The organism is Bradyrhizobium sp. Ken01, from assembly GCF_055807355.1.
In genome coordinates, this window is record NZ_JBVVPC010000034.1 from 30,001 (window position 1) to 85,168 (window position 55,168).

The 55,168-nt window shown below is 64.3% G+C and carries 56 protein-coding genes (2 of these 56 running past the window's edge); 36 read left to right on the plus strand and 20 right to left on the minus strand.

The window, feature by feature from the left end; all coding sequences use genetic code 11:
* The 3 genes from AC0L3S_RS27615 to AC0L3S_RS27625 all read left to right on the plus strand — a co-directional run.
* Positions 1 to 803, plus strand: partial view of an NAD-dependent epimerase/dehydratase family protein gene (locus AC0L3S_RS27615; RefSeq protein ID WP_473282598.1) — the 3' portion only. 283 nt of this gene lie to the left of the window's left edge; only the last 803 of its 1,086 coding nucleotides appear in the window; its start codon lies beyond the left edge, outside the window; the stop codon is at positions 801 to 803.
* Positions 804 to 916: 113 nt separating this feature from the next.
* Entirely contained in the window at positions 917 to 1,414 is a 498-nt protein-coding gene (locus AC0L3S_RS27620; protein WP_473282600.1) for an NUDIX domain-containing protein, read from the plus strand.
* 55 nt (positions 1,415 to 1,469) lie between these two features.
* Positions 1,470 to 1,916 (plus strand): GNAT family N-acetyltransferase, encoded by a 447-nt coding sequence (locus AC0L3S_RS27625; protein WP_473263789.1) that lies wholly within the window; start codon positions 1,470 to 1,472, stop codon positions 1,914 to 1,916.
* 648 nt (positions 1,917 to 2,564) lie between these two features.
* On the opposite strand, the gene AC0L3S_RS27630 is transcribed toward AC0L3S_RS27625, so the two are convergent.
* The 5 genes from AC0L3S_RS27630 to AC0L3S_RS27650 form a co-directional block, all read right to left on the minus strand.
* A complete protein-coding gene (locus AC0L3S_RS27630; RefSeq protein WP_473282602.1) occupies positions 2,565 to 3,878 on the minus strand; it encodes an NAD(P)H-dependent oxidoreductase in 1,314 nt (437 codons plus the stop codon).
* A gap of 137 nt (positions 3,879 to 4,015) precedes the next feature.
* Complete coding sequence (locus tag AC0L3S_RS27635) at positions 4,016 to 4,816, minus strand: phytanoyl-CoA dioxygenase family protein (protein WP_473282604.1); 801 nt, start codon at positions 4,814 to 4,816, stop codon at positions 4,016 to 4,018.
* Positions 4,817 to 4,959: 143 nt separating this feature from the next.
* The gene (locus tag AC0L3S_RS27640; protein ID WP_473282606.1) at positions 4,960 to 5,634 is read right to left on the minus strand and encodes a GntR family transcriptional regulator; all 675 of its coding nucleotides are present in this window, start codon (positions 5,632 to 5,634) and stop codon (positions 4,960 to 4,962) included.
* A 192-nt stretch (positions 5,635 to 5,826) separates the two neighbouring features.
* Positions 5,827 to 6,639 carry an alpha/beta fold hydrolase gene (locus AC0L3S_RS27645; protein ID WP_473282608.1) on the minus strand — a complete coding sequence of 271 codons (813 nt, stop codon included), beginning with the start codon at positions 6,637 to 6,639 and terminating at the stop codon, positions 5,827 to 5,829.
* 2 nt (positions 6,640 to 6,641) lie between these two features.
* A complete protein-coding gene (locus AC0L3S_RS27650; RefSeq protein ID WP_473282610.1) occupies positions 6,642 to 7,460 on the minus strand; it encodes an alpha/beta fold hydrolase in 819 nt (272 codons plus the stop codon).
* 139 nt (positions 7,461 to 7,599) lie between these two features.
* Here AC0L3S_RS27650 and AC0L3S_RS27655 point away from each other — a divergent pair, with 139 nt between their 5' ends.
* Positions 7,600 to 8,142 (plus strand): methylated-DNA--[protein]-cysteine S-methyltransferase, encoded by a 543-nt coding sequence (locus AC0L3S_RS27655; protein ID WP_007597259.1) that lies wholly within the window; start codon positions 7,600 to 7,602, stop codon positions 8,140 to 8,142.
* A 17-nt stretch (positions 8,143 to 8,159) separates the two neighbouring features.
* On the opposite strand, the gene AC0L3S_RS27660 is transcribed toward AC0L3S_RS27655, so the two are convergent.
* Both AC0L3S_RS27660 and AC0L3S_RS27665 read right to left on the minus strand, forming a co-directional pair.
* The gene (locus tag AC0L3S_RS27660; RefSeq protein ID WP_473263780.1) at positions 8,160 to 9,704 is read right to left on the minus strand and encodes an acyl-CoA synthetase; all 1,545 of its coding nucleotides are present in this window, start codon (positions 9,702 to 9,704) and stop codon (positions 8,160 to 8,162) included.
* Between the two features lie 205 nt (positions 9,705 to 9,909).
* Positions 9,910 to 11,082, minus strand: a complete 1,173-nt coding sequence (locus AC0L3S_RS27665) for an acetyl-CoA C-acetyltransferase (protein ID WP_473263779.1) — start codon at positions 11,080 to 11,082, stop codon at positions 9,910 to 9,912.
* 209 nt (positions 11,083 to 11,291) lie between these two features.
* Here AC0L3S_RS27665 and AC0L3S_RS27670 point away from each other — a divergent pair, with 209 nt between their 5' ends.
* The 8 genes from AC0L3S_RS27670 (at position 11,292) to AC0L3S_RS27705 (ending at position 20,248) form a co-directional block, all read left to right on the plus strand.
* Positions 11,292 to 11,894: a TetR family transcriptional regulator gene (locus AC0L3S_RS27670; RefSeq protein ID WP_018453285.1), complete on the plus strand. Its 603-nt coding sequence runs from the start codon at positions 11,292 to 11,294 to the stop codon at positions 11,892 to 11,894.
* A gap of 56 nt (positions 11,895 to 11,950) precedes the next feature.
* Positions 11,951 to 12,709 (plus strand): SDR family NAD(P)-dependent oxidoreductase, encoded by a 759-nt coding sequence (locus tag AC0L3S_RS27675; RefSeq protein WP_007615252.1) that lies wholly within the window; start codon positions 11,951 to 11,953, stop codon positions 12,707 to 12,709.
* Between the two features lie 186 nt (positions 12,710 to 12,895).
* On the plus strand, positions 12,896 to 13,702 hold the full coding sequence (locus tag AC0L3S_RS27680) for an enoyl-CoA hydratase/isomerase family protein (protein ID WP_473282612.1): 807 nt from the start codon (positions 12,896 to 12,898) through the stop codon (positions 13,700 to 13,702).
* Positions 13,703 to 13,745: 43 nt separating this feature from the next.
* Positions 13,746 to 15,617, plus strand: a complete 1,872-nt coding sequence (locus AC0L3S_RS27685; protein WP_473282614.1) for an AMP-binding protein — start codon at positions 13,746 to 13,748, stop codon at positions 15,615 to 15,617.
* Positions 15,618 to 15,644: 27 nt separating this feature from the next.
* Positions 15,645 to 16,772 carry an acyl-CoA dehydrogenase family protein gene (locus tag AC0L3S_RS27690; RefSeq protein WP_473282616.1) on the plus strand — a complete coding sequence of 376 codons (1,128 nt, stop codon included), beginning with the start codon at positions 15,645 to 15,647 and terminating at the stop codon, positions 16,770 to 16,772.
* 14 nt (positions 16,773 to 16,786) lie between these two features.
* Entirely contained in the window at positions 16,787 to 18,031 is a 1,245-nt protein-coding gene (locus AC0L3S_RS27695) for an acyl-CoA dehydrogenase (protein ID WP_473282618.1), read from the plus strand.
* A 136-nt stretch (positions 18,032 to 18,167) separates the two neighbouring features.
* A complete protein-coding gene (locus AC0L3S_RS27700; RefSeq protein WP_473282620.1) occupies positions 18,168 to 19,412 on the plus strand; it encodes an acyl-CoA dehydrogenase in 1,245 nt (414 codons plus the stop codon).
* Positions 19,413 to 19,549: 137 nt separating this feature from the next.
* Positions 19,550 to 20,248, plus strand: coding sequence for a nitroreductase (locus AC0L3S_RS27705; protein WP_473282622.1), 699 nt, complete (start codon positions 19,550 to 19,552; stop codon positions 20,246 to 20,248).
* 104 nt (positions 20,249 to 20,352) lie between these two features.
* Here the strand turns inward: AC0L3S_RS27705 and AC0L3S_RS27710 are convergent, their stop codons facing one another.
* Positions 20,353 to 20,901, minus strand: coding sequence for a sigma-70 family RNA polymerase sigma factor (locus tag AC0L3S_RS27710; RefSeq protein WP_007597240.1), 549 nt, complete (start codon positions 20,899 to 20,901; stop codon positions 20,353 to 20,355).
* Positions 20,901 to 21,131 carry a NepR family anti-sigma factor gene (locus AC0L3S_RS27715; protein WP_027565572.1) on the minus strand — a complete coding sequence of 77 codons (231 nt, stop codon included), beginning with the start codon at positions 21,129 to 21,131 and terminating at the stop codon, positions 20,901 to 20,903. Before AC0L3S_RS27715 ends, AC0L3S_RS27710 begins: the two co-directional genes overlap by 1 nt.
* A 220-nt stretch (positions 21,132 to 21,351) precedes the next feature.
* Here AC0L3S_RS27715 and AC0L3S_RS27720 point away from each other — a divergent pair, with 220 nt between their 5' ends.
* From AC0L3S_RS27720 to htpG, 4 genes are all read left to right on the plus strand, one after another.
* Complete coding sequence (locus AC0L3S_RS27720) at positions 21,352 to 22,158, plus strand: response regulator (RefSeq protein WP_007597237.1); 807 nt, start codon at positions 21,352 to 21,354, stop codon at positions 22,156 to 22,158.
* 154 nt (positions 22,159 to 22,312) lie between these two features.
* Positions 22,313 to 22,912 carry a nuclear transport factor 2 family protein gene (locus AC0L3S_RS27725; RefSeq protein WP_473263770.1) on the plus strand — a complete coding sequence of 200 codons (600 nt, stop codon included), beginning with the start codon at positions 22,313 to 22,315 and terminating at the stop codon, positions 22,910 to 22,912.
* Between the two features lie 262 nt (positions 22,913 to 23,174).
* Positions 23,175 to 23,588, plus strand: a complete 414-nt coding sequence (locus AC0L3S_RS27730; protein ID WP_473282624.1) for a hypothetical protein — start codon at positions 23,175 to 23,177, stop codon at positions 23,586 to 23,588.
* Positions 23,589 to 23,710: 122 nt separating this feature from the next.
* Complete coding sequence (gene htpG / locus AC0L3S_RS27735) at positions 23,711 to 25,588, plus strand: molecular chaperone HtpG (protein ID WP_473282626.1); 1,878 nt, start codon at positions 23,711 to 23,713, stop codon at positions 25,586 to 25,588.
* Between the two features lie 28 nt (positions 25,589 to 25,616).
* Here htpG and AC0L3S_RS27740 read toward each other — a convergent pair whose 3' ends face one another.
* The gene (locus AC0L3S_RS27740) at positions 25,617 to 28,754 is read right to left on the minus strand and encodes an efflux RND transporter permease subunit (protein WP_473282628.1); all 3,138 of its coding nucleotides are present in this window, start codon (positions 28,752 to 28,754) and stop codon (positions 25,617 to 25,619) included.
* A 419-nt stretch (positions 28,755 to 29,173) separates the two neighbouring features.
* On the opposite strand from AC0L3S_RS27740, the gene AC0L3S_RS27745 reads away from it, so the two are divergent.
* Complete coding sequence (locus AC0L3S_RS27745; protein WP_473282630.1) at positions 29,174 to 29,455, plus strand: DUF3551 domain-containing protein; 282 nt, start codon at positions 29,174 to 29,176, stop codon at positions 29,453 to 29,455.
* A 33-nt stretch (positions 29,456 to 29,488) separates the two neighbouring features.
* On the plus strand, positions 29,489 to 29,755 hold the full coding sequence (locus AC0L3S_RS27750) for a DUF3551 domain-containing protein (protein WP_473282632.1): 267 nt from the start codon (positions 29,489 to 29,491) through the stop codon (positions 29,753 to 29,755).
* A 39-nt stretch (positions 29,756 to 29,794) separates the two neighbouring features.
* Here AC0L3S_RS27750 and AC0L3S_RS27755 read toward each other — a convergent pair whose 3' ends face one another.
* Positions 29,795 to 30,775, minus strand: coding sequence for a Bug family tripartite tricarboxylate transporter substrate binding protein (locus tag AC0L3S_RS27755; RefSeq protein WP_473282634.1), 981 nt, complete (start codon positions 30,773 to 30,775; stop codon positions 29,795 to 29,797).
* 231 nt (positions 30,776 to 31,006) lie between these two features.
* On the opposite strand from AC0L3S_RS27755, the gene AC0L3S_RS27760 reads away from it, so the two are divergent.
* The 5 genes from AC0L3S_RS27760 to AC0L3S_RS27780 all read left to right on the plus strand — a co-directional run bounded on the left by AC0L3S_RS27760 (position 31,007) and on the right by AC0L3S_RS27780 (position 35,631).
* The gene (locus AC0L3S_RS27760; protein ID WP_473282636.1) at positions 31,007 to 32,821 is read left to right on the plus strand and encodes a long-chain-acyl-CoA synthetase; all 1,815 of its coding nucleotides are present in this window, start codon (positions 31,007 to 31,009) and stop codon (positions 32,819 to 32,821) included.
* Between the two features lie 139 nt (positions 32,822 to 32,960).
* A complete protein-coding gene (locus AC0L3S_RS27765) occupies positions 32,961 to 33,206 on the plus strand; it encodes an acyl carrier protein (protein ID WP_007597226.1) in 246 nt (81 codons plus the stop codon).
* On the plus strand, positions 33,193 to 34,575 hold the full coding sequence (locus AC0L3S_RS27770) for a class I adenylate-forming enzyme family protein (protein WP_473282638.1): 1,383 nt from the start codon (positions 33,193 to 33,195) through the stop codon (positions 34,573 to 34,575). The genes AC0L3S_RS27765 and AC0L3S_RS27770 overlap by 14 nt, the downstream gene beginning before the upstream one ends.
* Positions 34,568 to 35,290, plus strand: coding sequence for an SDR family NAD(P)-dependent oxidoreductase (locus tag AC0L3S_RS27775; protein WP_473263761.1), 723 nt, complete (start codon positions 34,568 to 34,570; stop codon positions 35,288 to 35,290). Before AC0L3S_RS27770 ends, AC0L3S_RS27775 begins: the two co-directional genes overlap by 8 nt.
* A 125-nt stretch (positions 35,291 to 35,415) precedes the next feature.
* Complete coding sequence (locus AC0L3S_RS27780; RefSeq protein ID WP_473282640.1) at positions 35,416 to 35,631, plus strand: hypothetical protein; 216 nt, start codon at positions 35,416 to 35,418, stop codon at positions 35,629 to 35,631.
* A 4-nt stretch (positions 35,632 to 35,635) separates the two neighbouring features.
* Here AC0L3S_RS27780 and AC0L3S_RS27785 read toward each other — a convergent pair whose 3' ends face one another.
* Positions 35,636 to 36,013 (minus strand): ribbon-helix-helix domain-containing protein, encoded by a 378-nt coding sequence (locus AC0L3S_RS27785; RefSeq protein ID WP_473263759.1) that lies wholly within the window; start codon positions 36,011 to 36,013, stop codon positions 35,636 to 35,638.
* 224 nt (positions 36,014 to 36,237) lie between these two features.
* On the opposite strand from AC0L3S_RS27785, the gene AC0L3S_RS27790 reads away from it, so the two are divergent.
* Positions 36,238 to 37,377, plus strand: coding sequence for a DUF3095 domain-containing protein (locus AC0L3S_RS27790; RefSeq protein WP_473282642.1), 1,140 nt, complete (start codon positions 36,238 to 36,240; stop codon positions 37,375 to 37,377).
* A 4-nt stretch (positions 37,378 to 37,381) separates the two neighbouring features.
* Here the strand turns inward: AC0L3S_RS27790 and AC0L3S_RS27795 are convergent, their stop codons facing one another.
* The 3 genes from AC0L3S_RS27795 to AC0L3S_RS27805 form a co-directional block, all read right to left on the minus strand.
* On the minus strand, positions 37,382 to 37,816 hold the full coding sequence (locus AC0L3S_RS27795) for a DUF2147 domain-containing protein (protein ID WP_473282644.1): 435 nt from the start codon (positions 37,814 to 37,816) through the stop codon (positions 37,382 to 37,384).
* A gap of 106 nt (positions 37,817 to 37,922) precedes the next feature.
* On the minus strand, positions 37,923 to 39,308 hold the full coding sequence (locus tag AC0L3S_RS27800; RefSeq protein WP_473263756.1) for an MATE family efflux transporter: 1,386 nt from the start codon (positions 39,306 to 39,308) through the stop codon (positions 37,923 to 37,925).
* A gap of 82 nt (positions 39,309 to 39,390) precedes the next feature.
* A complete protein-coding gene (locus tag AC0L3S_RS27805) occupies positions 39,391 to 39,918 on the minus strand; it encodes a GNAT family N-acetyltransferase (RefSeq protein WP_473282646.1) in 528 nt (175 codons plus the stop codon).
* 238 nt (positions 39,919 to 40,156) lie between these two features.
* On the opposite strand from AC0L3S_RS27805, the gene AC0L3S_RS27810 reads away from it, so the two are divergent.
* From AC0L3S_RS27810 to AC0L3S_RS27860, 11 genes are all read left to right on the plus strand, one after another.
* Positions 40,157 to 40,753: a superoxide dismutase gene (locus AC0L3S_RS27810; RefSeq protein WP_211381291.1), complete on the plus strand. Its 597-nt coding sequence runs from the start codon at positions 40,157 to 40,159 to the stop codon at positions 40,751 to 40,753.
* Positions 40,754 to 40,937: 184 nt separating this feature from the next.
* Positions 40,938 to 41,549 carry a permease gene (locus tag AC0L3S_RS27815; RefSeq protein ID WP_063994057.1) on the plus strand — a complete coding sequence of 204 codons (612 nt, stop codon included), beginning with the start codon at positions 40,938 to 40,940 and terminating at the stop codon, positions 41,547 to 41,549.
* Complete coding sequence (locus AC0L3S_RS27820) at positions 41,546 to 42,046, plus strand: hypothetical protein (RefSeq protein ID WP_473282648.1); 501 nt, start codon at positions 41,546 to 41,548, stop codon at positions 42,044 to 42,046. Before AC0L3S_RS27815 ends, AC0L3S_RS27820 begins: the two co-directional genes overlap by 4 nt.
* A 43-nt stretch (positions 42,047 to 42,089) precedes the next feature.
* The gene (locus AC0L3S_RS27825) at positions 42,090 to 42,341 is read left to right on the plus strand and encodes a hypothetical protein (RefSeq protein WP_473282650.1); all 252 of its coding nucleotides are present in this window, start codon (positions 42,090 to 42,092) and stop codon (positions 42,339 to 42,341) included.
* Positions 42,342 to 42,343: 2 nt separating this feature from the next.
* Positions 42,344 to 43,099: a metal ABC transporter ATP-binding protein gene (locus AC0L3S_RS27830; protein ID WP_473282652.1), complete on the plus strand. Its 756-nt coding sequence runs from the start codon at positions 42,344 to 42,346 to the stop codon at positions 43,097 to 43,099.
* Positions 43,100 to 43,105: 6 nt separating this feature from the next.
* The gene (locus AC0L3S_RS27835; protein WP_473282654.1) at positions 43,106 to 43,975 is read left to right on the plus strand and encodes a metal ABC transporter permease; all 870 of its coding nucleotides are present in this window, start codon (positions 43,106 to 43,108) and stop codon (positions 43,973 to 43,975) included.
* A 5-nt stretch (positions 43,976 to 43,980) separates the two neighbouring features.
* Complete coding sequence (locus AC0L3S_RS27840) at positions 43,981 to 44,844, plus strand: metal ABC transporter solute-binding protein, Zn/Mn family (protein ID WP_473263750.1); 864 nt, start codon at positions 43,981 to 43,983, stop codon at positions 44,842 to 44,844.
* A 54-nt stretch (positions 44,845 to 44,898) separates the two neighbouring features.
* Complete coding sequence (locus tag AC0L3S_RS27845; RefSeq protein WP_473247305.1) at positions 44,899 to 45,942, plus strand: CobW family GTP-binding protein; 1,044 nt, start codon at positions 44,899 to 44,901, stop codon at positions 45,940 to 45,942.
* Positions 45,942 to 46,961, plus strand: a complete 1,020-nt coding sequence (locus AC0L3S_RS27850) for a WD40 repeat domain-containing protein (RefSeq protein WP_473282656.1) — start codon at positions 45,942 to 45,944, stop codon at positions 46,959 to 46,961. Before AC0L3S_RS27845 ends, AC0L3S_RS27850 begins: the two co-directional genes overlap by 1 nt.
* 30 nt (positions 46,962 to 46,991) lie before the next feature.
* Positions 46,992 to 47,708, plus strand: coding sequence for an MgtC/SapB family protein (locus AC0L3S_RS27855; RefSeq protein ID WP_473282658.1), 717 nt, complete (start codon positions 46,992 to 46,994; stop codon positions 47,706 to 47,708).
* Between the two features lie 101 nt (positions 47,709 to 47,809).
* Positions 47,810 to 48,145 carry a hypothetical protein gene (locus tag AC0L3S_RS27860; protein ID WP_026232509.1) on the plus strand — a complete coding sequence of 112 codons (336 nt, stop codon included), beginning with the start codon at positions 47,810 to 47,812 and terminating at the stop codon, positions 48,143 to 48,145.
* A gap of 135 nt (positions 48,146 to 48,280) precedes the next feature.
* Here AC0L3S_RS27860 and AC0L3S_RS27865 read toward each other — a convergent pair whose 3' ends face one another.
* From AC0L3S_RS27865 to AC0L3S_RS27885, 5 genes are all read right to left on the minus strand, one after another.
* Entirely contained in the window at positions 48,281 to 49,723 is a 1,443-nt protein-coding gene (locus AC0L3S_RS27865; protein ID WP_473282660.1) for a homospermidine synthase, read from the minus strand.
* Between the two features lie 47 nt (positions 49,724 to 49,770).
* Positions 49,771 to 50,160, minus strand: a complete 390-nt coding sequence (locus tag AC0L3S_RS27870; protein ID WP_473263747.1) for a RidA family protein — start codon at positions 50,158 to 50,160, stop codon at positions 49,771 to 49,773.
* A gap of 146 nt (positions 50,161 to 50,306) precedes the next feature.
* Positions 50,307 to 50,894 (minus strand): GNAT family N-acetyltransferase, encoded by a 588-nt coding sequence (locus AC0L3S_RS27875; RefSeq protein WP_473282662.1) that lies wholly within the window; start codon positions 50,892 to 50,894, stop codon positions 50,307 to 50,309.
* A 132-nt stretch (positions 50,895 to 51,026) separates the two neighbouring features.
* The gene (locus AC0L3S_RS27880; protein ID WP_018453321.1) at positions 51,027 to 52,169 is read right to left on the minus strand and encodes a type III PLP-dependent enzyme; all 1,143 of its coding nucleotides are present in this window, start codon (positions 52,167 to 52,169) and stop codon (positions 51,027 to 51,029) included.
* 669 nt (positions 52,170 to 52,838) lie between these two features.
* Positions 52,839 to 53,093 carry a hypothetical protein gene (locus AC0L3S_RS27885; protein ID WP_473263745.1) on the minus strand — a complete coding sequence of 85 codons (255 nt, stop codon included), beginning with the start codon at positions 53,091 to 53,093 and terminating at the stop codon, positions 52,839 to 52,841.
* 135 nt (positions 53,094 to 53,228) lie between these two features.
* Here AC0L3S_RS27885 and AC0L3S_RS27890 point away from each other — a divergent pair, with 135 nt between their 5' ends.
* Positions 53,229 to 55,168, plus strand: partial view of a M3 family metallopeptidase gene (locus AC0L3S_RS27890; protein ID WP_473282664.1) — the 5' portion only. Its footprint extends 142 nt past the window's final position; 1,940 of the gene's 2,082 nt are visible here — the first part of the coding sequence; the start codon lies at positions 53,229 to 53,231; its stop codon lies off the right edge, out of view.

The following is a 55,168-nucleotide window of genomic DNA, read 5'->3' on the forward strand; positions in this document are numbered from 1 at the left end:
ACGACCTGATGCTGCGCAATCTGATGGGTGCCCTCGAGCCTGTGGCGCCCGGCCTCAGGCACGTCGCTCTGCTGCAGGGCACCAAGGCCTACGGCGTCCACGTGCGCCCCTTGACCGTGCCGGCCCGCGAAGGCCGCTCCGAAATGTACGAGCAGCCCAACTTCTACTGGGCACAGGAAAACTTCTTGCGCGAACTTCAAGCCGGCAAGAGCTGGCATTGGAGCATCCTGCGGCCGGTGCTGATCGTCGGCCTCGCCATGGGCGGCGCCATGGACCTGATCCCGCCGCTCGGCGTCTATGCCGCGATGCTGCGCGAGCAGGGCAGGCTGCTCGATTACCCCGGCGGCGCCGCGCGGGTGGGGCAGGCCGTCGATGTCGATCTCCTCGCCCGCGCCATCGCCTGGTCGGGCGAGGCCGAGGCCGCGCGCAACGAGGCCTTCAACGTGACCAATGGCGACGTCTTCACCTGGGAGAACATCTGGCCTGCGGTCGCCGACGCGCTGGAGATGAAGCCGGGCAAGCCGGTCCCGCTGTCGCTCGCGAAGGCATTTCCAGGCTGGCTCGGTCCTTGGGATGCGCTGCGGCGCAAGCACGACCTTGCATCGCCGGCGCTGGCCGAATTCGTAGGCCTCTCGTTCCAATACGCCGATTACAGCCTGCGCTACGGCCACGCCGAATCGGGTCCGCCCTCGATCGTCTCGACCGTGAAGATCAACCGCGCCGGCTTCACCGAGATGATGGAGACGGAAGACATGTTCCGGAAGTGGTTCAGGCAGGCGAAGCAGGAGCGGCTACTTCCCTGACCGAGAACCAAAGCCGATATGTCGGGGACGTTACTAGGTCAGATTGTGGACCCGTTGCGGAGCTCGTACGGCTGGATCAAAATCGGACCTTGAGGCCACGGCATCGGCCTCAAGTGGGCGCCGCAAAGGCTAATCTACCACACTCCGAGACCGACGAAAATGTCACCAAGAAGGCAGTTCATTGCGGACGCGTTGTCGTTGACGGTCGAGGACGCGTCTTTGTGCAAAGGCGCTCATCGACGCGTGAGTTATTTCCCGGGTGTTGGGACTTGATCGGCGGGCACGTCGAAGACGACGAGGACGTTCTTTCTGCTCTGCGCCGGGAAATACATGAGGAGACAGGCTGGCACCTCAAAAACATCGTTCTTGAGCTAACACCTAAATATTGGAGCTATGGGCCGACACCCTACGAAGAACGACAGTTCATCGTGACCGTCGACGGGGACCTCACAAAACCAGCTCTGGAAACCGGCAAAGTGTCAGAAACTCTCTGGGTTGATCGCGCGAACGTCGAGAAGCTCAAAGAGGACCGCAAACCGGATGACCAATTGATCTGCAATTCGGTGGTGGAGGCTCTGAAACTTCTGGAGACAGTGCGGCCTCGTATATGAGATTGTCGTTGCAATTTGCTCCGCAACTGCGACTTGCTTTGCAAGAGATCACTACATGAAAGAGGCTATTGTCCGTCACGCAACAGAACACGACCTGCATCAGGTTTTGAACCTTTACCGGCATCTCCATCCGCACGAAGCTCAACTGGAGTCAGCTACGGCTGAGCGCGTCTGGTCCAACCTGCTTTCATCGAGGTTTATGACTGTGATCGTGGCGCAAGCAGGTGAACAGCTTCTATCGTCGTGCACGCTTGCAATTGTTCCCAATCTGTCTCGGGGCGGCCGATCATATGGCGTCATTGAGAATGTAGTCACCCACGCCGACCATCGCAAATCAGGGCTCGGGCGACGGGTTCTCACCTATGCGCTTGAGATCGCATCGCAGGCCGATTGCTATAAGGTCCACTTGGCGACGGGGTCCAAGCGTGAGGCGACCCTGCGCTTCTACGAGCGAGCAGGATTCGAACGAGGCGGCAAGACTTACTTCGAAGTGCGGCCGTAGGTGTCATTGGCCCTCCGATGTGCTTGGGGACGTGTCGGGAATTGGCCCATCGCGCCCGTCGCGCAGTGCAGCGACATTTCCGGACGCAGACGAGGACCGGAGTCGGTCGCTCAGCGGGAAACCGCCGCAATTGACCCCTAGCAGACCTCGTGGTCATCGCGTCCAGTTAGGGAACTAATATCGCAGTCGGTAAACTTCGATCTGCTCGGCAAGCCCTTCTCTAGGTCCTAGCCAGTACAAACTAGGGCGCCAAAGGATTGTGGCCATGTACTTCCTCACTGCCTGTCTGATCGTGGTCGTCTTGAGCGCCGCAGTGGCGTACCGTCGAGCTGGATCTCTACCACGAAACCTTCAGGGACGGCTGAACCGTCAGCAGCGGCGTGCGGCGATGTGGCCCGTCATGTGTGCAGGAATTTGTGCACTGGCTTATCCTGCTTATCACCTCTTTCTTTGGTGGTTGGTTTCTTGGCATCATTGGCTGGATTGATTGACCGACGACAAGCTGCCATGACTTTGGCATCGTCCTGTTGATGTCCGCTTCTGGGCCCGTAGCTGACCTGAGTCGATGTTCAGCTTGGGCCCGCAAAACGTCGGCCAGCGCACATCGCTCAGGCCGCACCAATGAATCCCGATTTATGAATGCGCGGCCTACTCTGCGCTTGCGAACGCCGCCTCCATCGCCCTCCGCGTCTTCACCGTCTCGTTGCCTGCGTCGAACTCGACATCGCTCCAGCGCACGATCTCGCCATGGGCGACGTCGTGCTTCAGCCTCACGCGATGCGCCAGGCCGATCGGGAGCGCGCCGGCCTTGAGGCTCGCGGCCGCCGGCACCAGCTTGCCCCACACCGTGTAGCCGCCTTCGCCGTCCAGCATCTCGCCGGCGCGCAGATTGCGTTTGGCCACCGAGGCGACGTCGCCGCGGAAACCATGGGGCTGCCCGGTCGGCTCGCCGCGCAGCGCGGCCGACAGCACCGAGATATTCAGTTCGAGGCCGATCAGATGGTACGGTTTGTACATCGCCGCGTACCGTCCGCTGCCGCCGGTCTTCAGGCCGTATTGCCTGAAGCAGTCGGCGGCGTAGTCGTTCGGCGCCTCCAGCACGACGTAAACGCCCCAGCGCAGATCGCGAAACACCGGCCTTCCGTCGCGCTCGAGCGAGGAGACCACCTCCACGACGCCCGATCGCTCCAGCACGCCGCCCCTGCTGCGCGGCCGCATGATGTGCGGGAGGTCGTCGACGCCGCAGGGTGGAAACAGCAGGCCCTCCGCGGGCACGTCCAGTCCGCAGGCGTTCGCAATCGCGGCCATCTCGATCGCCGATTTGGTGCCGTCGAGGAAGGAGTTGAACATCTGCGGATTCATCCCGGCCGATTGCGCCTCGCCCGCGGTCAGCCCGTAATGCTGCCAGACGCCATCCGGCGTCACGTCGTGATAGGCCGGCAGATATTTCGTCCCCTTGCCGGCGGCGACCACGTGAAAGCCGGTGGCGCGGGCCCAATCCACCATCTCCGCGGTGAGCGCCGGCTGGTCGCCATAGGCGAGCGAATAGACCACGCCGGCCTTGCGGGCCTCCTCGGCGAGCAGCGGACCCGCCAGCACGTCGGCTTCGACATTGACCATCACGATATGCTTGCCCGCCGCGATCGCCGCGCGGGCGTGCTTGATGCCGACGGCCGGATTGCCGGTCGCCTCCACCACCACGTCCATCGCGCCGCCGGCAATGGCGCGCGCGCCGTCATCGGTGAAGACGGTGGCGCCGATGCGGCCATCGTCCCATCCGACGGTGCGGCAGGCCTCGCGCGCGCGGTCGCGATCGATGTCGACGATGATGGGCACCTCCAGCCCCGGCGTGTGCGGCACCTGCGCCAGAAACATCGAGCCGAATTTGCCGGCGCCGATCAGCGCCACGCGGACGGGCTTGCCGGCGGCAGCGCGGGCCTGGAGGAGGCGGAAGAGGTTCATGGGGCTTGTCCTAAGCGCAACGATTGAAGCTCGTCATTCCGGGGCGCGCGAAGCGCGAGCCCGGAATCCATCCATCCGCGACTTCTGCGGCCTGATGGATTCCGGGCTCGACACTACGCGCCGCCCCGGAATGACGCTTACTCCGCCGCCTGCCGCGGCGCACGGGCGAGCCGCAGCAGCGCGTCGTCGTCCACCGTCTTGATCGGCGCAAAATCGCGATGCGCGATGTACTCCGGGCGCGTCGGGGTGCGGATGTAGTTCGAAACCGCGTTCAGGGTCAGGTACACGATCTTGCGCGGATAGGGTGTGATGTTGCCGGCCGAGCCATGCACGAGATTGCCGTGGAACATCAGCATGCCGCCGGGCTTCCCCGTCGGCGCCACGATGCCGCCCTGCTTGACCAGCCGCGTCACGGTCTCCTCGTCCAGCGTCCACAGCGGATAGGAGGTCGTCGCAAGGTCATGCGAGGCCTTGAGGTCGCCGGCGTTCTGGCTCTGCGGCACCAGCATCAGCGGGCCGTTGATCGGCATCACCTCGTCGAGGAAGATCGCGATGTTCATCGCGCGCGGCTCCGGCATACCGTCGTCGCGCTTCCAGGTGCCGTAATCCTGGTGCCATTGCCAGACGTCGCCGGTGAAGGCGGATTTTGCGTTGATCTTGAACTGGTGCATGTAGACCTGCTCGCCGAACAGCTGCTCGACCGGGTCGATCATGCGCGGATGCGCGCCGAGGATGCCGAAGGCCTCGTTGTAGAGATGCGCAGCAAAGGCGGTGCGCGGCGCGCCGCTCTTCTCGCGCCAGACTTCCGGCCGGTTCGCGTCATAGATGGCAACCGCCTCGCGCGCGAGGAGATCGACCTCCTCCGGGCTGAACAATTCGGGCAGGAACAGCCAGCCCTCGCGGTGGAAGAACTCCAATTGCTCCTGGGACAGTTTCACGTCGCGTCCTCCTTTTGGTTTGTTTTGTTGTCATTCCGGGGCACGCGAAGCGTGAGCCCGGAATCCATTTCTCCGCAGCGTAGGCCGTCCGATGGATTCCGGGCTCGATGCTGCGCATCGCCCCGGAACGACAGCGTGTGCGGTTACGCCGCCTCTTCCGTCGACCTCAGTCTCTCCTCGGTCATCCGTCCCGCCGTCTGCGCGTGCGCAAGCGCCGCGCGTTCGGCCGCCTTCGCATCGCCTGCTAAAATATGGCCGGCAATGTCGGCATGCTCGGCCCAGGCACTGCCACGATAATCGAGCTCGGACAGCACCGTCGCCATCGAGCGGCGCATATGCGGCCATTGCGGCGTGATCGTCTCCTCGATCACGGGATTGCCGGCGAGCCGATAGATCGCGCGATGAAACTCGACATCGAGCGCGATCAGCTCGGTGAGCGTGGTCTTGCCATCGATCCCGCGCCCGGCGGCGAGCGCCGCCTCCAGCCGCGCGCGTCCCGCCGCATCGCTTGCCGCGCGTTCGCCGGCAAGCCGCGCCGCCAGCGCATCGATTGCGCCGCGCACCTCGTAGAGCTGGCGGATGCGTGCGGGATCGAGCTGGGTGACTTCAAAGCCGCGCCGGCCGCTTTCGGCGACGAGTCCCTGCCGGTGCAACAGGTGCAGCGCATGCGACACCGGCTGGCGCGACACGCCGAGCCTGTCGGCGAGCTCGTTCTGCCGGATTCGCTGCCCAGGCTGCAGCGTGCGGTCGGAGATCGCCTCCAGGATCCGCGCATAGACCTGGTCGATCAGGTTCGGAAGCGGGTCGAGAGGGATCACGCTGGCAGCTCCGAGACCATGACAAGGAATACGGAATTCCGTATTCGAAGCTACGGCGAGAGGGGAAGGACGTCAAGCGCGGCCAACGTGGCGTCCGACCCCATTTTTGCGCTTCGCCAAGCCGTTGATATTGCTGGGCTCAGCTACTGTGCATGGGGTTGTTTTCGAGGAAAAAGAAAGAGGGGTGCGCGGCTACTCCGCCAGAAACGCGCTCACCGCCTCGCCGAACTCCAGCGGAGCCTGCTCGAACATCCAATGGCCGGCATTGGGGATCACGGCCGTCTTCGCCCCGGCGATATGCTCAGCCAGCACGCGCCACATCACCGACAGGCTCCCCGTCGTCGCGCCGCCGCCGATCAGGAGCGTCGGCGTCCTGATCGCCTGCGCGTCCGCGAGCGTGTAGGGCCTGCGCTGCTCGTTGATCTGGCCCAGGAAGGTGATGGCGTTGTCGCGCAATTGCTGCTTCGCCGCCGCCGGCACGCGCCGCCACGAGCCGTCGCCTTCGATGCCTTCGTAGAAGTTCTGCAGCGCGCCCTCGATGTCGCCGGCGCGGATCATCTCGACCGACCGCGCCGTGCGCGCGGCCAGCGGCAGGCGCGTGGGCGTGCCCGCAGGCACCGGCAGGCTCGCATCGAGATCGCCCCCGGGCTCGGCCAGCACCAGCTTTCGCAACAGATCCGGCCGCGACTGCGCCACGCGAAACGCGATGTGGCCGCCGCGCGAATGGCCCATCAAATCGACCGGCGTGGGTTCGACCTGCTCGATGAAAGCGATCACGTCGGCGACGTGCTGGGCCATCTTGTAGTCGTCGCCGACGGCATCCCAATGCTCGGGAAAGAAATGCCGCAGGCTCACCGAGATCACGCGATGCGATTTCGACAGCGGACCGAGCACTGAATACCAGGTGCGGAAATCGCCGAGCGTGCCGTGCACGCAGACCAGCGGCAGGCCTCGTCCCACTTCGAGGTAGGCCACGTCGTAACCATTGACGCGAAATGTCTGCATGATCAGCCCGCCAGAAAATCCAGCACCACTTCGGAGTATCTCTGCGGCGCCTGCTCGAACATCGGGTGCGTTGCGTTCGGGATGACGGCCGTCCTGGAATACGGCACATGCGCCGCCAGCGCATGCAGCACTTTCGGCAGCAGGCCCTTGGTCCGCGCGCCCAGGATGAACAGCGTCGGTATCTTGATGGACTCCGCGTCCGCCTTCGAGAATGGCGGGCGGTTGTCGCGGACCTGGCCGATCAGCGTGAAGGCGTTGTCACGCAGGTTCTGCTTCACCAGCGCCGGCAGCCGCGGCCAGGTGCCGGCGCCTTCCAGCGTGTCGACGAAGACCGCGAGGCCGCCGTCGATGTCACCGGCCGCGATCTTCTCGGCCGAGGCCGTGAACCGCGCCAGCAGCGGCGAGGGGCCGCCGGCGTAGTCGGGATCGAGGCTCGCATCGAGCTCGCCGCCGGGCTCGGCCAGCACCAGCCGCCGGAGCAAATTCGGCCGCCGCTGCGCGACGCGGAAGCTGATGTGCCCGCCGCGGGAATGGCCCATCAAATCGGCCGGGCCGAGGTCGAGCTTGTCGATGAAGGCGATGATGTCGTCGACATGCTGGGCGATCGAATAGGTGTCGCCGACGCCATCCCATCGCGCCGGGAAGAAGTGCCGCAGGCTGACGCAGATCAGCCGGTGCCGCTGCGTCAGCGGCCCGAGCACGCAGCCCCAGACACGGAAGTCGTTGAGCGAACCATGCACGCAAACCAGCGGCGGCCGGTCCCGGTCTTCGCCCACGTCGAGATAGGGCATGTCGTATCCGTTGACGTGGAGGCTTTGCATTCTGGGCTCGCGAAACGGGGAGGCGGAACTCCTGTGCAAGATTCCCGGAAACCGGGTGGATCGCAACTATTTCCAAGCCTAGATTTTAGCTCAGTTCACATTGGGGGCGTGCGAGGGAACGCAAGCCAGGGACCGAACCATGACCGACCAGCATTTTGCCCTGTTCGATAGCAAGATCGGCCTATGCGCCATTGCCTGGGGTCCGCGCGGCATCAACGGCACGCAACTGCCGATGGGCGGGGAGCAGAAGATCCGCACCCGCATCAGCCAGCGCCATGCCGACGCCAGCGAAGCCGAGCCGACCGCCGAAGTGCAGCAGGCAATCGACCGCATTACAAAGCTGCTCGCCGGCGAGCCGGATGACCTCACCGACATCCCGCTCGACCTCGACGGGGTGCCCGACTTCAACCGCGGCGTCTACGCGATCGCCCGCACCATTCCGCCGGGCAAGACCGTCACCTATGGCGACATCGCCAAGCAGCTCGGCGGTGTCGAGCTGTCGCGCGACGTCGGCCAGGCGCTCGGCCGCAATCCCTGCCCGATCGTCGTGCCCTGCCACCGCGTGCTGGCGGCCGGCAACAAGCCCGGCGGCTTCTCGGCCAATGGCGGCGTGGTGACGAAGCTGAAGATGCTCGAGATCGAAGGCGCGCTGGTGAACCACACGCCGAGCTTGTTTGATTGAAGCGATCAGGCGGCTGGCTAGATCTTCGCCGCCGCCTTCGGCCAATATTTGTCGCGCAGATGCCGCTTCACCAGCTTGCCGGTTGGCGTGCGCGGCAGCTCGGCTTCGAAATCGATCGAGCGCGGGCATTTGATCGTCGAGAGGCGGCTCTTGCAGTAGGCGATCAGGTCGGCCTCGAGCTCCTTGCCGGCGCGCTTGGGATCGTGCGGCTGCACCACCGCTTTGACCTCTTCGCCCATCTCCTCGTTCGGCACACCGAACACGGCGACGTCGGCGACCTCGGGGTGGGTGATGAGCACGTCCTCGGTTTCCTGCGGGTAGATGTTCACGCCGCCCGAGATGATCATGTAGGACTTGCGGTCGGTGAGAAAGAGGAAGCCGTCTCTGTCGAGATAGCCGACGTCGCCGAGCGTCGACCAGCCTTTTGCGTTGTAGGCCTTCTTCGTCTTCTCGGGATCGTTGTGATAGGTGAAAACAGGCGCATCGGCGAAATAGACGGTGCCGATCTCGCCCGTCGGCTGCTCATCGTCGTTCTCGTCCAGGATCTTGATCTTGCCGACCACGGCGCGCCCGACGCTGCCGCGGTGCTCCAGCCATTCTTTCGAGTTGCAGACGGTGACGCCGTTGCCTTCGGAACCCGCGTAGTACTCGATCAGGATCGGCCCCCACCATTCAATCATCTTGGCCTTGACCTCGACCGGGCAGGGCGCGGCGGCGTGGATCGCGCCCTTGAGCGTCGAGACGTCGTAGCGGTTGCGGACCTCGTCCGGCAGCTTGAGCATGCGCACGAACATGGTCGGTACGAGCTGCGCCTGCGTTACGTTGTACGTTTCGACCAGCTTCAGGAAATCTTCGGCGTCAAAGTGCTCCATGATGATGGAAGTGCCGCCGAGCACGACCGCCATCATGTTGAAGCGCAAGGGAGCGGCGTGATAGAGCGGTGCCGGTGAGAGATAAGTCGTCTCGGCGTTCATGCCGCACATGCCGGCGCAGAGCACGCGCAGAAACGCGTTCGGCTCGTCGATCGGCTTGCCCTCGAACGCCTTCTTGATGCCCTTGGGCCGGCCGGTGGTGCCTGACGAATACAGCATGTCATAGCCGGCGACCTCGTCGGCGATCGGCGTTGTCGGCTGCGCGGCCGCTTCCTTGTCATAGGAGCGGAAGCCGGCTTGCGGCTCGTCCATCATGTAGAAGACCGGCTCGCCGGGCGCACCCTTGATCAGGGCCTTGATCTGGTCGGCGCATTTCGGTGTCGTAATCACGACCTTGGCGCCGCAATCGGCGATGATGTAGTCGATCTCGTCCTGCTTCAAATAGCGGCTGATCGCGGTGTAGTAGAGCCCGCTGCGTTGCGCCGCCCAGCAGATCTCCATGAAGGCGAGGCGGTTCTCCATCAGCAGCGCGATGTGGTCGCCGGCCTTCAGCCCGAGCGAGCGGAACAGGTGCGCGCCCTGGTTCGAGAGCTCCTCGAGCTCGCGATAGGTGATCGCCTTGCCGGTCCCGGCCATCTGGTAGGCGATCTTTTTGGGCGTGGACTTTGCGTAGACGGACGGATGCGTCATGGTCGAGATCTCTCAACAAGATAAGGTGTCATCCCGGCCTAGTGCGCAATTGTGCACGGGGGGCCGGGATCCATAACCACCAATCCAGATTGTCGAAACGCGATGTCGCCCAGTTAGTCCTAACCACAAACTTCTGTGGTTATGGGTCTCGGCCTGCGCCGGGACGACCCTTCATGTGGGAATGCCTGAGCGATGCAATGCGGGTTTACAGCCGCTCCACGATCGTCACGTTCGCCATGCCGCCACCTTCGCACATGGTCTGCAAGCCATAGCGCTTGCCGCGCTGATGCAGGGCGTGAACGAGCGTCGTCATCAGCTTGGTGCCGGAGCCGCCGAGCGGATGGCCGAGCGCGATGGCGCCGCCATTGACGTTGAGACGTTCCGGATCGGCGCCGGTGGTCTTCAGCCACCCGGTCGGCACCGAGGCAAAGGCCTCGTTGACCTCGAACAGGTCGATGTCGTCGATCGTCATGCCGGCCTTTTCCAGCGCGCGCTTGGTGGCGTGCAGCGGTGCGTCGAGCATGATCACGGGATCGCCGCCCATCATGGTCATGTGGTGGACGCGCGCCAGCGGCTTCACGCCAAGCTGCTTCAGGCCACGCTCGTTCACCACCATCACGCCGGAGGCGCCGTCGCAGATCTGACTGGCGCTGGCCGCGGAGAGCTTGCCATTCTCGGCGATCAGCTTGACGCCCTTGATGCCGTCGAGTGTGGCGTCGAAGCGGATGCCCTCGTCGATGTGGTGGGTGTCCTTGGAGCCGTCGGCACGGGTGATCTCGAGCGGCACGATCTCCTTTTTGAAGTGGCCGGCCTGGGTTGCCGCGATCGCGCGCTGATGGCTGTTGTAGGAGTATTCGTCGAGCTCGTCCTTCGACAGGCCGTACTTCTCGGCCATCATTTCGGCGCCGGTGAACTGGCTGAACACGATGTTCGGATAACGCTGCTCGATACCTGGGCTCTTGTAATTGCCAAAGCCGTTCTTGGCCGGAAGCTGCGACGACAGGCCCATCGGCACGCGCGTCATCGATTCCACGCCGGCGGCGATCACCACGTCCATCGCGCCGGACATCACGGCCTGGGCTGCGAAGTGCAGCGCCTGCTGTGACGAGCCGCACTGGCGGTCGATCGAGGTGCCCGGCACGCTTTCCGGCAGTTTCGAGGCCATGATCGCATTGCGCGCGACGTTGTTGGACTGCTCGCCGACCTGCATGACGCAGCCCATGATCACATCCTCGACCAAAGCGGGATCGACCTTGGTGCGATCGACCAACTCGTCCAGCACCTTCGCAGCGAGATCGGCCGGATGCCATCCGGCGAGGCGGCCCCCCTTGCGCCCACCGGCGGTACGCGCAGCGGCGACGATATAAGCCTCGGCCATGTCGGTTTCTCCCTGGATTATTCTGAATGGTTGGTTGTCGGGGTGGATTTAAGGGGTGACCGGTTGTTTAGTCAATCGATCAATTAACTCTTGTGGGGAGGCGCTGCTTGGGCTTATCTGCGGCCGCTCTCGCGCCAAAATCAGGGATCTCCGTGACGACCAGCGTACCGAACAGGCTCCCCAGCGGAAAGAATTCCACGGCAGAGAAATTGCTCGTGGCCGCGAGCGAGCTGATGATCGAACGCTCCTCGATCGAGATTTCGCTGAGCGACATCGCCCAGAAGTCCGGCGCCAATGCCGCGCTGGTCAAATATCACTTCGGCAACAAGGACGGCCTGCTGTTGGCGCTGCTCGAGCGCGACGCGGGGACGGAATTGTCCAATCTCGAATATCTGCTGGCGCAGCCGATCACGCCGACCGCGAAGCTGAAGCTGCATATCGGCGGCATCATCCGCGCCTATCACCGGTTTCCCTACATGAACCGGCTGATCCACTATCTGTTGCACGAGAGCGTCGCGGGCTCCGCGGACGAAGTCTCGAAATTCTTCGTCGCGCCGCTGCTCGACTTTCATCGCCGCCTGCTCGCCGAAGGCGTCAGTCAGGGCGAATTCCGCGCCACCGATCCGGTGCTGTTCTACACCAGCCTGATCGGCGCCTGCGATCATTTGTTCTTCGGCCGGCACGCGATGTCGCGTGCGACCGGCGTCGGCCCGGTCACCGACGACGTTTGCCGGCAATACATCAAGCACATGGAAACGCTGATCTGCGGCGGCATCCTCACGAATATCGAGGAAGCTGCCGCGGCCGGATAATCCGGGCAGAACGCAGAAGTCTAGAGAAGAAACGCCCAAGGAAAAGGTAGCTTACGATGCAGTTGAAAGACGTTGCAGTTCTCATCACCGGCGGCGGGTCGGGCCTTGGTGCCGCGACCGCCCGCGCCATGGCCGCCAAGGGTGCGAAGATCGGCGTGATCGATCAGAGCAAGGAAAACGCCGAAAAGGTTGCCGCCGAAGTGAAGGGCATCGCGCTCCACGCCGATGTCACCAGCGAGGAGCAGATCAAGGCGGCGATCGCCAAGGCGGAAGCCGCGCACGGCGTCGCGCGCGTGCTGATGAACTGCGCCGGCATCGGTGGCTCGCAGCGCATTGTCGGCCGCGATGGGGTCTACCCGCTGGAAAAGTTCGCGCGCATCATCAACGTCAATCTGATCGGCACCTTCAACTGCCTGCGTCTGTTCGCCGAGCGCCTCGTCACGATCGAGCCGGTCGGTGAAGAGCGCGGCGTCATCGTCAACACCGCGTCGGTCGCGGCTTACGAAGGCCAGATCGGCCAGATCGCTTATGCGGCGTCGAAGGGCGGCGTCGTCGGTCTCACCCTGCCGGCGGCGCGCGACCTCGCGAGCCAGAAGATCCGCGTCAACACCATTGCGCCCGGCCTGTTCCTGACGCCGCTGCTGATGGGCTTGAACGAAGAGGCCCGCAAGAGCCTCGGTGCCCAGGTGCCGCACCCCGCGCGTCTCGGCGACGCCAATGAATACGGCTCGCTGGCCGTGCACATCGTCGAGAACCCGATGCTCAATGGCGAGACCATCCGTCTCGACGGCGCGATCCGCATGGCGCCGCGGTAGGGCTCTTTTTCCTTCTCCCTTGTGGGAGAAGGTGGCGCGCGTAGCGCGCCGGATGAGGGGTCTCTATCCGCGGAGACAGACCCCTCACCCAAGCGAATTCCGGGTTCGCAGCGTACATGCCCTCTCCCACAAGGGGAGAGGGCGCAGCAATCGGCACCGCGAATGGCGGCAAGCACGAGGCGCCTCATGTCCCAACCGCTGCTGATCGAGCACAATGACGGCGTCGACACCGTGACGCTCAATCGTCCCGAATACCTCAACGCGCTCGATCCTGCGCTGATCGACGCGCTCAACGTCTACTTCCAGGGCCTCCAGCGCAACCGCGACACGCGCGTCGTGGTGCTGAAGGGCGCCGGAAAGAATTTTTGCGCAGGACTCGATCTCAAGGCCGCAATGGCGCGCCGTGCCGGCCAGCAGGAGCCGCCCGGTGTCACGGAGTCGCTCGACTCGCAGCGGCGCATCGCCGATATCGTGATGCTGATGCGGCGCTGCCCGCAGCCGATCCTCGCGCTGGTACAGGGCGCGGCAGCCGGCGGCGGCTTTGCGCTGGCGCTCGCCTCCGACATCCGCATCGCGACGAGATCGGCGCGGATGAACTGCGCTTTCATCAAGCTCGGCCTTGGCGGCTGCGACATCGGCACCAGCTATTTCCTGCCACGCCTTGTCGGTGTCTCGGTTGCCTCGGAGCTGATCCTCACGGGCCGCTTCATCGGCGCCGAACGCGCGCTCGCGGTCGGGCTCGTCTCCGAGGTCGTCGACGAGGACAAGCTCGATGACGCCGCCGAACCCTATGTCGACGCGATGATCATGGCCTCGCCCGTGGGCCTGCGCCTGTCCAAGGAATGTCTCAACATGAGTGTCGATGCCGGATCGCTGGAAGCCGTGATCGCGATGGAGGATCGCAACCAGGTCCTGTGCAGCCGCTCCGAGGAGTTTTCGGAAGGCATCAAGGCCTTCCTTGAGAAGCGAAAGCCTGTCTATATCAGGCGCTGACAATGAAGATCCGTAAAGGACGAGAAATTCCGGGAGACGCAAAATGAGTGGAAGCGCGGCGGCGGTGATGACGAAGCCCGCCTTTCGCAAGGTTGAGTGGCTCGCGCGCGACATCGACGTCGAGCGCCGCAACGACGGCACGGTGGTTCTGAAGTCGCGCATCCCGCTGCAGACCTACGAGACGCATATCCCGGCTTCGCTGGCAAAATGGGCGAAGGACGCGCCCGAGCGGATCTGGCTTGCCCAGCGTGGCGGCCCGAACCGCGAATGGCGCAAATTGTCCTATGGCGAAGCCAAGCGCACCGTGGATGCGCTGACGCAAGGCCTGCTCAATCTCGCGCTCGATGGCCGCCCGGTCGCGATCCTCTCCGGCAATTCGATCGAGCACGCATTGATGACGCAAGCCGCGATGCAGGCGCGCGTCCCGGCCGCGCCGGTCTCGCCCGCCTACTCCTTGATGAGCCATGATCACGTCAAGCTGAAATATTTGTTCGACCTGATCAAGCCCGGCGTGGTGATGGTGCAGGACGGCCCGACTTTCGAGAAGGCGCTGAAAGCGCTCGATCTCACCGGCGTCACCGTCGTTCACGTCTTGCGGCCCTGCGAGGGCATCGAGAGCGTCAGCTTTGCCGCGCTCGCGGCGACAGCCGTGACTGCCGATGTCGAAACGTCGATCGGGAAGATCACGCCTGAGACCGTCGGCAAACTGCTGTTCACATCAGGCTCTACCGGCATGCCCAAGGCCGTCATCAACACGCAAGCGATGATGTGCGCCAATGCGGCGATGATGATGCAGGTGCGGCCGCGCGATCCCGGCGGTCCGATCTCGACCATGCTGGACTGGATGCCCTGGAACCACACCATGGGCGGCAACGCGGCGTTTCACCCGATCCTGGTCGATGGCGGCACGCTCTATATCGATGACGGCCGGCCGATGCCGGGCCAATTCGAGGAAACTCTCCGGAATCTGCGCGAGATCTCGCCGACCTATTACGCCAACGTGCCCGCCGGCTATGCCGCGCTCGCCGCCGCCATGGAGAAGGACGACGCGCTGTGCCGATCCTTCTTCAAGAATCTCTCGATCATGGCCTATGGCGGCGCGCGCCTGCCTGATGATCTTTACGACCGCATGCAGGCTCTCGCCGTGAAGACCACCGGCGAGCGCATCGTGTTCTACACCGGCTGGGGCTCGACCGAGACCGCGCCGACCTCGACTGGTACCTATTGGGACACCGAGCGCGTCGGTCTGATCGGCTTGCCGTTCCCCGGCGTCGAGTTGAAGATGGTGCCGTGCGGCTCGAAATACGAGCTGCGTCTGCGCGGCGTCAACGTCACGCCGGGCTATTTCGGCCAGCCTGACCTGACGAAGAAAATGTTCGACGAGGAAGGGTTTTATTGCATCGGTGACGCCGGAATCTTCGTCGACGACACCGACCCGGTGAAGGGCATCATCTTTGCCGGGCGCGTGGTCGAGGACTTCAAGCTGACCACGGGCACCTTCGTTCATGTAGGCTCGCTGCGTACAGATGCGATCGCCGCCGCGACGCCCGTCGTGCATGATGCGCTGGTCGCGGGGCAGGATCGCGCCTTCATCGGCCTGCTCGCCTGGCCGAACCTGCACGCCTGCCGCCAACTCGTCGGTACTCCCGATTTGAGCTTCGAGGACGCCGTGAAGCACCCCGAGGTGATCGCATGCTTCAGGCGCGGGCTGGAGGCTCACAACAAGGAGTGTGAAGGCGCCAGCAGTCGCATCATCGCGCGCGCCATGCTGATGGAGGAACCGCCCTCGATCGACGGCAACGAGCTCACCGACAAGGGCTACATCAACCAGCGCGCCGGCCTGGAGCGCCGTGCCGCGTTGGTGGAGCGGCTTTATGCGGACAAGCCCGACCAAGACGTCATCATTCTCAAGTAATCGACATCATCAACACGGATACGCGCCATGAACTTCGATTTCTCCGACGACCAGAAGCAGCTCCGCGATCAGGCGCGCAAATTCCTCACCGAGAAATGCTCGCCCAAGGCGGTGCGGATAGTCCTCGACGGCAAGGCTCCGTACGACAAGGAGCTCTGGAAGGGCCTCGCCGAGATGGGTTTTCTCGGTGTCGCAATCCCAGAGGACTTTGGCGGTGCCGGCGCCGGCCATCTCGAACTTTGCGTGATCGCCGAAGAGATGGGCCGGGCGAACGCACCGGTGCCGTTTTCCTCCACCGTCTATCTCGCGGCCGAAGCGCTGCTGATCGCGGGAAGCGACGCGCAGAAGAAGAAATGGTTGCCGGCGATTGCCTCGGGCGAGGCGATCGGCACGCTGGCGCTGTTCGAGGGTAAGGGCAATCCTTCACCGAAGAACGTCAAGCTCTCGGCTGCGAATGGCGTGCTCAACGGTGTCAAGAAGCCGGTCGCCGATGGCGCGATCGCCGACTTCGCGGTGGTCGCGGCACGCACGGGATCGAGCGGGCGCGACGGCGACATCTCCTTGTTCATTGTCGATCTCAAGGACGGCGGCGTGGAAGTGAAAAGCCTGACCAATCTCGATCCAACCCGCGGACAGGCCGAGATCACTTTCAGGGATTGCAAGGCCGAGCCGCTGGGTGCGACCGGCGAAGGCTGGAGCATCTTGACTCAGGTGCTCGATCGCGCCGCGGTGCTCTGCGCGTTCGAGCAGGTCGGCGGCTCCGACCGCGCGCTGGAGATGGGCCGCGACTATGCGCTCGACCGCATCGCTTTCGGCCGACAGATCGGCTCGTTCCAGGCCGTCAAGCACATGCTGGCGGACATGTACGTGTCGGCGACGCTGGCGCGTTCCAACAGCTATTACGGCGCCTGGGCACTCTCGACCAACGCCGCGGAACTGCCGGAAGCCGCCGCCGCGGCCCGCATCAGCGCGACGCAGGCGTTCCAGCACTGCGCCAAGAACAACATCCAGGTTCACGGCGGCATGGGTTTCACCTGGGAGTTCGACTGCCACATGTACTACCGCCGCGCCAACGCCATGGCGCTCGGGCTCGGCAGCCTCTCTTATTGGGAAGACCAATTGATCGACCGCATGCGCAAGAAGAACGCGGCGTAGGCAAAGGCAACGTCATGAACTTCGACGATACCCCGCAGGAATCTGAATTTCGCGCCACTGCCCGCGCCTGGATCGCGGCCAATGCGCCCAAGCAGTACGAGGAGGAGCTTCGCAAATCCTCGCTCGGCCGCACGCAATTGAAGAACGCCAACATTCTGGAAGTGGCAAAGGCCTGGCAAAAGAAGAAGGCCGATGCCGGATGGGCCTGCCTGCATTGGCCGAAGGAGTATGGTGGCCGCGGCTCGTCGCCGATCGAACGTGTGATCTGGCAGCAGGAAGAGGGGCCGTTCGGTCAGCTATCCCGCATGTTCATCATCGGCCACGGCATGTGCGGGCCGACCATGATGGCGTTCGCGCGCGAGGAGCATAAGCGCGCCTATCTGCCGCCGCTCGCCTCCGGCGAAAAGGTCTGGTGCCAGCTGTTCTCCGAACCGGCCGGCGGCTCCGACGTTGCGGGCCTGCGCACGCGCGCCGAGAAGGATGGCGATGACTGGGTGATCAACGGCCAGAAGATCTGGACGTCGGGCGCGCATTATTCCGATTACGGCATTTTGCTCACCCGCACCGATCCGACCGTGCCCAAACACAAGGGCCTCACCATGTTCTTCCTGGACATGAAGAGCCCGGGCGTCGAGGTGCGGCCGATCAAGCAGGCGAGCGGCGCTTCCGACTTCAACGAGGTCTATTTCGCCAACGTCCGCATTCCCGATCACCAGCGCCTCGGCGAGGTCGGTGACGGCTGGAACGTCTCGCTGACCACGCTGATGAACGAGCGCAGCGCGATCGGCGCGGCGGTCTCGACCGGCTTCCCCGAGCTGTTCGACTATTGCTCGAGCCTAATGCTGGACGATGGCCCGGCAATCGAGGACCGCGCGGTGCGCTCGAAGCTGGCGAGCTGGGCCGTGAAGGCGAGCGGGCTGAAATACACCAGCATGCGCGCGATCTCGGCGCTGTCGAAGGGCGAGCGGCCGGGACCGGAAAATTCCATCGGCAAGCTGGTGGCGGGATCGATGATCCAGGATGTCGCGACCTACGCACTGGATTTGCAGGGTGCGGGCGGAGTGGTCAGCGGCGAAGATGCCGAACTCGCCGGCCGCTTCCAGGCGATGCTGCTGCGCGCGCCGGGTACCCGCGTCGAAGGCGGCACCGACGAGATCATGCGCAACATCATCGCCGAGCGGGTGTTGGGCCTGCCCGGCGACATCAGGGTCGACAAGGACGTGCCGTTCAACAAGATCCCGACGAAGGGAAGAGGCTGATCGTGTCCCGGACGCGGTGCGGTACGAAGTACCGCGCCGCAGAGCCGGGACCCAGGAGGCCGCAATGGGCCCCGGCTCTGCAGCGCACCGCTTCGCGCTGCGCAGCGTCCGGGGCACGAGAGAGGAGAGTTCGAAGATGAATTTCGACGACACCCCGCAGGAAGCCGCATTCCGCGAGACCGCGCGCAAATGGGTCGAGGCCAACGCGCCGAAGGAGTTTTTGGCCGAGCTGTCAAAATCCTCGCTCGGCCGCATCCGGCTCGCCAACCACGACATCGTCGATGTCGGCAAGGCCTGGCAGAAAAAGAAGGCCGAAGGCAATTGGGCCTGCCTGCATTGGCCCAAGGAATATGGCGGCCGCGGTGCGACGCCGATCGAGCGGGTGATCTGGCAGCAGGAGGAAGGCGTCTATGGCAAGCTGACGCAGCCGTTCCAGATCGGCGAGGGCATGTGCGGCCCGACCGTGATGGCTTTTGGCAGCGAGGACGCCAAGCGGCGCCATTTGCCGAGGCTGGCCGCGGGCGAGGAGATCTGGTGCCAGCTGTTCTCCGAGCCGTCGGCCGGCTCCGACGTCGCGGGCTTGCGCACACGCGCGGAGAAGAAGGGCGACAATTGGGTCGTCAACGGCCAGAAGATCTGGACCTCGGGTGCGCACTATTCCGACTACGGACTTTTGATTGCGCGCACCGATCCCAATGTACCCAAGCACAAGGGGCTCACCATGTTCTTCCTGGACATGAAGAGCCCCGGCGTCGAGGTGCGGCCGATCAAGCAGGCCAACGGCATGCAGGAGTTCAACGAGGTCTATTTCACCGACGTCGTCATTCCCGACAGCCAGCGCCTCGGCGCGATCGGCGAGGGCTGGAGCGTCTCGCTGACCACGTTGATGAACGAGCGGATGTCGATTGGCTCGCGGCTTGCGACCGGCGTCCCTGAGATGTTCGAGTTCTGCTCCAATCTGATGCTGGAGGATGGCCTCGCCATCGACGATCCCGCCGTGCGCTCAAAACTTGCGAGCTGGGCGGTGAAGTCGAGCGGGCTGAAATACACCAGCTACCGCGCGATCTCGGCGCTGTCCAAGGGCGAGCGGCCGGGCCCGGAGAATTCGATCGGCAAGCTCGTCTCCGGCATGATGCTGCAGGACATCGCGACCTATGCCATGGACCTCCAGGGCGCGGCCGGCGTTCTCACCGGCACGGATGAAGAGACCGTGCAGGGTCAGTTCCAGCAGATGCTGCTGTCCTCGCCCTCGATGCGCATCGCGGGCGGCACCGACGAGATTTTGCGCAACATCATCGCCGAGCGCGTGCTGGGATTGCCGGGCGACATCCGCGTCGACAAAGACGTGCCGTATAACAAGATTCCGACCAAGGGACGGTGATCTAGCCTCTCGCTGCATCTCGTAAGGTGGGCAAAGCGAAGCGTGCCCACCATATGCAGATGCGCCGAGGTAAGTCTGTCGGTGGGCACGGCGCTATGCGCCTTTGCCTACCCTACGAAAAGAGTGCGAGCTGATCCATGGACGCTGCAGTCAATCAGAACAACCGCATTGGCGTGCTCGAAGAGCTGCTCAACGAGCGCTACTCGGTGCGCGCCTTCCTGGCCAAGGAAGTTGATCGCGCGACGATCGAACATTTGCTGACCACCGCGCAACGCACGGCGTCGTGGTGCAACAGCCAGCCCTGGCAGGTCGTCATCGCCAGCGGCGAGGCCAAGGAGCGTTTTCGCAGGCTGATCTACAAGGAGGCTTCGGGCGGTCTCGGGGACGACTATGATTTCCCGCCGCCGCGCGAATATCTCGGCGCCTATCTCGAGCGTCGTCGCGAGAGCGGTTTTCAGCTCTACAACACGCTCGGGATCGCGCGCGGAGACAAGATGGCCTATGCCAAGCAGGCGCTGGAGAACTACAATTTCTTCGGTGCGCCGCATGTGGCCATCATCCACACCGACGAGCCGCTCGGCATCTACGGTGCGATCGATTGCGGCGCCTATGTCTCGAACTTCATGCTGGCCGCGCAGGCGCTCGGGCTCGGCACGATTCCGCAGGCAGCGCTTGCGCGCCACTCCGGCCTGATCCGCCGCCATTTCAATCTGCCTGATGATCGCCGCATCGTTTGCGGCATTTCGTTCGGCTATGCCGACAATGCCCACAAGGTCAACAGCTACCGCACGTCGCGTGCGAGCGTGGCCGAGACCGTGACCTTCGTGGACGAGTGATCGAGGCGGCGCAGGCACGCATCAAGTTTCACGCTTCAGATATACGAAGACGGCCGCGGAAGCGGCCGCCTTCATCGCGGTCTCAGTCCGATTGACGCCGGCCGTCAGCCGCCGCTGCCGCCGATCACGGCGCGAATGGTCTCGTCGGGCCCGAAATCCTCGGCGCCGTCGACATAGAGCAGCGCCGCGAGCTTGGAGCGCGCACGGTTGACGCGGCTCTTGATCGTGCCGACTGCGCAGCCGCAGATCGAAGCCGCGTCCTCATAGGAGAAGCCGGAGGCGCCGACGAGGATCAGCGCTTCACGTTGGTCCTGCGGAAGCTTGTCGAGCGCCGTGCGGAATTCCTCGAACTCGAGATGGGCGTTCTGCGAAGGCTGCGTCTTCAGCGTCTTGGCATAGTTGCCTTCGGCATCTTCGACTTCCCGCCGTCGCTTGCGATAGTCGGAGCGGAACAGGTTGCGCAGGATCGTGAACAGCCACGCCGGCAGGTTGGAGCCGGGCTGGAACGAGTCGATGTTGGCGAGCGCGCGCAACAGCGTCTCCTGGACCAGATCGTCGGCGCGATCGGCATTGCCGCTGAGCGAAATGGCGAACGCGCGCAGGCTGGGCACGGCCGCCAGGATGTCGTTACGCAGGGAGTCCGTGAGAGGCATCAATCCCTCCCATTGTTGTCGTTAGAGCCGCCACCATTTTCCACTTGGGGTGCCGCTCCCGGCGCATCAAGTTTCTTGATCAGTTCCGCGAACCGGTCCGGAACCCCCTGCCGCACCACGTCGTCGTACATGGCGCGCAGCTGGTGCCCGATCCGGGATTGGATCTCCGGAGTGAGCCCTCCCTTGCCGGGGGTCGTGCTTTTGCTGGCTTGAGACTTGAGATCTTTCATGACCTGTTCCACGTTTCCCCGAGTTAAGTAGCTGTAAAATCGAGAAGTTCTCTCAACCGGGAGCCGTTCCCTGGATAGGCTCAATGCGAGTTGCGAGAAAAAGTTCCGCCCCTATGCGGAACTTTTCTCCGCCTGAGGCGTAATCAACCCAGCAGGGGAACCCGGGCCCCCCGCCTAACGCCTGCACGTCAAGGTCGGCCCGAAGATATATGGAGTGGGGATGTCCCGTTCACAGCTCGTTGCTGAACACTTGCCGTTGTTGCGCCGGTACGCACGCGCCCTGACCGGCAGCCAGTCCTCCGGTGACGCCTATGTCGCAGCCATGTTGGAAGCCATGCTGGGAGATCCGTCGGTGCTCGACGAGAGCCACGGGCCGCGCGCCGGCCTGTTCCGGCTGTTCACCCAGATATGGAATTCCGTTTCGGTCAACGACGATTCCGAGGTGACGAACCTGCCGATGCCGCCCGAGCGGCGGCTGTCGAACATCACGCCGTTGCCGCGGCAGGCCTTCCTGCTGCTCTCCCTCGAGGGATTCTCGGAAGAAGAGGTCGGCTACATTCTCGGCACCGACGTCGGCGAGACGCGCCGGCTTGCAGATGCCGCAGGGCGTGAGATGGCCGCCGAGATCGCCACCGACGTGCTGATCATCGAGGATGAGACCTTCATCGCCATGGATCTGGAGAGCCTGGTGAAGAATCTCGGCCACAATGTCGTTGGCGTCGCCCGCACCCACGCCGATGCGGTCGCCCTGGCCAAGAACAAGCGGCCCGGGCTGATCCTCGCCGACATCCAGCTCGCCGACGGCTCGTCGGGCCTCGACGCCGTCAATGAGCTGCTCCGCACCTTCGAAGTGCCGGTGGTGTTCATCACGGCGTACCCGGAGCGCTTCCTCACCGGCGAGCGTCCCGAGCCGGCGTTCCTGATCTCAAAGCCGTTCCAGCCGGCGATGGTGTCGGCGGTGGCGAGCCAGGCGCTGTTCTTCCAGCGCAACTCCCGCAACCGCGCGCCGAAGGTGCCGGCGGCGTAACTGCGACCGGCATTTGACGAAATCCGATCCGGCGTACCGCAAGGTGCGCCGGATTTTCGTTGACCGGCTTGCCACGCTTGACGGCTATCGAATTCGCCGCTCATACCTCATGCAGCGGCTGCGTTGCAGCCGCGCTGCCATCGGAGAAGTGTTCATGGACCAGCAACTCCTCGATCGTCTCGCCATCCGCGACCTCGTCGAGAACTGGGCGGTGTGGCGGGACGCCGGCGACTGGGAGCGCTTTGCCACGGTCTGGCATGAAGAGGGCTGGATGTCCGCCACCTGGTTTCAGGGGCCGGCGCGGGATTTCATGCGGGTCAGCCAGGAGGGGTTCGCCAAGGGCGTGCGCATCCTGCATTTCCTCGGCGGCTGCAGTATCGACCTCGAGGGGGCGCGCGCCATCGCGCAGACCAAGATGACCATCTCGCAGCGCGCGCCGGTGCACGACGTGCCCTGCGACGTCGTCTGCACCGGGCGCTTCTACGATTTCCTGGAGAAGCGGCAGGAAAAATGGGGCATCGTCCGCCGCCAGCCGATCTACGAGAAGGACCGGATCGACCCGGTCGATCCCGCCGCGACACTTCAGCTCGACCAGAAAGCCCTTGCCGCGCTCCCGGAAGGCTACCGCCACCTCGCCTACATGCAGGAGCTGATCGGCTACAAGGTCAAGCGCGACATGCCGGGCCTGACCGGGCCCGAGGTCGAGAAGCTCTATGGGGAGGGGCGGGAGTGGCTCGCGGGGAAGGGGAACTGAACGCCAGACAAAAGTAAGGCGCGACTGGCATCACCACAGTCGCGCCCTACGTCGCCGGCTTATGGGGCAGGGGGGAATAGCCGGCTGTTGAGACGACTCCCGTCCGCGAAAGTCGTTCCAGGCGGTTGCGAAATTTTTCGTGGGAATTTTTCGCGGCGGCGTGCCTTTTTCGCACACGGTTAAGTGATCTTAACGACTGAGAACTCCCGGTCACCTCCTCGCGTTGTTCCCGCGATCGCCATGGGGCGAGGGACCGACAACCATGTCACAGATTCAAAAGGTATTTTTAGGTGCCGTCGCGATCGCCGCGACGCTTGGCGCCGTCCAGGTCGGCGCCGTGCAGCTGGCGTCCGGCCATGATCTGGCCGACCGCTGGCAGCCGGTCGCTGACAAGCCGGGCCATAACGTCAATCGCTCCAGCAAAGCCGACCGGCTGGCCGAGATCAAGCAGGCTGAGGTTCCGACCCGCACCGTGTCGATGCGGCTGAACGATCTGGCCGACACGTCGGTGCTGCTGCGGGTCCCCGCGGTGATCGAGACCGGCAACGCCAAGCCGCCGGTGTTGCTCCCGGACCAGAAGCAGATCCGCAAAAAGCCGACGATCGCCTGCGAGCCGATGGTGAGCTCCTTGACCGAGGTCGCAAAACTGCTCCAGCCCGGCCGCTGCGTGACCTGACCGGCGTTTGCCACGGACAAGTCGCCCTCCCCCCGGAGGGCGATTGCTGACGTCCACTTGATCCCCCGCCCCCTCGCGTTATATCCCGGGTTTCTTCCCCTTTCGATTGACCGGGTAAACGCATGACGACGTCAGACACGGCTGTGCATACGCAGCCCTTCCAGGCCGAGGTTTCCGAGCTTTTGCACCTGATGGTGCATTCCGTCTATTCCGAGACCGATATCTTCCTGCGCGAGCTCGTCTCCAACGCATCGGATGCCTGCGACAAGCTGCGCTATGAGGCCATCGCTACTCCGGCGCTGCTGGGCGAAGGCGACGCGCTCAAGATCCGGATCATTCCGAACAAGACGGCTGGAACGCTTGCGATCGCCGACAACGGCATCGGCATGGAGCGGCAGGAGCTGATCGACCACCTCGGCACCATCGCCCGCTCGGGCACCAAGGCCTTCGTATCGAAGCTCAAGGAGGCCAAGGATGGCCTCGGCCTGATCGGCCAGTTCGGCGTCGGCTTCTATTCCGCCTTCATGGTCGCCGACAAGATCGTCGTGGTCAGCCGCCGCGCCGGCGAGAGCGACGTGTGGACCTGGACGTCCACAGGCGGGTCGGGCTTCGAGATCGCGCGTGCCAGCGAGGAGGATGCGGGCCGCGTGCAGCGCGGCACCGAGATCGTCCTGCATCTCAAGGACGATGCGAAGAAATATCTCGAAGCTTACGAGATCGAGCGCATCGTCGGCGCTTATTCCGACAACATCCTCTTCCCCATCGAGCTCGTGCCTGAAGAGGGTGAACCGCGCCAGATCAATTCTGCCAGCGCGCTCTGGCAGCGCTCGAAATCCGAGCTCACGCCGGAAGACTACAAGAAGGCCTATCAGCAGATCGCCTCCGCCTTCGACGATCCCGCGATGACGCTGCATTATCGCGCGGAGGGGCGTTACTCCTACGCCGTGCTGCTGTTCGCGCCGTCGACCAAACCGTTCGACCTGTTCGAGCCGAACCGCAAGGGGCGCGTCAAGCTGTATGTCCGCCGCGTCTTCATCACCGACGATGCCGATCTGCTGCCGGGCTACCTCCGCTTCATCCGCGGCGTCGTCGACAGCGAGGACCTCCCGCTCAACATCTCGCGCGAGATGCTTCAGAACAATCCGCAGCTCGCGCAGATCCGCAAGGCCGTGGCGACCCGCGTATTGTCCGAGCTCGAAAGCCTGGCGGCGAAGGATCCGGAGAACTTCGCGAAGATCTGGGAGGCCTTCGGCGCGGTGCTGAAGGAAGGCATCTACGAGGATTTCGAGCGCCGCGAAAAGCTGCTCGCGCTGTCGCGTTTCACCACGACCTCGGGCGAGAAGCGCTCGCTCAAGGACGTCATCGCCGATTTCAAGCCGAACCAGACCGAGATCTATTATCTCGTCGGCGACAGCATCGACCGGCTGAAGTCGAACCCCAGGCTCGAGGCTGCGACTGCGCGCGGCATCGAAGTGCTGCTGCTGTCCGATCCCGTCGACGCCTTCTGGACCTCGATGCCCTCGGAGTTTGACGGCAAGCCGCTGAAGTCGCTGAGCCAGGGCGATCTCAATCTCGACCTGATCCCGCGCGTCGACGAGGCCGACGAGGCGAAAAAGGACGAGCCGCCCGCCGACGAGGCCGCCAGCATCGCGATGATCAAGGCCGCGCTCGGCGAGCGCGTCAGCGACGTCAAGGCCTCGACGCGTCTTACCAGCTCCGCTTCCTGCCTCGTCGCCGACAGCCAGGGCCCGAGCCGCGAGCTCGAGCGCATCCTGGCTCAGCAGAACCGTGGCATGCGCACCAAGCCGATCCTCGAGATCAACCTGCGCCATCCGCTGGTGACGGCGATCACGAAGGCTCAGGCCGGCTCCAAGACGGTTGACGATCTCAGCCTGCTCCTGCTCGAACAGGCGCAGATTCTGGACGGCGAGCTGCCGGAGGACCCTGCGGCGTTTGCGGCCAGACTGAACCGGCTGGTGTTGCAGGGGCTCGGCGGGTAGCCGGCGCAGGACATATGTGCCGCCGCGCTCATTCCGCCGCGTGATCCTTCTGCTCATCGCACGCGACGGTGGCTTGCGGCTTCTTCTCCATCCAGCGCGAGAGCAGGTCGGAGAAGCGGTCGAGGTAGAGGTAGACGACCGGGGTCGTGAACAGCGTCAGCGCCTGGCTTACGAGAAGGCCGCCGACCATCGCATAACCGAGCGGTTGGCGGATTTCGGAGCCGGTGCCGCTTCCGAGCATCAGCGGCACGCCGCCTAGCAGGGCGGCCATCGTTGTCATCATGATCGGGCGAAAGCGCAGCAGCGCCGCCTGGCGGATCGATTGCTCCGGGGTGAGATGCTGCTCGCGTTCGGCCGCGATGGCGAAATCCACCATCATGATGCCGTTCTTCTTGACGATGCCGATCAGGAGAATGACTCCGATCAGGGCAATGAGACTGAAGTCGAAGCCGAAGATCATCAGGATCGCGACGGCGCCGACGCCAGCCGAGGGTAACGTGGACAGGATGGTCAGAGGATGGATGTAGCTCTCGTAGAGCACGCCCAGAATCAAATAGACCACAACCAGTGCGGCGAGGATCAGCAACGGCACGGTGCCGAGCGATTGCTGGAATGCCTGCGCGGTACCCTGAAAACTTGTTGCCAGGGCCGGCGGCGCGCGCATCTCGCGGACCGCGTGCAGCACCGCGTCGGTCGCCTGTCCCAGCGCCACGCCCTCGGCGAGATTAAAGCTGATCGTCACCGACGGAAATTGGCCTTGATGCGAGATCGCAAGCGGTCGCACGGGCACATTGGTCCAGTTGCAGAACACCGAGAGCGGCACCTCGTCGCCGGTAAGCGGTGATTTGAGATAGATCTTGTCGAGCGTACCGAGCTGGCCTTGCAGGTCCGGTGTGATCTCCAGGACGATGTGATAGCTGTTGGTCTGGGTAAAATATTGCGCGACCTGACGCTGGCCGAACGCGTCATAGAGGGTGTCGTCGATCAGCTGCGGGTGAATGCCGTAGCGTGCGGCGGTGTCGCGATTGATCCTGAGTTGAACCGTCGTGCCTTCGGTTTGCTGGTCGGTCGCGACGTCGCGCAGTTGCGGCAGCGTCTTCATCGCATCGAGGATTTTCGGCGCCCATTCGTTCAGTTCGGCGAGGTTAGCGTCCTGCAGCGTGAATTCGAACTGAGTGCGGGTGGCGCGGCCGCCGAGACGAACGTCCTGCGAGGCCTGCATATAGAGCTTGGCGCCCTCCACCTTGGCGATCTTGGGCCGCAGCCGCGCGATGATCTGCTGTGCGCCGGCATCGCGCTCCTCCAGCGGTTTCAAGGTGATGTACATGCGCCCCGAGTTCAGTGCCGTACCGCCGCCGCCGATGAACATCGCGATCGAATCGACGGCAGGGTCGGCCTGCACGATGGTGTTGAGTTCCACCTGGCGCCGTTTCATCTCGGCAAAGGAGATGTCCTGGGGCATCTCGGACACGGCTGTGAGGAAGCCGTTGTCCTGCTGCGGGAAGAAACCCTTCGGGATCAGGATGAAGAGGTAGATCGAGAGTGCTACGGTCGCGAAGAAGATGCAAAGCGTGACGAAACTGTGGCGCAGCGCGACGTCGAGCCCGCGTTCGTAGGCGCCGAGCACACTTTCGAACATCCGCTCGCTCCACTGGTAAAAGCGGCCGTGCCGGGCCTCATGGTTGGCGCGCAGGAAGCGCGAGGCCATCATCGGCGTCAGGGTCAGCGACACCACCAGAGAAACAAGGATCGCCATCGCCAGCGTGACCGCGAATTCGCGGAACAGCCGGCCGATGATGCCGCCCATCAGGAGCAACGGGATCAGCACCGCGATCAGAGAGATGCTGATCGAGACGATCGTAAAGCCGATTTCGGCCGCGCCCTTATAGGCCGCAGCAAGCGGCCTCTCGCCCTGCTCGACGTAACGGGTGATGTTCTCCAGCATCACGATGGCGTCGTCCACCACGAAGCCGACCGCGATCGTCAGCGCCATCAAGGAGAGGTTATCCAGCGAATAGCCGAAGACCCACATCAGCGAGCAGGCTCCCAGTAGCGCTAGCGGCACCGTGATGCTCGGGATGATCGTCGCCCAGAAGCTGCGGAGGAAGATGAAGATCACCATCACCACGAGCGCGATAGTGGTCATGAGCGTGATCTGTACGTCCTCGACGGCGGCGCGGATGGTGATGGTGCGGTCGCTGATGATCTTGATCGAGATCGCGGGCGGGATGGCCGCGATCAGCCGCGGCAGCTGCGCCTTGATGCGATCGACGGTCTCGATGACGTTGGCGCCGGGTTGCTTGAAGATGACGAGGAACACGCCGCGCTTGCCGTCGGCCCAAGCCGCCGTCTTCATGTCCTCCGGTCCTGCCACGGCCTCACCGATGTCGCGGATCCGCAATGGAGCGCCGTTGCGATAGGCGACGATGACGTCCTGCCAATGCTGGGCTTGGGTGAGCTGGTCGTTGGCGTAGATCGTGTAGGCGCGCTTGGCCCCGTCGATGCTGCCCTTCGGGCTGTTGGTGGTCGCTGCCGCGATCTGGGCGCGCACGTCCTCCAGCGACAGGCCCTTGGCGACGAGCTTGGCCGGATCGATCTGTATGCGTACGGAGGGTTTCTGCTGTCCGCCGACGAACACTTGGGCGACGCCGGATAACTGGCTGATCTGTTGCGCGAGCTGCGCATCGGTGCGGTCGCTGACGACGGTCAGCGGCAGCGTGTCGGACGTCGCGGACAGGATCATCACCGGCGAGTCCGCCGGGTTGACCTTGCGATAGGTGGGAGGCGAGGGCAGGTTCTTCGGCAATTGGCCGCTCGCTGCATTGATCGCTGCCTGCACATCGTTCGCGGCGGCGTCGATCTTGCGGTTGAGGTCGAACTGAATCGTGATCGACGCCGAACCCAGTGAGCTGGTCGACGTCATCTGCGTGATGCCGGGGATCTGTGCGAGCTGGCGTTCGAGCGGCTGCGCCACGGAAGAGGCCATGGTCTCGGGGCTGCCGCCGGGGAGCGAAGCCGAGAGCTGAATGGTCGGAAAGTCGACCTGAGGCAGCGGTGCAACCGGCAGCAGAGGATAGGCCACGAGGCCTACGAACAGGATGCCCGCCATCAGCAGTGAGGTGCCGATCGGATAGCGGATGAACGGAGACGAGAAGCTCTCTTGCATGCCCTGACACCACAGCCCTGGCCAGCGCATCTTCTCCCCGCGCACAGCGGGGTCGCGCCCGAGAGCGCAAGTGCGTTTCCTTCAGCCCATTTGCCTGTTGATTGCCCTGGAACATCGTCGGTCCGGGCCGGCGTTGTGATCGAAAGACTAGTACGTTCGCTTCGGCCAGCGAACGGATTCCTGCGCTGGATGCTTTGCGACCTTTGTCGAAGGAGAGCTGCACTGAGTTATGCGTTCCGCGCAGGCCGGAAAACTGGGTGCTTTCCACTTCCGCATCTTTGCGGCGCGATGTCTCACCCATTTCGTCGCGTGTCACAAGCCGGAGAGGTATGAAATAGGAACAATCGCTTCTGCCGCGCAGTTGTGCCATATCGAAATGACATAACGCGTGCCGTTGCCACCGATTCGAGGAATGTCCGATGCGCCTGCCGATCCTGACCCTCACCGCAATTGTTACGCTGTTCGCGGCGGCAGATGCCAGCGCCCAGACCTATGATCCGCGTTACCCGGTGTGCATGCACGTCTATATGCCCGGCGGCTTCGGCGGTGGCGGCGGCGATTATTTCGATTGCTCCTTTACCTCGCTGCCGCAGTGCCGTGCCACGGCTTCGGGTCGCTCGGCAAGCTGTGACGTCAATCCCTACTATGCGTTCGACCAACCCCCGCCGGCGCCCCGCCGGCGCCACAAGAAGGTGCACTAGCGTTCTGCAATGCGGCTTTCAGGGGGAATTCTTATGCGTCGCTTATTCGGCCTGATCATGACCGTCGGTGCCCTGCTCACGACCGCGCCGTCGCATGCGCAGACCTTCGATCCGCGCTATCCCGTCTGCATGCACGTCTATTCCGGTGCGAACGGCGGCGGCGGGGAGTGGTACGATTGCTCTTTCACCTCAGTGCCGCAGTGCCAAGCTACCGCTTCGGGCCGCTCCGCCAGCTGCGATCTCAATCCGTATTATCCGTTCAACGCATCGCCGCAGCGCTTGCGCCATCAGCGAGGCTAGCGCTGCGCGGATCCAGCGCTTCCGCCTCGCGTGCAGGCGCTACTCCTTCCGGATGCCCGACAGCTCCACCACCTTACGCCAGCGGTCTGTTTCCGCCGTCAGCATGCCGCCGAATTCACCGGCATTGCCGTGCAGCGGGATCGCGCCGAGCCCGGCGATGCGGGACTTGATCTCCGCATCGGACAGCGCGGCGTCGATCTCGCGGTTGAGGAGATCAACGATCTCGCCCGGCGTGTCGTGCGGAGCGCCGACACCGTAGAACGAACTCGTTTCGTAGCCGGTGAGCGTGTCCGCGATCGATGGCACGTCCGGCAGAATCTGCGAGCGCTCGCGTGTGGTGAGGCCGAGCGCGCGCAGCTTGCCGGCGCGCACGAGCTCGAAGGATGAAGTAACGTTGTCGAACATGCCCTGGATCTGGCCGCTCATCACGTCGGTCAATCCGGGAGCCGAGCCGCGATAGGGCACGTGGATGAACTGCACACCGGCCAGCGACTTGAACAGCTCTCCGGAGAGATGCAGCGAGGTGCCGATGCCGGATGAGGCGATCGACATCTTGCCGGGATTGGTCTTGGCGTAGGCGATGAAGTCGGCGACGCTGGTCACCGGCAGGTCGTTGTTGACGACCAGCACCAGCGGAATTCGTGCGACGCCGGCGACCGGCGCGATGCCCCGGGCGAAATCATACGGCAGCGCCGGGTCGAACGAGGCGTTGATGGCGTTCGCGGTCGAGGTCAGCAGCAGGGTGTGACCATCGGGGGCGGACGCGATCACCGCCTGCGTCCCGATATTGCTGCCGGCGCCAGGCTTGTTTTCGACGACGAAGGTCTGGCCGAGCCGGTCGGAGAGGCGCTGGCAGAGCAGCCGCGACAGCACGTCGGTGGCCCCGCCCGGCGCATAGGGCACCACCCATTTCACGCTGTGCGAGGGATAGGAGGGATTGCCGATCGCGAAGGCACGTGGCGTGCCGAGCACGGTTGCGGCAGAGGCCGCAGCCTGAAGGAAATGTCGCTTGGTGATCATCACACTCTCCAGTTCACCTCGCCGCAAGCAGGGCGAGGGGACACGCGCAACGCGCCCCGACAGGTGGCTTTGCTATTGCAAGAATTGCGATGTCGCGCACGCCGATCCCACCGGTTTGGTAAAGGATGACTAGAGTTAATCGCGCACTAACCCGGTTTTACCCTGTCTCTTAACATCTGGGCAGGGCGTGCGAGCTAAGCTGCCGGGAAACAGCAGACACGTTCCGAAAGAATGAACGGCATGACAACCGGCGTGATCGAACAACCAAAAGCCGGGCGCGCACCTTCGGCTTCGAAAATCTGGCTGAAGGCGATCGAGCTCACTGCACGGATCGAGACGCTGCCGGGCCGGCTGTTCGCCGACGTCGTCGACGATTGGGCGCAGCGCCAACCCGATCGCATTGCGCTGGCCACCGATGACACGAGCCTCGACTATGAGGGGCTTTCGAAACGCATCAATCGTTATGCGCGGTGGGCGCGCTCGGCCGGTGTAGCCAAGGGCGACACTGTCGCGCTGATCATGCCGAACGGCATCGACTATGTCGCGGCCTGGCTCGGCATCAGCCGCGTCGGCGGCGTGGTGGCGTTGATCAACACCAAGCTCGTCGGCCAGTCGCTCGCGCATTGCATCGGAGTCGCAAGGCCCGCTCACATCATTGTCGTGCACGAACGCAAGGATGCGCTGGACGACGCGTCGCCGCAGCTGAAGACGGAAGCAAAGGTCTGGACCCATGGCGATGCTCGCTGCGAGCGTGCGATCGATGTCGCGCTTGCCGCCCTCGATGACGGGCCGCTTTCGCCGGACGAGCGAGGCGACGTCACCATCGGCGACCGCGCCCTGCTGATCTACACCTCCGGCACGACCGGCCTGCCGAAAGCCGCAAGCATCAGCCACCGCCGCATCCTCAACTGGGGCTTTTGGTTCGCCGGCCTCACCGGTGCGACGCCGCAGGATCGGCTCTACGATTGCCTGCCGCTGTTCCACTCGGTCGGCGGCATCGTCGCGCCATGCAGCATGCTCGCCGCCGGCGGTTCGGTGGTGATCGCGGAAAAATTCTCAGCATCAAATTTCTGGCCCGACATCGTGCGCCACGACTGCACGTTGTTTCAGTATATCGGCGAGCTCTGCCGCTACCTGCTCAAGGCGCCGCCGTCGGAATACGAGAACCGGCATCGCCTCCGACTCGTCTGCGGGAACGGCCTGCGCGGTGACATCTGGGACGATTTTCAGGCGCGTTTCGCCATTCCGCGCATCCTCGAATTCTACGCGGCGACCGAAGGCAATTTCTCGCTGTTCAACGTCGAGGGCCAGCCCGGCGCGATCGGCCGCGTTCCGCCGCTGCTCGCGCATCGCTTCCCTGCAGGTCTCGTCAAGCTCGACCCCGATGACGGCGCGCCGCTGCGCAATGCGGAGGGGTTTTGTATTCCCTGCGCGCGCGGCGAAGCCGGCGAAGCCATAGGCCGCATCGGCACGGCGGATGAGGGCGGCGGTCGCTTCGAGGGCTACACCGAGGCGAGCGAGACCGAGAAGAAGATCCTGCGCGATGTCTTTGCTAAGGGCGATTCCTGGTTCCGCACCGGCGACCTGATGCGGCTCGACGAGAAGGGCTTCTTCCACTTCGTCGACCGCATCGGCGACACCTTTCGCTGGAAGGGCGAGAACGTCGCGACTTCGGAGGTCAATGACGCCGTGCGCGACTTCAGCGGCGTGGTCGACGCCACCACCTACGGCGTCAGCATCCCCGGCACCGACGGCCGCGCCGGCATGAGCGCGATCGTGGTAAACGAGGGCTTCGCCGTCGAGGCGCTGCCCGCCCATCTCGCACAGCGCCTGCCGGCCTATGCTCATCCCGTCTTCATACGCATCTCGCGTGAGCTCGACGCGACCGAGACGTTCAAGCAAAAAAAGGGCGAGCTCGCGCGCGAGGGGTTTGATCCGGGCGCGGTCTCCGACCCGCTGTTCATGTTGGACCCGAACACCGGCGCCTATGTCGCGCTGGACGCGGAGACGTATGCGCAAATCAACGAGGGTACGATCCGGCTCTAGCTCCCGAAAATTCGGAGATAGGTCCAATTTTATCCGAATTGTCCAAGAAGCCATTTACTTCTGTCGGGTAAACAAGCGGCCAAGGGAGGCGGTCATCAAGAGCCGCCGGAACACGAACGACAACAGAAGCGAGCCAGCCATGTCCGTACGGTCTAAGGTCATTGAAGCGATCCAGCAGATCGCCAAGGAACAGCACGTCGCGCTTCCCGCACTCTCGGACGATCTGTCCCTGCACGAGACGGGCTTCGACTCGCTCGCCTTCGCCATCCTGGTGGCGCGCCTCGAGGACGAGACCGGCGTCGACCCCTTTACCATCTCCGAGGACGCAGCGTTCCCCGCCACCGTGGGCGATTTCGTGCGAGCCTACGAAAATGTCCCCGCGTGAGATCTTTGCGCTTCGCGACCATCTCGGCGCGGAGCTGACCGGCCGCACGCTGTCGGATGCGCGCGATGTCGTGTCGCTGACGGATATCCTGTCGCAGACGGTCCTGGGTGGACGCTTGGGCGAGCTGTCCGGTCGCGCGTTGCTGCTGAAATTGTCCGACCAGCTCCGGTCGGGTCTTGCCATGATCGAGCTCGACGGTATCGCGCGCCGCATGCTGCTGTGCCCGCCCGATCTCAACCCCGCGCATCTCGATGCGCTGATGGCGGATGCCGGGATCGATGCCGTCGTCACCGACGAGCCCGATCGCTGGGCCGAGACCGGCGTGCCGCTGGTCGTCACCGCACAGCTGCCGCTTCAAGCCACCGCGCCGGCCAGGACCGAACGCGCCACGGAATGGCTGATGCTCACTTCGGGCACGTCGGGCGTGCCGAAAATCGCCGGCCATACGTTGGAGGCACTTACCGGGGCGATCGTTGCCGAGGGCCCCGCGAAGGGGCCCGCGCCAGTGTGGGCGACGTTCTACGACATCCGCCGCTATGGCGGCCTGCAGATATTCCTCCGCGCCGTCCTCTCCGGCGGATCGATGGTGCTGTCCGATCCGCATGAGGCGCTCGGCGATCACGTCACGCGGCTGAACGCGCGCGGCGTCTCCCATATCTCCGGCACGCCCTCGCACTGGCGCAAGCTGTTGATGAGTGGCTCGGCCGCGCGATTCGCGCCGCGCTACGTCCGCCTCTCCGGCGAGATCGCCGACCAGGCGGTGCTGGACGGCTTGAAGGCGGCGTTCCCGAATTCCTCCGTCGGCCATGCCTATGCATCGACCGAGGCCGGCGTCGGCTTTGCCGTCAATGACGGGCTGGAGGGCTTTCCGGCCGACTATCTCGGCAACCGCAACGGCGTCGAGATGAAGGTCGTCGACGGCTCGCTCCGTATCCGTTCGACCCGCACAGCGCACGCCTATATCGGCCGCGACGCGGCCGCGCTCACCGATGCGGACGGGTATGTCGATAGCGGCGATATCGTCGAATTGCGCGGCGACCGCTACTATTTCGTCGGCCGCCGCGGCGGCATCATCAATATCGGTGGGCTGAAGGTTCACCCCGAAGAGATCGAGGCGGTGATCAACCGTCATCCCGACGTGCGGATGTCGCGGGCGAAGTCACGCAAGAGCCCGATCACCGGCGGCATCGTCGTCGCCGACGTGATCCTGGCCGATGGCACCGATCCGGCGCGCGCGAAAGAGATCCGCGACCAGATCCTGGATCAGTGCCGCGCGCAGCTCGCGTCCCACAAGGTGCCGGCGGTGATCCGCTTCGTCGAAGCGCTCGACGTCACCCCGGCCGGCAAACTGGCGCGCACCGATGCATAATGTTCTCGTCACGGGTGGTAGCCGCGGCATCGGCCTTGCGATCGGCCAGCGGCTTGTCGATGGCGGCTACAACGTGATCGCGGCGGCGCGGCGCGAGAGCGACGAGCTCAAGAGGGCGATTGCCGGGTCGGAAGGGCGTCTCCATTTCCGCGCCTGCGACCTCGCCGTGATCGATGCGATTCCCGCTTTCGCAAAACTCGTGCGCGATGAATTCGGCCCGATCTACGGCCTCGTCAACAATGCCGGCCTCGGCACCGAAGGCCTGCTCGCGACCATGCACAATTCCGAGATCGAGGCGCTGGTGCAGCTCAACGTGCTGTCGCCGATCATTCTCACCAAATATGTCGCGCGCCAGATGATGGCCGACGGCGCCGGCCGCATCATCAACATCTCCTCGATCATTGCGACGACCGGCTATAACGGCCTCTCGGTTTACGGTGCGACCAAGGCCGCCGCCACGGGCTTCACCCGTTCGCTCGCGCGCGAGGTCGGCAAGCTCGGCATCACCGTGAACGCGATCGCGCCGGGTTTCATCGACACCGAGCTGACGCACAACCTGTCCGACGACAGCCGCAAGCGCATCGCCGGCCGCAGCGCGCTACGCCGCCTGCCGGAGACCGACGACGTCGCGCGGATGGTCGAATATCTGTTGGGCGAGGGCGGTCGCAATGTGACGGGTACCGTGTTCACGGTCGACGCGGGCAACACGGCCTAGGCGGAACTCCACCGCCACAATTGCATTGATCCGGCGCAATGACATCATCCGGATTTGGTCGTAAGATCCCGCGCAATCGATTGGGTTACGTCAATCGATCTGCCCTAATCGTTAGGGAGCAGTCCATGACCGCTTCGAACCAGATCAAGGCGTCGGCAAAGCCATCTTGCGCACAGCAAAGCGACGTTCACAGCCAGGCCGTTCACTGCGAGCCGATGTCTCATCAAAATTCCGGTGACCACGGTTACGAAATGTATCCGCAGAAATTCGTGCGTCTGGTCGGCTGCCACGACGTCCCCTCATCGGCGCCGCGTAAGCGCGAGGGCGAGAAGCTGCACTAGACATTCAGGTCCGGTGCTTCGGCAGGTCAATCCGTTCGTGTGAGAACTCCGGCGGGCCGTCGGTCAGGCGGCGGATCCTGCGCTCGCGTTCGTCTTCAGATAGGGCAGGATCGAGCAGTCCCTCGAGTTCATGCACCGCAAGCTCTTCGATCCTGGTGGCATCCGAAGCGAGCGGGTGCCCTGGCGGTAGTGCCGGGGGCGCGACCTTCAGGCCCAGCTCGACCAGCTGACGGATGGCATCTGAGCGCGACAGGTGATGGGTTTCGGCCCAACTATCGACGGCGGCGGTCAGGCTTTCCGGCATCTTCACCGCGCTGATCGGATCACGCCCAGTGCGCCGGCTTACCGGAGCGATGGAGTCCTTCCCGTCGAAGTCGGACACGTCGATGTTCCCGCGCAATCATGTCAGATCATCGAGACTAGACGCCATTTGCGGCCCGCTGTTTGATGCCGATCAATGACCTTCTGTGGCATTGCAGCGGTCCTCATCTTGTTGTCCGGGTCCATTTCGGCCAATGGTTGCAAGGGCGCGCCCCCGGGCGAACCCGGATCGATCCTGCTACGTATGTCTTTTGGACGCGCGTCCCAACCATCCGGCATCATCCGATGACATCAGCCTTTTATAGCGGCATTGCGGTCTTTCGCGGCTTCACCAGCCTGATGGACCCCGCTTTGTATTCGCCGCTGCCCGACGACTGGAGCGTCGGCGTTGCCGACATCGTGGATTCGACCAAGGCCATCGCGGCGCAGCGCTACAAGGCGGTGAACATGGCCGGTGCCGCCGTGATCGCGGCCGTGACGAACGCATTGGAGGGACGCGAATTTCCCTTTGTGTTCGGCGGCGACGGCGCGAGTTTTGCGGTCGCACCTAATGATCTCGAACTGGCTCGCAAGGCTTTGGCTGCGACCGCGACCTGGGTCCGGGAAGATCTCGATTTGCGGATGCGCGTCGCGCTGGTGCCGGTGGGCGCCATCCGCGCACATGGCCTCGACGTGCGCGTCGCGCGCTTCGGTCCGTCGGCCAATTTGTCCTATGCCATGTTTTCTGGCGGCGGGCTCGCCTGGGCGGACGCAGCGATGAAGCGCGGCGAGTTTGCGATCACCGAAGCGCCCGCGGGCACGCAGCCCGATCTCTCCGGCCTGTCCTGCCGCTTCGAGGTGATTCCGGCTGCGCGCGGCCTGATCCTGTCCGTGCTGGTGATGCCGGCCCAGGGGGCCGACCCGCGGGTCTTCCGCAAGGTGATCGAGGACGTCATCCGTCTCGTCGAGCGCAGCCCGGACGCCGGTCGGCCCGTGCCGCCACAAGGGCCGCCGCTGACATGGCCGCCGCAGGGGTTGGAATATGAGGCGCGCACCATGCGCGGAGGTCCGCTGCTCGCACGCCGCGCCCGCGCGCTGGCCTACACGCTTTTCGTCTATCTGATCATGCGCTTCGATCTCAAGGTCGGCGGCTTCGTGCCGAAGCTCTATACACGGCAGGTCGTGGAGAACTCCGATTTCCGAAAATATGACGACGGCCTGCGCATGATCCTCGACTGTACGCCGGAGCTCGAACGGGCGCTGAGCGATCGCCTCGCGACTGCCGCGCGCGACGGCATCGTGCGTTACGGCCTCTACCAGCAGGACGCTGCGATGATGACCTGCTTCACCCCGTCGGCGTTGCGCAGCGATCACGTCCATTTTATCGATGGCGCGCGGGGCGGCTATGCCTCGGCGGCGACGGCGCTGAAGGCGATGATGGCGTGAAGCGCTAGCGTCCCGCCCGGGTCCACGTTTCGCCGCCGCAGAGCGCGCCGACGCAGCCTTCGACCCGCAGCGAGTCCGCTGATATCACGGTAACGCTGCTCGCATAGGTGCTGCCGTCGTCGGCATTGTAGATCTGGCCCGACCATTTGTTCGGCCCGGAAGGCTGCATGCCGCTGAACAATGGCAAGCCGATCATCGGGCGCCTGGCGAGAGCGGGATTGGGATTTTTGCTGTCGGTGGCGGGCAGGCCGGTCGCGGTGTCGTGGGGTTCACGCAGCCAGACGACATTGCCGCAGATGCCGCCGCCGCATTTGCTGATCTTGACGCGGGCATCGCCGGCCTGGGTCAGCCAGGTCCCGTCGGCGCTCTGCGCACGGGCGGCAGTCGCGCCAACGAGCGCAGCCAGAAGGACGATGAGCGCAGCGAATCTGGAAGTCATGGAGAAGCCCCGAAGTGGAGCGCCTCCATAGCAGCCCAGCAGGATAGTGCAACGCTGGATGGAATCACATTCCTGCGTTTATCTGCCTGCGTGCAACGACCTGCGCTCATTTGCCCCAGCGCACCAAGGCGACCGAGCCTGCGGTCGAAAGCCCGAACACCGCCATGGCGCCGCCAACCAGCGCAAACAGGGTCCAGGCCGGAGCCTGCGCGATCATGAGGCCGCCGCCACCGATCGCGACGATCAGAAGCCGCGCGGTGGAGGCGAGCACCGGACCGCCGACGCGCGTAGCGCCTTGCGAGGAGAAATACAGCGACACGCCCATGCCGAAGAACACGAAGGTCGGGCCCGCCCAATGGAAATAGCTGTGGGCGGCGGCGGCAACGCCGGGATCCCTGGTGAAGAGCGAAACCCACAGTGACGGATCGAGCGCGATGACGACGCCGATCAGGCCGACCGTGATTCCCGAGGCCGCGGCCGCGGTCCAAGCCACGCGCCGCGCGCGCTTCACCTGTCCGGCGCCCATCGCCATGCCGACCATCGGCACCGACGCGATGCCGAAGGCGAAGGTGATCGGGATCAGCAAGAATTCGAGTCGCGAGCCGATGCCGTAACCGGCCAGCATTTCGGTGCCGAAGGTCGCCAGGATCTTGGTGAAGATCAAAATGGTGAGTACGGTCTGGAGCGGCGACAGGCAGGCGACCGCGCCGACCTTGAGGATGTCGAAGAACAACGCGCGATCGAAATGGAAGGCGCGGAAATCCAGCGGCAGCCGGCTGCGGCCGGACCAGAGATACCAGAGGAAAAAGATCGCAGCGCAGGTGAATGCGATCAACTGACCGGCGGCGACACCGGGCATGCCGAATTGCGGCGCGCCGAACAGGCCGAGCCCCAGCGTGCCGCCGAGCGCGATCTGGAGCGCGCTCGTCCCGATCAGCGCCATCGAGGGCAGACGCATGTCGCCGGTGCCGCGGATAACCGATGCCAGCGTGTTGACGAGCCAGATCGCGACCGCGCCGGAGAACAGCATTTGCGAATAGCCGCTGGCTTCCTCGAGCACGCGCTCGCGCCCGCCCAGCAGCGTGAAGAACGAGCGGCCGAAGACGAGCATCGTCACCGTGAAGAAAAGCCCGCCGCAGAGGCCGATGATGGCGGCATGCAACGCCAGCGTCGCCGCACGGCTCCGGTCGCCTGCGCCGAGCGCGCGGCTGATCGCGGACGAGACGCCGCCGCCCATCGCGCCCGCGCTCATCATCTGCGTCAGCATGGCGAACGGAAACACCAGCGCGATCGCCGCGAGCGGGATGGTGCCGAGCCGGCCGATATAGGAGGTCTCCGCGATCGCAACCAGCGTGCTGCCGACCATCGCGATCATGTTGGGGATCGCGAGCCGCAGCAGCGTCGGCAGGATCGGTGCCGTCAGCAAGCTGGCGATCGGGGAGGCGACCGGGGCAGGCGGCGGCACGGCGTCCAGGGAGGCGTCGATCGTCATGGGTCACCGCGCGGAATATTGGATGATGCTCGACATATTATATGGCGTGCAACGCCGGCACCAGCCTCCCTTCACGCAGGGCTCACCAGGGCAGGCCGCAGAGGTCGATCGTGCCCAGCGTCGGCGCGCTGACGATGTTGCAGACATAGGGCGCCATGTGGGTGAAGCGGATCCGCCCCTCCGGCTGCTCGCAATAGACCTCGCCCTTGAAGGGGAGCCAGCTGCGGGCCTGGTAGAACGCGACATTGTGCGGCTCGCAGAACAGCAGCGCGAAGCGGACCGCCTCGTTGGCATGCATGGTATGCACCGCGGCGTCGATCGCCATGGTCGCATAGCCGCGGCCGCGCCGGTCCTCCCGCGTGCAGACGCCGCCGATGCCGCCGATGTGAACCTTCTGCCCGTTCCAGGTGACGGTACGGAAGTAGATGCCGACGTGGCACACGAGACCATCCTCGGGCGTCTCGATCAGCACGCGCAGGTCGGCATTGGCCCATTTGACGTGAGCCCAGGGCTGCTTCCCGACGACATCTGGTCCGAAGACCGCCTGATGCAGCGGCTGCGCCATCCGCCAAGAGGCGTCGCCGTTCAAAATGTCGATCTCGATGCTCATCGCTCTCTCTTTCGCAGCTCCGCGCAATGGGTGCGTTTCGTTCTGCCATAAGCACCTCAAAGGCAATGAGATTTTACAGCCCCGGTTGAAACGCCGACATCCTTGCGACGATTTTATGCAATCCGGCCAAGCCGCCGCACCATGCCTTTTGGAAAATTCGCGGTATTTAACGGCTACGGAACCTTCTATAAGGGGTGACCGTTAAGTCTCGTTCCCCCATCAGTCGCGGACAACACCCATGACCTTTACGCTGCCCCCACTCCCCTACGCCTATGACGCCCTCGGGCAATTCATGTCGAAGGAAACGCTCGAATTCCACCACGACAAGCATCATCAGGCCTATGTCACCAACGGCAACAATGCGCTCAAGGGCACCGAATGGGAAGGCAAGTCCCTTGAGGAGATCGTCAAGGGCTCGTTCGGCAAGAACCCCGCCGTGTTCAACAATGCCGGCCAGCACTACAACCACATCCATTTCTGGAGCTGGATGAAGCCCAATGGCGGCGGCACCAAGCTGCCGGGCAAGCTCGAAAAGAAGATCAACGAGGACCTCGGCGGCTTCGAGAAGTTCAAGACGGACTTCCAGGCGGCCGGTGTCGGCCAGTTCGGCTCCGGCTGGTGCTGGCTCCAGGTCAAGAACGGCAAGCTCGAGATCGCCAAGACCCCGAACGGCGAGAATCCGCTGGTGCACGGCGCCACCCCGATCCTCGGCTGCGACGTCTGGGAGCACTCCTACTACATCGACTACCGCAACCGTCGTCCGGATTATCTCAAGGCGTTCGTCGAGAACCTCGTGAACTGGGAATACGTCGAATCCCTGTTCGACAAGGCCTGAGTTAAGCCTCATCGGAATAGCGAAAGGCGGTCGCACGTGCGGCCGCCTTTTTGCTGTGCGGAATTCGCACTTCGCCCGCATGGCCCTGCGCGACGTGCGCATCGCTCCCGTCATCGTACTGTTTGCATCGCATCTGCGGCGCCCTTAATCAGGACGGGCATCACCCTCGAGCCGAACGCGCCCGTTGTCAGAACCCTCCCCGAAAGACCCGGCGCCCGCCGAGGACGCGGACTCCGAGCCGCGGCCGGGTCGCGTGCGCAAGCCGATCGGCTGGTCGACCATCATCATCGCGGCGCTGGTGGCGGTGAGCGCGGGTTTGGTCTGGCGGCGTGACGGCACCGACGGTGTTCTCGAAATCCTGACCCACGATCTCTCGCTGTTCGGCGGCATCCTGCCGCGCGTGCTGGCCGGCTGTTTGCTTGGTGCGTTCATCTCCGAGATCCTGCCGCACGAGAAAGTCTCGCGCGCGCTCGGGCCGAAATCGGGCCTGAAAGGCCTTCTGATCGGCACCGCCTTCGGCGCGATCCTGCCCGGCGGTCCCTTCACCGCCTATCCGGTGGCGAGTGCGCTGCTCGCGGTCGGCGCCGATTTCGGTGCCACCATCGCCATGGTCGTGAGCTGGACCCTGATCGGCTATGGCCGGGCAGTGGCCTGGGAAATCCCGATCATGGGTACCGACTTCACGCTGTGGCGCATCGTCATCTCGCTGCCGTTGCCGGTGCTCGCAGGCGCGCTCGGCCGCTTCGTCTATGTCCGGCTTTATCCGAAGCCGGCCATCAAGGACGACGAGACGTGAGCGCCGCGCTTCTGATCGACATGCTGTTGTGGGGCTCTGTGTTCGGCGTCGGCCTGATCGCCTTTCGCCGCGGCCCACCGGTGTTCAAGGCCTCGCTGCGCGAAGGCTCGATGGACTTCATCAACATCGTGCCGCGGATTGCGCTGGGGGTGATCGGCTCCGGCTACATCGCCGCCATCATCCCGCAGGAGGTGATCAGCGGCTGGCTCGGCCCGGACAGCGGCTGGCTCGGGGTCGCGACTGCCGTGGTCGCCGGAGCCGCGACGCCCGGCGGCCCGGTGATCGGCTTCTCCATCGGTACGGTGGCGCTGAAATCAGGCGGTGGGGTGCCGCAGGTGGTTGCCTATGTCGTTGCCTGGGCGCTGTTTGCCTTCCAACGGGTGATTTTGTGGGAAATTCCGTTCATGCCGGCCCGTTTCGTCTGGTTCCGCTGCGCGGTCTCGCTGCCGTTCCCGTTCGTCGCCGCCGCCATCGCCATGGTGATCGGCAAGCCCTGAGCCCGGCGTGGACAGGAGTAATGTTATAATATAACGTTTCGGCATGGTTCCCGCCGCGTCCCCAGCCCATCATCACGATCATGCTCATGGCCATTCCCATGATCACGGGCATTCGCACGGACACGATCACACCCACGCGCTTAACACCCACGCCCACGTCCACGATGCGGCCTCTCCGCATCCGGCTCAGGCGGCGCACTGGTCGATCCTGCGCATGACGATGGCCGCCCGCCTCGCGGCCGCGCTCGCGGTCTGCGCCGTGCTCTGGGGCGTGGTCTTCCTGGCGATGAGGTGACCATGGCGGCGCTGCATTTCCACAACGTCACGCTCGGCTATGACCGTCATCCGGCCGTGCACCATCTCAATGGTGAGGTCGCGCCGGGTGCGTTGCTGGCCGTGATCGGCCCGAACGGCGCCGGCAAGTCGACGCTGCTGCGCGGCATCGTCGGCATCCTCAGGCCGCTCGACGGCAGCATCCATCTCGGCGGGCTCGACAGCCGCGATATCGCCTATCTGCCGCAGAGCGCGGAGATCGACCGCAGCTTCCCGATCTCGGTGCTGGACTTCGTTGCCACCGGGCTGTGGCGTGGGACCGGCCTGTTCGGCGGCATCGGCAAGGCGGCGCGCGAAAAGATCCTCCGCGCGATCGCTTCCGTTGGGCTCAACGGTTTCGAAAACCGCCCGATCGGCACACTTTCGGGCGGCCAGATGCAGCGCGTGCTGTTCGCGCGCGTGCTGCTCCAGGACGCGCGGCTGATCGTGCTGGACGAGCCCTTCAACGCCATCGACAGCAAGACCACGGCCGATCTGCTGGCGCTGGTGAAGCACTGGCACGAAGAGGGCCGCACCGTGCTGGCCGCACTCCACGACATGGAGATGGTGCGCACCCATTTCAGCGAGACGCTGGTGCTGGCGCGCGGCCCTGTGGCGTGGGGGCCGACGGCGGACGTGCTGACGCCGGAAAACCTGCTGGTCGCGATGCGGATGTGCGAAGCCTTCGACGACAGCGCGGCGGCATGCTCGGCCGATGATGCCCGTTCACGGGCGGCTTGATATCCGATGCTCTATGACGCGCTGATCGGCCCGTTCACCGAATTCGAGTTCATGCGACGTGCGCTCGCGGCCGTGACCGCGCTGTCGCTCGCGGGTGCGCCGATCGGGGTGTTCCTGATGTTGCGGCGGATGAGCCTCGTCGGCGACGCCATGGCACATGCAATCCTCCCCGGCGCCGCTGTCGGTTTCCTGCTCTCCGGTCTCAATCTGTTCGCGATGACGGCCGGAGGCCTGATCGCAGGTTTTGCCGTCGCGATCCTCGCAGGCCTCGTCGCGCGCTCGACCGGGTTGAAGGAGGATGCCTCGCTCGCGACCTTCTATCTGGCATCGCTGGCGCTGGGCGTGACCATCGTCTCGATCAAGGGCACCAACATCGACCTGCTGCACGTGCTGTTCGGCAATATTCTCGCGATGGACGACCAGACGCTGCTGGTCGTCGCCCTCAACGCCACGGTGACGCTGCTGGTGCTCGCGGTGATCTATCGCCCCTTGGTGATCGAAAGCGTCGATCCCTTGTTCTTGCGCACCGTGAGCCGGGCTGGCGGGCCTGCGCATCTCGCTTTCCTCGCGCTGGTCGTGATCAACCTCGTCAACGGCTTTCAGGCGCTCGGCACGCTGCTCGCGGTCGGCCTGATGATCCTGCCGGCCGGCATCGCGCGGTTCTGGTCGCGCGATCTCACCGTCATGATCTGCATCGCGGTCGTCGCTGCCGCCGTCTCCGGCTATGCAGGTCTCGTGCTGTCGTTCCAGACCCGTGTGCCGTCGGGCCCTGCGATCATCCTGGTCGCGAGCGCGCTTTACACCGTCTCCGTCCTTTTCGGCCGCGTCGGCGGTATCGTCCTGCAGCTGTTTCCCGGCCGGCATCTGGAAGCGTGACGGCGATGCGGCGCATCCTGCTTTGTGTGCTCTTGCTGATCGCCTCCCCGCTGCACGCCGCGGAGCAGCTGAAGGTCGTCGCGAGCTTTTCGATCCTCGCCGATTTCGTCCGCAATGTCGGCGGCGACCGGATCAATCTGACGACGCTGGTCGGCGCCGACAGCGACGTCCACGTCTACACGCCGGCGCCAAGCGATGCGAAGCGGATCGCGGACGCAAAGCTGGTCGTTGTGAACGGACTTGGTCTGGAGGGCTGGCTGCCGCGCCTCGTGCAGTCCTCTGGATCCAAGGCGCAGGTGGTCACCGCGAGCGCCGGCATCGCGCCGCTCAAGCTCGGCTCTGCCGCAGACCCACATGGCTGGCAGTCCGTCCCCAACGCCAAAATCTACGTCACCGACATCGCCGATGCGCTGGCCGCGGCCGACCCCGACGATGCGGAGTTCTTCCGCGCCCAGGCCAAGGCCTATCTGGAAAAGCTGGAAACGCTCGACCGCGAGGTCCGCGAGGCCGTGGCCAAGATCCCGCAAGAGCGGCGCAAGGTGATCTCGACCCATGATGCCTTCGGCTATTTCGCCGCTGAATACGGCCTCCAGTTCATCGCTCCCTTGGGCGTTTCCACGGAAACCGAGCCCAGCGCGCGGGACATCGCCACCATCATCGGCCAGATCAAGGCCCAAAAAATCCCGGCCGTGTTCCTGGAAAATATCAGCGACGACCGGCTGATCCGGCGGATCGCGGCGGAGACCGGCTCAAAAGTCGGCGGGACCCTGATTTCGGACGGTTTGACCGGCGAAAAGGGGCCTGCACCCACTTACATTGATATGGTCAGGCACAATATAAAGGCCCTGACCAGCGCGCTTGACCACTAGGGCAGGGGCCACCCCGCCTCGCGTCGCGCGAAAAGCCCGAAGTCCGGAGTTGTTATGTCTGAAGCGACCGCCCCAAAAATTCCCGTGACCGTCCTGACCGGCTATCTCGGTGCCGGCAAAACCACGCTGTTGAACCGCATCCTGTCGGAAAACCACGGCAAGAAATACGCCGTCATCGTCAACGAATTCGGCGAGATCGGCATCGACAACGACCTCATCATCGGCGCCGATGAGGAAGTGTTCGAGATGAACAACGGCTGCATCTGCTGCACCGTGCGCGGCGATCTCGTGCGCATCATGGAAGGCCTGATGAAGCGCAAGGGCAAGTTCGACGCCATCATCGTCGAGACCACCGGCCTTGCCGATCCGGCCCCCGTCGCCCAGACTTTTTTCGTCGACGAGGACGTGCAGAAGAACGCACGCCTCGACGCGGTGGTCACGGTTGCGGACGCCAAGTGGCTGTCCGACCGGCTCAAGGACGCGCCCGAGGCCAAGAACCAGATCGCCTTTGCCGACGTCATCGTGCTGAACAAGACCGATCTCGTCACCAAGGGTGAGCTTGCCGAGGTCGAGGCCCGCATCCGCGCCATCAACCCCTATGCGAAGCTGCACCGCACCGAGCGCTGCTCGGTGGCTTTGGCCGACGTGCTCGACCGCGGCGCCTTCGACCTCGATCGCATCCTCGACATCGAGCCGGACTTCCTGAATGCCGATGATCACGACCATGATCATCATCACCACGGCCACGACCATCATCACGATCATGATCACGGCCACGGCCTGAAGCACTATCACGACGAGGACATGCAATCGCTGTCGCTCAAAACCGACAAGCCGCTCGATCCGAACGTGTTCATGCCATGGCTCCAGAATCTGGTGCAGGTGGAGGGCGGCAAGATCCTGCGCTCCAAGGGCATCCTCGCTTTCCACGACGACGACGACCGCTACGTCTTCCAAGGGGTGCATATGATGCTGGAGGGCAACCACCAGCGGAAGTGGAAGGACGGCGAGCCACGCGAGAGCCGCCTCGTCTTCATCGGCCGCGAATTGCCGCAAGATCTCATTCGCCAGGGTTTTGAGAGCTGCATCGTCTCGTGATGAAAGAGTTTACACCGGCCCCCGATTCCGCCTCGATCGTCTCCGTCACGGAGCGCGTCAAGCCGCTCGCGCTCGGGATGGTCGTGACCTCCGTGCATTTCCTCGGCAGCCGCGCCGCCTTCGTCGGCGGCGAGGAGAATGTCGCGTTCGTGGATGGCCAGGGCGAGATCAGCAAGGTCACCGTGCACAGCGGCGGCATTCTCTCGGCCGCCTCCAACGGCAAGCGCCTCGTGATGGGCGGCGACGATGGAAAAGTCGTGTCGCTCGACGCCAAGGGCGAAGTGACGCTGCTTGCAACCGACCCGAAGCGACGCTGGATCGATGCGGTGGCGCTGCATCCGGACGGTGCCTACGCCTGGTCAGCCGGCAAGACCGCATTCTTCAAGAGCGGCAAGAGCGAGGAGAAGTCGCTCGAGGTGCCCTCGACCGTCGGCGGCCTCGCCTTTGCGCCGAAGGGCCAGCGTCTCGCTATCGCCCATTACAACGGCGCCACGCTGTGGTTTCCCAACATGGCGGGATCGGCCGAATTCCTGCCCTGGGCCGGCTCGCATCTCGGCGTCACTTTCAGCCCGGACAACAAATTCCTGGTCACCACGATGCACGAATCGGCGCTGCACGGCTGGCGGCTTGCCGACAACAGGCACATGCGCATGACCGGCTATCCCGGCCGCGTCCGCTCGATGTCGTGGAGTGCGGGCGGCAAGGGACTCGCGACTTCGGGCGCCGACACCGTCATCATATGGCCGTTCGCCAGCAAGGACGGCCCGATGGGCAAGGAGCCCGCGATGCTTGCGCCGCTCCAGGCGCGCGTGTCGGTCGTCGCCTGCCATCCCAGGAACGATATCTTCGCCGCCGGCTATAGCGACGGCACCGTGCTGATGGTGCGGTTGGAGGATGGTGCGGAAATCCTTGTCCGCCGCAATGGCACGCCGCCGGTGGCCGCGCTCGCCTGGAACGCCAAGGGGACGCTGCTGGCGTTCGCCGACGAAAATGGGGACGGCGGGCTGCTGGAGCTTTGATCTGTCATCGTTCCGGCCGTAGATGGGGCCATGCGGTTTCTGACAACCTTCCAGATCGCTGACTTTGCGGACACGCTGGTCAGCCTGTTCACGGCTTTCGTGCTGGGCACGCTGATCGGTGCCGAGCGGCAGTATCGCCAGCGCACCGCGGGCCTGCGTACCAATGTGCTGGTCGCGGTCGGCGCCGCCGCCTTCGTCGATCTCGCCATGCACCTGACCGGCGCTGACGGCGCGGTGCGGGTGATCTCCTACGTCGTCTCGGGCATCGGCTTCCTCGGCGCCGGCGTCATCATGAAGCAGGGCATGGACGTGCGCGGGCTCAATACCGCGGCGACGCTTTGGGCTTCGGCTGCGGTCGGCTCCTGCGCCGGCGCCGACATGGTCGCGCAGGCCGCGGCGCTGACGGTGTTCGTGATTGCCGGGAACACCATGCTGCGGCCGCTGGTCAACGCCATCAACCGCATTCCGCTGAACGAGAAGACCTCCGAGGCGACCTATTACTTCAAACTCGCGGTCGCACCGGACGCCTTGCCCGACATGCGTGACCGGCTCGTCGAGAAGCTCGAGGGCGCAAAATATCTGGTGGCCGATATCGACATGGTCGAAACCGGGGATGATTTGATCGAGATCGTGGCAAAGCTGGTCGCGAGCGCCGTCGATCCGAACGAGCTGAATGCGGTGGCGACCGATCTCCAGCACCTGCCCGGCGTCCGCCACGCCACCTGGGAAGTCAGCACCACGGATTGAGCGTGGCAATGGGGCGCGCAGCCGTCGAGTTCCGGCCACCACGGGCAGGGAACCGCGGACCGGCGATTTCGTTGATCCCGCAGACAAAGGCGGTGATCGACATGCCCGGCCAATATGACAAGCGCAGACTGAAGCTCGACCTGATGGTGGCCTGCTCGCTGTTCGCAGCCGGCGTCGTGGTGTCAGGCATGTCGCTGGCGCAAATCCGCGCCGAGACCCGGATGCAGACCGCCCAGGCGACGCAACCCCTTCAAGGCACGCCGTCCGACGACCAGAACAAGCCCGCGGAAGCCAAGCCCGGCGGCGACCGGCCGACCACGCCCGCCCCGGAGCCGGCGCGACCCGAGCCGCAGACGCAAGGGGCTGCAGGCGCGGCCAAACCAGCATTGCCGCCGGCGCCGGCCGAGAAGATCGCGCCTCCGATCGAGAGGAAGTAGGCCCCCTGTCATTCCGGGGCGCGCGTAGCGCGAGCCCGGAATCCATTTGTCAGCGGATTCTGTCGCCTGATGGATTCCGGGCTCGCGCCAAGTGGCGCGCCCCGGAACGACGAGCGGAGAGTTGGGTGACGGCTCTCACCGCACCAGTACATTCCGGAACTGCCACGGGTCGCTCGTATCGATATCTTCCGGAAACAGTCCGGGACGGTCGGTGAGCGGCGTCCAGTCGGTATAAAAACCCTTCACCGGCCCGAGATAGGGCAGCTGAATTTCCAGCAGACGATCGAAATCCATCTCGTCGGCTTCGACGATGCCTTCCTTCGGGTTTTCCAGCGCCCACACCATGCCGCCGAGCACGGCGGAGGTCACTTGCAGGCCGGTGGCGTTCTGGTAGGGCGCGAGCCTGCGGGTCTCTTCGATGGAGAGCTGCGAGCCGTACCAATAGGCATTGTTGTCGTGGCCGAACAGCAGAACGCCGAGTTCGTCGATGCCGTCGACGATTTCGTTCTCGTCGAGGATGTGGTGCTTCTCCTGCATCTTCGCGGCGCGGCCGAACATTTCGTGCAGCGACAGCACGGCATCATCAGCCGGATGATAGGCATAGTGGCAGGTCGGCCGGTAGACCGCCGTGCCCGATGCATCGCGCACCGTGAAGTAATCGGCGATCGAGATCGACTCATTGTGGGTGACCAGGAAGCCATACTGCGCGCCGCGGGTCGGGCACCAGGTGCGCACGCGGGTATTGGCGCCGGGCTGCATCAGATAGATGGCGGCGCCGCACCCGGATTCGTGGGTGCGCGCATTCTCGGGCATCCATTTTTCGTGGGTGCCCCAGCCGAGTTCTGATGGCTGCACGCCTTCCGAGAGGAAACCTTCCACCGACCAGGTGTTGACGAAGACATCGGGCTCTTTCGGCTTCTTGGAGCGCTGGGTATCGCGTTCGGCGATATGGATGCCCTTGATGCCGGCCTGTCGCATCAAGTCGGCCCATTCGGCTTTGGTCTTCGGCTTGGGGGCATTGAGCTTCAGATCGGCGGCGACGTTGAGCAGCGCCTGCTTGACGAAAAAGGAGACCATGCCGGGATTGGCGCCACAGCAGGAGACGGCGGTCGTCGAGCCCGCAGGGCGCGCCTTCTTGGCAGCCAGCGTCGCTTCGCGAAGGGCGTAGTTGGAGCGCGCCTCCGGGCCCTTCGTGGAGTCGAAATAGAAGCCGAGCCAGGGCTCGTTAACGGTGTCGATATAGAGAGCGCCGAGCTCGTTGCAGAGCTCCATGATGTCGGTTGAGCCGGTGTCGACCGAGAGATTGACGCAAAAGCCCTGGCCGCCGCCTTCGGTGAGCAGCGGGGTCAGCAACTCCCGATAATTGTCCTTGGTCACGCCCTTCTGGATGAAGCGCACATTCTGCTTCTCGCAATGGGCCTTGCGCCCCTCGTCCTTCGGATCGATCACGGTAACGCGCGACTTGTCGTAATCGAGATGCCGCTCGATCAGCGGCAACGTGCCTTTCCCGATGGAGCCGAAGCCGACCATGACGATGGGACCAGTGATCTTCGCGTAGATCTGCGAGGCGGGGCTCATGGGATGGTTTCTCCGGAACGTGCTGACGAACAAATGGTGAGGATGGCTCAGGCGCTGCGGCGCTTGGCAGTGACTTCGATCTCGACCTTCATCTCGGGCTTGGCGAGGCCGCTGACGACCAGCAAGGTCGCGGCCGGCCTGATGTCACCGAGAACCTCGCCGCAGACGGCGAAATGGGCATCGATATAGCTGGCGTCGGTGACGTAATAGGTTGCACGGACGATATCGGCCATCTCGAATCCGCCCTCCTGCAGGGCGGCTTGGATGGTCTTGAAGCAGTTGCGTGACTGGCTCGTGACATCGGCCGGCATCGTCATCGTGGTGTAGTCATAGCCCGTGGTTCCCGCGACGAAGGCGAACTCGCCGTCGATCACGGCGCGGCTGTAGCCGACGGTCTTCTCAAGCGGAGAGCCGGTGGAGATCAGGCGACGGGACATGGTCGTGGGCCTCGACTGAAGGGGAATTTCGTGGGGTTTACGGGCAATTTGCCGGCCTGCGCAACCCCAAAGGAATAGAGCTTAACGTAGGCCCAGCCGGGCGTTGCCGCTTAGCGCGGCTCGGTCGCCGCCATCATGGCGATCCCTTACGCCGCGCGCGCCTCGAGGCCGCGAACTACCCTCCGTTTGGGCAGGGTCGCGCCAGTCGGGACGATCATCCCCGCGGCGCCATCCAGCGCACCGGCCGTGAATTCGATCGCCAGCAGGCGGTCGCGCTCGAACGGGCCGGGCAGCGACAGCTCGCCGGTCTTCTCAGGCGAGAAGCCGAAGCGGGCGTAATAAGGGGCATCGCCGAGCAGGATCACGGCGGCATGCCCGCGCGCCCGGGCGGCAGCCAGCGCTTGTTGCATCAGCGCGGCGCCGATCCCGAGCTCGCGGCAGGCAGGGTCCACCGCCAGCGGTCCGAGGACCAGAGCGGGCCTGCCTCCGGCGCTGACGTGCCACAGCCGCACGGTTCCCACGAGCTTCCCCTCGCGCATCGCGGCCAGCGCAAGGCCGGCAGCGGGTGCGCGTCCGTCACGCAGGCGCTGACAGGTGCGGCCATGGCGGTTCTCGCCAAAGGACGCATCGAGCAGCGCTTCACGCATCGCAACGTCGCCAGCACGCTCGCTGCGGATCGCGAACGGAGCGGCTTCCGAGGTGGGGGCAACCTGTGTCTTCCGAAGAGCAGTCATGGCGCGTCAGTCCCCGCTTGAAACGGACGTGCGCAAAGCACGCCGGTCCAAGGCGTCGTCAGAAATCGAAATGTCAGGCCGGGAGCCGGCAAGCCGGCTCCCGGGTTCGTCAGGCCTCGGACGAGAGGCGGATCAGATGTGGTAGGTCTTCAGCGGCGGGATGCCGTTGAACGCCACCGCCGAGTAGGTCGACGTATAGGCCCCGGTGCCTTCGATCAGCAGCTTGTCGCCGATCTCGAGCGTCACCGGAAGCGGATACGGGTTCTTCTCGTACAGCACGTCGGCGCTGTCGCAGGTTGGCCCAGCGAGCACGCACGGCGTCATGTCCGCGCCGTCATGCGGGGTGCGGATGGCGTAACGGATCGACTCGTCCATGGTCTCGGCGAGACCGCCGAACTTGCCGATGTCCAGATAGACCCAGCGCACCTCGTCCTCGTCGCTCTTCTTCGAGATGAGCACGACCTCGGACTCGATGATGCCGGCGTTGCCCACCATGCCGCGGCCCGGCTCGATGATGGTCTCCGGAATCTGGTTGCCGAAGTGCTTGCGCAGCGCGCGGAAGATCGAGCGCCCGTAGGTCACCACCGGCGGCACGTCCTTCAGGTACTTGGTCGGGAAACCGCCGCCCATATTGACCATGGTCAGGTTGATGCCGCGCTCGGCGCAGTCGCGGAACACCTGCGAGGCCATCGCCAGCGCACGGTCCCACGCCTTCACCTTGCGCTGCTGCGACCCGACATGGAAGGAGATGCCGCACGGCTCCAGGCCCAGACGCTTGGCAACGTCGAGCACGTCGACGGCCATCTCCGGATCGCAGCCGAACTTGCGCGACAGCGGCCATTCGGCACCGGCGCAGTCATAGAGGATGCGGCAGAACACCTTTGCGCCGGGCGCGGCACGAGCGACCTTCTCGACTTCGGCGGCGCAATCGACCGCGAACAGCCGAATGCCGAGCGCGAAGGCGCGCGCGATGTCGCGCTCCTTCTTGATCGTGTTGCCGAAGGAGATGCGGTCGGGCGTCGCACCGGCGGCCAGCGCCATCTCGATCTCGGCGACCGTCGCGGTGTCGAAGCAGGAGCCCATGGAGGCGAGCAAAGCCAGCACTTCCGGCGCCGGGTTCGCCTTGACGGCATAGAACACGCGGCTGTCTGGCAGCGCCTTGGCAAAGGTCTGGTAATTGTCGCGCACGACTTCGAGGTCGACGACGAGGCAAGGCTCGGTGTCGAGGCCCTCGCTGCGGCGGTTGCGCAGGAATTCCTGGATACGGTCGGTCATAGCACTCTCCCAAACGGCCCAGCGACGGGGATCCGTTCAAAAAATGACGTCGGATAAGAGCGCTCCGGCCAGATCGCGCGATGGAGGCGCGACGAGCCAAAGACTCACATCAGACTGTGCTGCCGTGGATTGGTTGGGAATGTTCCCGCCCGCACACCTGGCAATGAAGGACAAGCCTTTTCAGTAGCCCGCGCCGGCGTTGGACTGCCGGTAGAGACCAAAAAAGCCCGATCCGTCGTTGCTTTAAGTCGCGTCCCCCGTTGAGAGCGGGGTGCGCCGGTTCGCCTCCGGCTGCCAGTCACGGTTGCAAAGAGCAAAGTCACCTTCGACAAGGCATCTCTTTGAGAGAGATGCTGGACGCTCCGGGTTTGCTTTCGTCTTCCGGCTATGAGCCTTCCGACTTCCGCACTTCCGAAGAGCCCCTCGGCTTCTTCACCCCTTGGCGGCTGTCCGGCCTCTTGTCCGGATACCTACCGACTGACACACGACCACAGGCACGTGCGAAATTGGGCAATCCGCACATAAGTGTTTTGACTCTGCTTCGCAAGAGATTTTTTAGCCTGCGAACAGAATTGCCTAACATCTGCTTGCGCAGTGTTGCGCGAGCGACGCGGAAGATGAACGCGCGTTAAGTTTTCTGCGCGCGTGTCTCTCGCACGCCTACGCGCTTCAGCCGCGCTTCGTGAACGGCTCCACGCGCTGAGCGGCGCGGATGAAGGCAGTCATCACGAACACGCCGAGTGCAAACAGCGCGGCCTGAAGGATGTGCGTGCCCTGCTCGCCCAGCCCGAACAGGATCGCGAGCGCCCAGCCGCCAGCAAACGCCGCGCCGAACACCTCGGCGCCGATCAGGATGGCGGCGCTGATGACGGTGATGACGCTCGGCCAGACGATCCGACGGGAAGACGAGGAGGTCGCGTTCATGAGCTCAGGGGTCCTAGGCTTGGAGGGCCGCAATCTCCCCGAAAAGGCAGCCGGGAGCAAGGGCAAATGGCCCAAAAAAGCCCCATCGCGTGCTATAGCTGGCCGCAACAATCGAGCCACAAATCGGGACTTGTAATGTCAGAACCCCGCCAAACTACGGACTCCGAGACCAACCCGCTGCTGAAGGCGTGGGTGACGCCATTTGCGACCCCGCCCTTCGACGAGATCAAGCCGGAGCACTTCCTTCCGGCCTTCGAGCAGGCCTTCGCCGACCACTCCGCCGAGATCGCAGCGATCACCAACGACCCGACCGCCGCCGACTTCGCCAACACCATCACGGCGCTGGAGCGCTCGGGCAAGCTGCTCAGCAAGGTCGCATCGGTCTTCTACGACCTCGTCTCGGCGCACTCCAACCCAGCCATCCTGGAGATCGACAAGGAGGTTTCCTTGCGGATGGCGCGGCACTGGAATCCGATCATGATGAACGCCGTGCTGTTTGGCCGCATCGCTCAGCTGCACGAGAACCGCGCCAATCTCGGTCTGACACCGGAGCAGCTCCGCCTGCTCGAGCGCACCTACACTCGCTTTCACCGCTCCGGCGCCGGCCTCTCCGAAGAGGCCAAGGCGCGGATGGCGGAGATCAACGAGCGGCTCGCCCAGCTCGGCACCAGCTTCAGCCATCATCTGCTCGGCGACGAGCAGGAATGGTTCATGGAGCTCGGCGAGGCCGACCGCCAGGGCCTGCCGGAGAGTTTTGTCGCCAGCGCCAAGGCTGCGGCAGAAGAACGCGGCATGGCCGGCAAGGCCATCCTCACCCTGTCGCGCTCCTCGGTCGAACAGTTCCTGAAAAGCTCGGCCCGGCGTGACCTGCGCGAGAAGGCCTACAAGGCCTTCACCGCGCGGGGCGACAACGGCAATGCCAACGACAACAACGCGACCATCGTCGAGGTCCTGAAGCTGCGCGAGGAGAGCGCCAATCTCCTGGGTTATCCGACCTTCGCGGCCTACCGGCTCGAGGATTCCATGGCCAAGACGCCGGAAGCGGTGCGCGGCCTTCTGGAGCGGGTCTGGACGCCCGCGCGGGCGCGAGCGCTCGCGGATCGCGACGACATGCAGGCGCTGATCACCGAGGAGGGCGGCAATTTCAAGCTCGCCCCCTGGGACTGGCGCTTCTATGCCGAAAAGCTGCGCCTTCAGCGCGCCAATTTCGACGACGCCGCGATCAAGCCGTATCTAGCGCTCGACCACATGATCGCCGCCGCCTTCGATTGCGCCACGCGCCTGTTCGGCGTCACCTTCGCCGAGCGCAAGGACGTGCCCGTCTGGCATCCGGACGTCCGGGTCTGGGAGATGAAGGGGCGGGACGGCAAGCACAAGGCGCTGTTCTATGGCGACTACTTCGCCCGGCCGTCGAAGCGCTCCGGCGCCTGGATGACCTCGCTGCGCGACCAGCAGAAGCTCGACGGCGAGGTCGCGCCGCTAATCCTCAACATCTGCAACTTCTCCAAGGGCGCGGACGGGGAACCCTCGCTGCTGTCGCCCGACGATGCCCGCACCCTGTTCCACGAGTTCGGCCACGGCCTGCACGGCATGCTCTCCAACGTGACCTATCCGTCGCTGTCGGGCACCTCCGTGTTCACCGACTTCGTCGAATTGCCCTCACAGCTCTACGAGCACTGGCAGGAGCGGCCGGAGGTGCTGCAGCAGTTCGCCCGCCACTACCAGACTGGCGAGCCGCTGCCGGACGATCTGCTGCAACGATTCCTGGCCGCGCGAAAATTCAACCAGGGTTTCGCCACCGTCGAGTTCGTCTCCTCGGCGCTGATCGATCTCGAATTCCACACCCAGCCGGCCTCCGCCGCGCAGGATGTCCGCGCCTTCGAGAGACGCGAGCTGGAGAAGATCGGCATGCCCGAGGAGATCTCGCTGCGTCATCGTCCCACGCAATTCGGTCACATCTTCACCGGCGATCATTATGCGGCCGGCTATTACAGCTACATGTGGTCGGAGGTGATGGACGCCGACGCCTTTGGTGCATTCGAGGAAGCCGGCGACATCTTCGATCCCGCCGTCGC

What these genes read in the sequence shown, in the direction of transcription:
- AC0L3S_RS27625 (WP_473263789.1), top strand. Translation starts at nt 1,470, where the DNA reads ATGAAAGAGGCTATTGTCCGTCACGCAACAGAACACGACCTGCATCAG.
- AC0L3S_RS27630 (WP_473282602.1), bottom strand. Translation starts at nt 3,878, where the DNA reads ATGAACCTCTTCCGCCTCCTCCAGGCCCGCGCTGCCGCCGGCAAGCCC.
- AC0L3S_RS27645 (WP_473282608.1), bottom strand. Translation starts at nt 6,639, where the DNA reads ATGCAGACATTTCGCGTCAATGGTTACGACGTGGCCTACCTCGAAGTG.
- AC0L3S_RS27650 (WP_473282610.1), bottom strand. Translation starts at nt 7,460, where the DNA reads ATGCAAAGCCTCCACGTCAACGGATACGACATGCCCTATCTCGACGTG.
- AC0L3S_RS27655 (WP_007597259.1), top strand. Translation starts at nt 7,600, where the DNA reads ATGACCGACCAGCATTTTGCCCTGTTCGATAGCAAGATCGGCCTATGC.
- AC0L3S_RS27660 (WP_473263780.1), bottom strand. Translation starts at nt 9,704, where the DNA reads ATGACGCATCCGTCCGTCTACGCAAAGTCCACGCCCAAAAAGATCGCC.
- AC0L3S_RS27665 (WP_473263779.1), bottom strand. Translation starts at nt 11,082, where the DNA reads ATGGCCGAGGCTTATATCGTCGCCGCTGCGCGTACCGCCGGTGGGCGC.
- AC0L3S_RS27675 (WP_007615252.1), top strand. Translation starts at nt 11,951, where the DNA reads ATGCAGTTGAAAGACGTTGCAGTTCTCATCACCGGCGGCGGGTCGGGC.
- AC0L3S_RS27680 (WP_473282612.1), top strand. Translation starts at nt 12,896, where the DNA reads ATGTCCCAACCGCTGCTGATCGAGCACAATGACGGCGTCGACACCGTG.
- AC0L3S_RS27685 (WP_473282614.1), top strand. Translation starts at nt 13,746, where the DNA reads ATGAGTGGAAGCGCGGCGGCGGTGATGACGAAGCCCGCCTTTCGCAAG.
- AC0L3S_RS27690 (WP_473282616.1), top strand. Translation starts at nt 15,645, where the DNA reads ATGAACTTCGATTTCTCCGACGACCAGAAGCAGCTCCGCGATCAGGCG.
- AC0L3S_RS27695 (WP_473282618.1), top strand. Translation starts at nt 16,787, where the DNA reads ATGAACTTCGACGATACCCCGCAGGAATCTGAATTTCGCGCCACTGCC.
- AC0L3S_RS27700 (WP_473282620.1), top strand. Translation starts at nt 18,168, where the DNA reads ATGAATTTCGACGACACCCCGCAGGAAGCCGCATTCCGCGAGACCGCG.
- AC0L3S_RS27705 (WP_473282622.1), top strand. Translation starts at nt 19,550, where the DNA reads ATGGACGCTGCAGTCAATCAGAACAACCGCATTGGCGTGCTCGAAGAG.
- AC0L3S_RS27710 (WP_007597240.1), bottom strand. Translation starts at nt 20,901, where the DNA reads ATGCCTCTCACGGACTCCCTGCGTAACGACATCCTGGCGGCCGTGCCC.
- AC0L3S_RS27715 (WP_027565572.1), bottom strand. Translation starts at nt 21,131, where the DNA reads ATGAAAGATCTCAAGTCTCAAGCCAGCAAAAGCACGACCCCCGGCAAG.
- AC0L3S_RS27720 (WP_007597237.1), top strand. Translation starts at nt 21,352, where the DNA reads ATGTCCCGTTCACAGCTCGTTGCTGAACACTTGCCGTTGTTGCGCCGG.
- AC0L3S_RS27725 (WP_473263770.1), top strand. Translation starts at nt 22,313, where the DNA reads ATGGACCAGCAACTCCTCGATCGTCTCGCCATCCGCGACCTCGTCGAG.
- AC0L3S_RS27730 (WP_473282624.1), top strand. Translation starts at nt 23,175, where the DNA reads ATGTCACAGATTCAAAAGGTATTTTTAGGTGCCGTCGCGATCGCCGCG.
- htpG (WP_473282626.1), top strand. Translation starts at nt 23,711, where the DNA reads ATGACGACGTCAGACACGGCTGTGCATACGCAGCCCTTCCAGGCCGAG.
- AC0L3S_RS27740 (WP_473282628.1), bottom strand. Translation starts at nt 28,754, where the DNA reads ATGCAAGAGAGCTTCTCGTCTCCGTTCATCCGCTATCCGATCGGCACC.
- AC0L3S_RS27745 (WP_473282630.1), top strand. Translation starts at nt 29,174, where the DNA reads ATGCGCCTGCCGATCCTGACCCTCACCGCAATTGTTACGCTGTTCGCG.
- AC0L3S_RS27750 (WP_473282632.1), top strand. Translation starts at nt 29,489, where the DNA reads ATGCGTCGCTTATTCGGCCTGATCATGACCGTCGGTGCCCTGCTCACG.
- AC0L3S_RS27755 (WP_473282634.1), bottom strand. Translation starts at nt 30,775, where the DNA reads ATGATCACCAAGCGACATTTCCTTCAGGCTGCGGCCTCTGCCGCAACC.
- AC0L3S_RS27760 (WP_473282636.1), top strand. Translation starts at nt 31,007, where the DNA reads ATGAACGGCATGACAACCGGCGTGATCGAACAACCAAAAGCCGGGCGC.
- AC0L3S_RS27765 (WP_007597226.1), top strand. Translation starts at nt 32,961, where the DNA reads ATGTCCGTACGGTCTAAGGTCATTGAAGCGATCCAGCAGATCGCCAAG.
- AC0L3S_RS27770 (WP_473282638.1), top strand. Translation starts at nt 33,193, where the DNA reads ATGTCCCCGCGTGAGATCTTTGCGCTTCGCGACCATCTCGGCGCGGAG.
- AC0L3S_RS27775 (WP_473263761.1), top strand. Translation starts at nt 34,568, where the DNA reads ATGCATAATGTTCTCGTCACGGGTGGTAGCCGCGGCATCGGCCTTGCG.
- AC0L3S_RS27780 (WP_473282640.1), top strand. Translation starts at nt 35,416, where the DNA reads ATGACCGCTTCGAACCAGATCAAGGCGTCGGCAAAGCCATCTTGCGCA.
- AC0L3S_RS27790 (WP_473282642.1), top strand. Translation starts at nt 36,238, where the DNA reads ATGACATCAGCCTTTTATAGCGGCATTGCGGTCTTTCGCGGCTTCACC.
- AC0L3S_RS27795 (WP_473282644.1), bottom strand. Translation starts at nt 37,816, where the DNA reads ATGACTTCCAGATTCGCTGCGCTCATCGTCCTTCTGGCTGCGCTCGTT.
- AC0L3S_RS27800 (WP_473263756.1), bottom strand. Translation starts at nt 39,308, where the DNA reads ATGACGATCGACGCCTCCCTGGACGCCGTGCCGCCGCCTGCCCCGGTC.
- AC0L3S_RS27805 (WP_473282646.1), bottom strand. Translation starts at nt 39,918, where the DNA reads ATGAGCATCGAGATCGACATTTTGAACGGCGACGCCTCTTGGCGGATG.
- AC0L3S_RS27810 (WP_211381291.1), top strand. Translation starts at nt 40,157, where the DNA reads ATGACCTTTACGCTGCCCCCACTCCCCTACGCCTATGACGCCCTCGGG.
- AC0L3S_RS27825 (WP_473282650.1), top strand. Translation starts at nt 42,090, where the DNA reads ATGGTTCCCGCCGCGTCCCCAGCCCATCATCACGATCATGCTCATGGC.
- AC0L3S_RS27830 (WP_473282652.1), top strand. Translation starts at nt 42,344, where the DNA reads ATGGCGGCGCTGCATTTCCACAACGTCACGCTCGGCTATGACCGTCAT.
- AC0L3S_RS27835 (WP_473282654.1), top strand. Translation starts at nt 43,106, where the DNA reads ATGCTCTATGACGCGCTGATCGGCCCGTTCACCGAATTCGAGTTCATG.
- AC0L3S_RS27840 (WP_473263750.1), top strand. Translation starts at nt 43,981, where the DNA reads ATGCGGCGCATCCTGCTTTGTGTGCTCTTGCTGATCGCCTCCCCGCTG.
- AC0L3S_RS27845 (WP_473247305.1), top strand. Translation starts at nt 44,899, where the DNA reads ATGTCTGAAGCGACCGCCCCAAAAATTCCCGTGACCGTCCTGACCGGC.
- AC0L3S_RS27850 (WP_473282656.1), top strand. Translation starts at nt 45,942, where the DNA reads ATGAAAGAGTTTACACCGGCCCCCGATTCCGCCTCGATCGTCTCCGTC.
- AC0L3S_RS27855 (WP_473282658.1), top strand. Translation starts at nt 46,992, where the DNA reads ATGCGGTTTCTGACAACCTTCCAGATCGCTGACTTTGCGGACACGCTG.
- AC0L3S_RS27860 (WP_026232509.1), top strand. Translation starts at nt 47,810, where the DNA reads ATGCCCGGCCAATATGACAAGCGCAGACTGAAGCTCGACCTGATGGTG.
- AC0L3S_RS27865 (WP_473282660.1), bottom strand. Translation starts at nt 49,723, where the DNA reads ATGAGCCCCGCCTCGCAGATCTACGCGAAGATCACTGGTCCCATCGTC.
- AC0L3S_RS27870 (WP_473263747.1), bottom strand. Translation starts at nt 50,160, where the DNA reads ATGTCCCGTCGCCTGATCTCCACCGGCTCTCCGCTTGAGAAGACCGTC.
- AC0L3S_RS27875 (WP_473282662.1), bottom strand. Translation starts at nt 50,894, where the DNA reads ATGACTGCTCTTCGGAAGACACAGGTTGCCCCCACCTCGGAAGCCGCT.
- AC0L3S_RS27880 (WP_018453321.1), bottom strand. Translation starts at nt 52,169, where the DNA reads ATGACCGACCGTATCCAGGAATTCCTGCGCAACCGCCGCAGCGAGGGC.
- AC0L3S_RS27885 (WP_473263745.1), bottom strand. Translation starts at nt 53,093, where the DNA reads ATGAACGCGACCTCCTCGTCTTCCCGTCGGATCGTCTGGCCGAGCGTC.